This is a genomic window from Streptomyces sp. NPDC043726 (assembly GCF_056436565.1).
On sequence record NZ_JBWKCI010000014.1, the window covers coordinates 56,582 to 114,252 of the forward strand.

At 71.2% G+C, this 57,671-nt stretch carries 43 protein-coding genes (2 of these 43 running past the window's edge); 33 read left to right on the top strand and 10 right to left on the bottom strand.

The window, feature by feature from the left end:
- The 5 genes from AC068Z_RS33900 to hflX all read left to right on the top strand — a co-directional run.
- On the top strand, positions 1 to 61 hold the 3' portion of the coding sequence (locus AC068Z_RS33900) for a hypothetical protein (protein WP_478564880.1). The gene continues 443 nt to the left of window position 1, outside the view; only the last 61 of its 504 coding nucleotides appear in the window; its start codon lies beyond the left edge, outside the window; the stop codon is at positions 59 to 61.
- 43 nt (positions 62 to 104) lie between these two features.
- Positions 105 to 974 carry a diaminopimelate epimerase gene (gene dapF, locus AC068Z_RS33905; protein WP_478564512.1) on the top strand — a complete coding sequence of 290 codons (870 nt, stop codon included), beginning with the start codon at positions 105 to 107 and terminating at the stop codon, positions 972 to 974.
- A gap of 307 nt (positions 975 to 1,281) precedes the next feature.
- A complete protein-coding gene (locus AC068Z_RS33910; RefSeq protein ID WP_478564514.1) occupies positions 1,282 to 3,411 on the top strand; it encodes a RelA/SpoT family protein in 2,130 nt (709 codons plus the stop codon).
- 81 nt (positions 3,412 to 3,492) lie between these two features.
- Positions 3,493 to 4,968: a M1 family metallopeptidase gene (locus tag AC068Z_RS33915; protein WP_478564517.1), complete on the top strand. Its 1,476-nt coding sequence runs from the start codon at positions 3,493 to 3,495 to the stop codon at positions 4,966 to 4,968.
- 177 nt (positions 4,969 to 5,145) lie between these two features.
- Positions 5,146 to 6,645: a GTPase HflX gene (gene hflX, locus AC068Z_RS33920; protein ID WP_478564520.1), complete on the top strand. Its 1,500-nt coding sequence runs from the start codon at positions 5,146 to 5,148 to the stop codon at positions 6,643 to 6,645.
- 58 nt (positions 6,646 to 6,703) lie between these two features.
- Here the strand turns inward: hflX and AC068Z_RS33925 are convergent, their stop codons facing one another.
- Together AC068Z_RS33925 and AC068Z_RS33930 are read right to left on the bottom strand one after the other, a co-directional pair.
- Positions 6,704 to 7,870 (bottom strand): trypsin-like serine peptidase, encoded by a 1,167-nt coding sequence (locus AC068Z_RS33925; protein WP_478564523.1) that lies wholly within the window; start codon positions 7,868 to 7,870, stop codon positions 6,704 to 6,706.
- Positions 7,871 to 8,032: 162 nt separating this feature from the next.
- Positions 8,033 to 9,256: a trypsin-like serine peptidase gene (locus AC068Z_RS33930; protein WP_478564526.1), complete on the bottom strand. Its 1,224-nt coding sequence runs from the start codon at positions 9,254 to 9,256 to the stop codon at positions 8,033 to 8,035.
- Positions 9,257 to 9,563: 307 nt separating this feature from the next.
- Here AC068Z_RS33930 and AC068Z_RS33935 point away from each other — a divergent pair, with 307 nt between their 5' ends.
- Together AC068Z_RS33935 and AC068Z_RS33940 are read left to right on the top strand one after the other, a co-directional pair.
- Positions 9,564 to 10,229, top strand: a complete 666-nt coding sequence (locus AC068Z_RS33935) for a hypothetical protein (RefSeq protein WP_478564529.1) — start codon at positions 9,564 to 9,566, stop codon at positions 10,227 to 10,229.
- A 3-nt stretch (positions 10,230 to 10,232) separates the two neighbouring features.
- Entirely contained in the window at positions 10,233 to 13,529 is a 3,297-nt protein-coding gene (locus AC068Z_RS33940) for a CHAT domain-containing protein (protein ID WP_478564532.1), read from the top strand.
- Between the two features lie 178 nt (positions 13,530 to 13,707).
- On the opposite strand, the gene AC068Z_RS33945 is transcribed toward AC068Z_RS33940, so the two are convergent.
- From AC068Z_RS33945 to AC068Z_RS33955, 3 genes are all read right to left on the bottom strand, one after another.
- Positions 13,708 to 14,346: a DUF6338 family protein gene (locus AC068Z_RS33945; protein ID WP_478564535.1), complete on the bottom strand. Its 639-nt coding sequence runs from the start codon at positions 14,344 to 14,346 to the stop codon at positions 13,708 to 13,710.
- A 287-nt stretch (positions 14,347 to 14,633) separates the two neighbouring features.
- A complete protein-coding gene (locus tag AC068Z_RS33950; protein ID WP_478564538.1) occupies positions 14,634 to 15,206 on the bottom strand; it encodes a class I SAM-dependent methyltransferase in 573 nt (190 codons plus the stop codon).
- A 195-nt stretch (positions 15,207 to 15,401) separates the two neighbouring features.
- Positions 15,402 to 16,313 (bottom strand): SDR family oxidoreductase, encoded by a 912-nt coding sequence (locus tag AC068Z_RS33955; RefSeq protein WP_478564541.1) that lies wholly within the window; start codon positions 16,311 to 16,313, stop codon positions 15,402 to 15,404.
- Positions 16,314 to 16,410: 97 nt separating this feature from the next.
- On the opposite strand from AC068Z_RS33955, the gene AC068Z_RS33960 reads away from it, so the two are divergent.
- The 6 genes from AC068Z_RS33960 (at position 16,411) to AC068Z_RS33985 (ending at position 25,688) form a co-directional block, all read left to right on the top strand.
- Positions 16,411 to 17,160 carry a TetR/AcrR family transcriptional regulator gene (locus AC068Z_RS33960; RefSeq protein WP_478564544.1) on the top strand — a complete coding sequence of 250 codons (750 nt, stop codon included), beginning with the start codon at positions 16,411 to 16,413 and terminating at the stop codon, positions 17,158 to 17,160.
- Positions 17,161 to 17,315: 155 nt separating this feature from the next.
- The gene (locus tag AC068Z_RS33965; RefSeq protein ID WP_478564546.1) at positions 17,316 to 18,218 is read left to right on the top strand and encodes a nitrilase-related carbon-nitrogen hydrolase; all 903 of its coding nucleotides are present in this window, start codon (positions 17,316 to 17,318) and stop codon (positions 18,216 to 18,218) included.
- A 477-nt stretch (positions 18,219 to 18,695) separates the two neighbouring features.
- Positions 18,696 to 20,201, top strand: coding sequence for a diaminobutyrate--2-oxoglutarate transaminase family protein (locus AC068Z_RS33970; protein WP_478564883.1), 1,506 nt, complete (start codon positions 18,696 to 18,698; stop codon positions 20,199 to 20,201).
- A 64-nt stretch (positions 20,202 to 20,265) separates the two neighbouring features.
- Complete coding sequence (locus AC068Z_RS33975) at positions 20,266 to 22,368, top strand: IucA/IucC family protein (protein ID WP_478564549.1); 2,103 nt, start codon at positions 20,266 to 20,268, stop codon at positions 22,366 to 22,368.
- A gap of 141 nt (positions 22,369 to 22,509) precedes the next feature.
- Positions 22,510 to 23,337: a GNAT family N-acetyltransferase gene (locus tag AC068Z_RS33980; RefSeq protein ID WP_478564552.1), complete on the top strand. Its 828-nt coding sequence runs from the start codon at positions 22,510 to 22,512 to the stop codon at positions 23,335 to 23,337.
- Between the two features lie 362 nt (positions 23,338 to 23,699).
- Positions 23,700 to 25,688 carry an ATP-dependent DNA helicase gene (locus AC068Z_RS33985; RefSeq protein ID WP_478564555.1) on the top strand — a complete coding sequence of 663 codons (1,989 nt, stop codon included), beginning with the start codon at positions 23,700 to 23,702 and terminating at the stop codon, positions 25,686 to 25,688.
- 145 nt (positions 25,689 to 25,833) lie between these two features.
- On the opposite strand, the gene lexA is transcribed toward AC068Z_RS33985, so the two are convergent.
- Complete coding sequence (gene lexA, locus AC068Z_RS33990; RefSeq protein WP_478564557.1) at positions 25,834 to 26,613, bottom strand: transcriptional repressor LexA; 780 nt, start codon at positions 26,611 to 26,613, stop codon at positions 25,834 to 25,836.
- Positions 26,614 to 27,189: 576 nt separating this feature from the next.
- On the opposite strand from lexA, the gene nrdR reads away from it, so the two are divergent.
- Together nrdR and AC068Z_RS34000 are read left to right on the top strand one after the other, a co-directional pair.
- Positions 27,190 to 27,738, top strand: a complete 549-nt coding sequence (gene nrdR / locus AC068Z_RS33995) for a transcriptional regulator NrdR (protein ID WP_478564559.1) — start codon at positions 27,190 to 27,192, stop codon at positions 27,736 to 27,738.
- Between the two features lie 165 nt (positions 27,739 to 27,903).
- Positions 27,904 to 30,798 (top strand): vitamin B12-dependent ribonucleotide reductase, encoded by a 2,895-nt coding sequence (locus AC068Z_RS34000; protein ID WP_478564562.1) that lies wholly within the window; start codon positions 27,904 to 27,906, stop codon positions 30,796 to 30,798.
- Between the two features lie 73 nt (positions 30,799 to 30,871).
- Here the strand turns inward: AC068Z_RS34000 and AC068Z_RS34005 are convergent, their stop codons facing one another.
- Complete coding sequence (locus AC068Z_RS34005; RefSeq protein ID WP_478564565.1) at positions 30,872 to 31,405, bottom strand: TerD family protein; 534 nt, start codon at positions 31,403 to 31,405, stop codon at positions 30,872 to 30,874.
- A 155-nt stretch (positions 31,406 to 31,560) separates the two neighbouring features.
- On the opposite strand from AC068Z_RS34005, the gene AC068Z_RS34010 reads away from it, so the two are divergent.
- The 3 genes from AC068Z_RS34010 (at position 31,561) to AC068Z_RS34020 (ending at position 33,847) form a co-directional block, all read left to right on the top strand.
- Complete coding sequence (locus AC068Z_RS34010; RefSeq protein ID WP_478564568.1) at positions 31,561 to 32,166, top strand: YdbC family protein; 606 nt, start codon at positions 31,561 to 31,563, stop codon at positions 32,164 to 32,166.
- A 106-nt stretch (positions 32,167 to 32,272) separates the two neighbouring features.
- Entirely contained in the window at positions 32,273 to 32,932 is a 660-nt protein-coding gene (locus AC068Z_RS34015) for a histidine phosphatase family protein (RefSeq protein WP_478564571.1), read from the top strand.
- Between the two features lie 12 nt (positions 32,933 to 32,944).
- On the top strand, positions 32,945 to 33,847 hold the full coding sequence (locus tag AC068Z_RS34020) for an ADP-ribosylglycohydrolase family protein (RefSeq protein ID WP_478564574.1): 903 nt from the start codon (positions 32,945 to 32,947) through the stop codon (positions 33,845 to 33,847).
- A 320-nt stretch (positions 33,848 to 34,167) separates the two neighbouring features.
- On the opposite strand, the gene AC068Z_RS34025 is transcribed toward AC068Z_RS34020, so the two are convergent.
- Positions 34,168 to 35,715: an MFS transporter gene (locus AC068Z_RS34025; protein WP_478564577.1), complete on the bottom strand. Its 1,548-nt coding sequence runs from the start codon at positions 35,713 to 35,715 to the stop codon at positions 34,168 to 34,170.
- 184 nt (positions 35,716 to 35,899) lie between these two features.
- Here AC068Z_RS34025 and AC068Z_RS34030 point away from each other — a divergent pair, with 184 nt between their 5' ends.
- The 3 genes from AC068Z_RS34030 to AC068Z_RS34040 all read left to right on the top strand — a co-directional run bounded on the left by AC068Z_RS34030 (position 35,900) and on the right by AC068Z_RS34040 (position 38,014).
- Entirely contained in the window at positions 35,900 to 36,523 is a 624-nt protein-coding gene (locus AC068Z_RS34030) for a TetR/AcrR family transcriptional regulator (protein WP_478564579.1), read from the top strand.
- An 82-nt stretch (positions 36,524 to 36,605) separates the two neighbouring features.
- Positions 36,606 to 37,307: a ribonuclease HII gene (locus tag AC068Z_RS34035; protein WP_478564581.1), complete on the top strand. Its 702-nt coding sequence runs from the start codon at positions 36,606 to 36,608 to the stop codon at positions 37,305 to 37,307.
- A gap of 68 nt (positions 37,308 to 37,375) precedes the next feature.
- Positions 37,376 to 38,014 (top strand): hypothetical protein, encoded by a 639-nt coding sequence (locus tag AC068Z_RS34040; protein WP_478564583.1) that lies wholly within the window; start codon positions 37,376 to 37,378, stop codon positions 38,012 to 38,014.
- Positions 38,015 to 38,420: 406 nt separating this feature from the next.
- Here the strand turns inward: AC068Z_RS34040 and AC068Z_RS34045 are convergent, their stop codons facing one another.
- On the bottom strand, positions 38,421 to 39,047 hold the full coding sequence (locus AC068Z_RS34045; protein ID WP_478564585.1) for a hypothetical protein: 627 nt from the start codon (positions 39,045 to 39,047) through the stop codon (positions 38,421 to 38,423).
- 355 nt (positions 39,048 to 39,402) lie between these two features.
- Here AC068Z_RS34045 and pat point away from each other — a divergent pair, with 355 nt between their 5' ends.
- From pat to AC068Z_RS34090, 9 genes are all read left to right on the top strand, one after another.
- Positions 39,403 to 39,975: a phosphinothricin N-acetyltransferase gene (gene pat / locus AC068Z_RS34050; protein ID WP_478564587.1), complete on the top strand. Its 573-nt coding sequence runs from the start codon at positions 39,403 to 39,405 to the stop codon at positions 39,973 to 39,975.
- A 100-nt stretch (positions 39,976 to 40,075) separates the two neighbouring features.
- Positions 40,076 to 42,235: a RecQ family ATP-dependent DNA helicase gene (locus AC068Z_RS34055; protein WP_478564589.1), complete on the top strand. Its 2,160-nt coding sequence runs from the start codon at positions 40,076 to 40,078 to the stop codon at positions 42,233 to 42,235.
- Between the two features lie 103 nt (positions 42,236 to 42,338).
- A complete protein-coding gene (locus AC068Z_RS34060; protein WP_478564591.1) occupies positions 42,339 to 43,820 on the top strand; it encodes a DUF4192 domain-containing protein in 1,482 nt (493 codons plus the stop codon).
- Between the two features lie 782 nt (positions 43,821 to 44,602).
- Positions 44,603 to 46,522 carry a glycogen debranching N-terminal domain-containing protein gene (locus tag AC068Z_RS34065; RefSeq protein WP_478564886.1) on the top strand — a complete coding sequence of 640 codons (1,920 nt, stop codon included), beginning with the start codon at positions 44,603 to 44,605 and terminating at the stop codon, positions 46,520 to 46,522.
- A 273-nt stretch (positions 46,523 to 46,795) separates the two neighbouring features.
- Positions 46,796 to 47,554 (top strand): NUDIX hydrolase, encoded by a 759-nt coding sequence (locus AC068Z_RS34070; protein ID WP_478564593.1) that lies wholly within the window; start codon positions 46,796 to 46,798, stop codon positions 47,552 to 47,554.
- A gap of 124 nt (positions 47,555 to 47,678) precedes the next feature.
- Positions 47,679 to 49,532, top strand: coding sequence for an ABC transporter ATP-binding protein (locus AC068Z_RS34075; RefSeq protein WP_478564595.1), 1,854 nt, complete (start codon positions 47,679 to 47,681; stop codon positions 49,530 to 49,532).
- A gap of 163 nt (positions 49,533 to 49,695) precedes the next feature.
- Positions 49,696 to 50,583: a FadR/GntR family transcriptional regulator gene (locus AC068Z_RS34080; protein ID WP_478564598.1), complete on the top strand. Its 888-nt coding sequence runs from the start codon at positions 49,696 to 49,698 to the stop codon at positions 50,581 to 50,583.
- A 451-nt stretch (positions 50,584 to 51,034) separates the two neighbouring features.
- Positions 51,035 to 52,573 carry an RNA polymerase sigma factor gene (locus AC068Z_RS34085; protein WP_478564601.1) on the top strand — a complete coding sequence of 513 codons (1,539 nt, stop codon included), beginning with the start codon at positions 51,035 to 51,037 and terminating at the stop codon, positions 52,571 to 52,573.
- A 135-nt stretch (positions 52,574 to 52,708) separates the two neighbouring features.
- Positions 52,709 to 53,569 carry a S1 family peptidase gene (locus AC068Z_RS34090; protein ID WP_478564604.1) on the top strand — a complete coding sequence of 287 codons (861 nt, stop codon included), beginning with the start codon at positions 52,709 to 52,711 and terminating at the stop codon, positions 53,567 to 53,569.
- Positions 53,570 to 53,681: 112 nt separating this feature from the next.
- Here the strand turns inward: AC068Z_RS34090 and AC068Z_RS34095 are convergent, their stop codons facing one another.
- Entirely contained in the window at positions 53,682 to 53,912 is a 231-nt protein-coding gene (locus AC068Z_RS34095) for a DUF7455 domain-containing protein (RefSeq protein WP_362253502.1), read from the bottom strand.
- Positions 53,913 to 54,352: 440 nt separating this feature from the next.
- On the opposite strand from AC068Z_RS34095, the gene AC068Z_RS34100 reads away from it, so the two are divergent.
- From AC068Z_RS34100 to AC068Z_RS34110, 3 genes are all read left to right on the top strand, one after another.
- A complete protein-coding gene (locus AC068Z_RS34100) occupies positions 54,353 to 56,476 on the top strand; it encodes a DNA gyrase/topoisomerase IV subunit B (protein ID WP_478564607.1) in 2,124 nt (707 codons plus the stop codon).
- A 142-nt stretch (positions 56,477 to 56,618) separates the two neighbouring features.
- The gene (locus tag AC068Z_RS34105; protein WP_478564609.1) at positions 56,619 to 57,089 is read left to right on the top strand and encodes a DUF485 domain-containing protein; all 471 of its coding nucleotides are present in this window, start codon (positions 56,619 to 56,621) and stop codon (positions 57,087 to 57,089) included.
- On the top strand, positions 57,086 to 57,671 hold the 5' end (the start) of the coding sequence (locus AC068Z_RS34110) for a solute symporter family protein (protein WP_478564612.1). It continues 1,007 nt past the right edge of the window; only the first 586 of its 1,593 coding nucleotides appear in the window; it begins with the start codon at positions 57,086 to 57,088; its stop codon lies beyond the right edge, outside the window. Before AC068Z_RS34105 ends, AC068Z_RS34110 begins: the two co-directional genes overlap by 4 nt.

Sequence of the window (57,671 nt, forward strand, 5' to 3'; positions counted from 1 at the left end):
CGTGCTGGTGGTCGCCCTCGTGGTCGTGCTGGCGGTGTGGCGCGTGGCCAGACTGCGCTGACCGGGCTCCGGGCGCTGTCGGTGGTGCCCCGTACGATCGGTGTATGAGCACGCGGATCGCCTTCCTCAAGGGTCACGGCACCGAGAACGACTTCGTGATCGTCCCGGACCCCGAGAACGCCCTCGACCTGCCTCCTGCCGCCGTCGCCGCCCTGTGCGACCGGCGCGCCGGCATCGGCGGTGACGGCCTGCTGCACGTGGTGCGGTCCGCCGCGCATCCCGAGGCCAAGGACATGGCGGCCGAGGCCGAGTGGTTCATGGACTACCGCAACGGCGACGGCTCGGTCGCCGAGATGTGCGGCAACGGCGTCCGTGTCTTCGCCCGCTACCTCCAGCGCGCCGGACACGTCACCTCGGGGGACCTCGCGGTCGCCACGCGCGGGGGCGTGAAGCGCGTCCGCCTCGACGAGGACGGCGACGTGACCGTCGGCATGGGCAAGGCGCTGCTGCCCGAAGGCGACGTCACGGTCGGCGTCGGTGAGCGGAGCTGGCCCGCGCGCAATGTGAACATGGGCAACCCGCACGCCGTCGCCTTCGTGGAGGACCTCGCGCACGCGGGCGACCTGTACGCGCCCCCGCCGTTCAGCCCGGCCTCCGCCTACCCGGACGGGGTCAACGTGGAGTTCGTGGTGGACCGCGGCCCGCGCCACGTCGCCCTGCGGGTGCACGAGCGCGGCTCCGGCGAGACCCGGTCATGCGGCACGGGCGCGTGCGCCGTCGCCGTGGCCGCGGCGCGCCGGGACGGCGCCGACCCGACGGTCACCGGCACCCCCGCGACGTACACCGTCGACGTGCCCGGCGGCACCCTGGTGATCACCGAGCGGCCCGACGGCGAGATCGAGATGACCGGACCCGCGGTGATCGTCGCCGAGGGCGAGATCGACGCGGAGTGGCTGGCGACCCTCGCCGGCTGAGCCGACGGCTGGGCAACGACTTGATATCGGTGTGCCGGATGCCCGGTCGGCGGAGGCCCGTCCTCCGCGGCCACCCGGTCGAGTATCGAATCCCAGGTCGGCCGCAGGTCGCACGGTTCGAAACCGTAAACCTGCGAACCTTCGCTCGAATGGGTGATCCGTTTCACGCTCGGCGAGAGGCGGTCAGCCGCGCGTGATGGGCTCGGTAGCATCAAGCACCGGCCCGGACGGGGGATGCGTTGCCACCCCCTGAGCCGTGTCCGCCATGGGGCACCCCGTCCGCCGGTCCACGCAGCCGGAGGTGCCCATGAGTGCGGAGGCCACGAACCCCGCGACCCCAGGTCCGGTAGCCGGGCCCGCCGCGCGCTGGCGGGCCCGGATCGACCTGCGGCGTCTCGGTCGCGCCGCGCTGCTCGGCCCGGCCGCCCGCGACCGGCTGCCGGACGCCATCGGCCATGTCGCCGAGGCCCACCGCGCCCACCACCCCGACGCCGACCTCGAACCGCTGCGCCGCGCCTATGTGCTGGCAGAGTCCTCCCACCGCGGCCAGATGCGCAAGAGCGGCGAGCCGTACATCACGCACCCGCTCGCAGTGACCCTCATCCTCGCCGAACTCGGCGCCGAGACCACGACGTTGACCGCCTCCCTGCTCCACGACACCGTCGAGGACACCGAGGTGACGCTCGATCAGGTCGGCGAGCAGTTCGGCGCCGAGGTCCGCTATCTCGTCGACGGCGTCACGAAGTTGGAGAAGGTCGACTACGGCGCCGCCGCCGAGCCGGAGACCTTCCGCAAGATGCTCGTCGCCACCGGCAACGACGTCCGCGTGATGTCGATCAAACTCGCCGACCGGCTGCACAACATGCGCACCCTCGGCGTGATGCGCCCCGAGAAACAGGCCCGCATCGCCAAGGTCACCCGGGACGTCCTCATCCCGCTCGCCGAACGGCTCGGCGTACAGGCGCTCAAGACCGAGCTGGAGGACCTGGTCTTCGCGATCCTGCACCCCGAGGAGTACGAGCACACACGGGAGTTGATCGTCGACAACGCCTCCCGCGCGGACGATCCGCTCGCCGAGGTCGCCGACGAGATGCGCTCGGTCCTCCGGGACGCCGACATCCAGGCCGAAGTCCTCATCCGGCCACGGCACTTCGTCTCCGTGCACCGGGTGGCCCGCAAGCGCGGCCGGCTGCGCGGCGCCGACTTCGGGCGGCTGCTGGTGCTGGTCGGCGAGGACGCGGACTGTTACGGCGTCCTCGGCGAACTGCACACCTGTATGACGCCGGTGGTCTCGGAGTTCAAGGACTTCATCGCCGTACCGAAGTTCAACCTCTACCAGTCGCTGCACACGGCGGTGGCGCGCGAGGACGGACAGGTCGTCGAGGTCCTCATCCGCACCCACCAGATGCACAAGGTGGCGGAGGCCGGGGTGGTCGCGCTCAGCAATCCCTACGCCCCCTCGTCCGACGAGCCCGTCGACGGCGAGCGTGCCGACCCCACCCGCCCGGGCTGGCTCTCCCGGCTCCTGGACTGGCAGGAGGCGGCGCCCGACCCCGACACCTTCTGGTCCACCCTGCGCGAGGACCTCGCCCAGGACCGTGAGATCACCGTCTTCCGGCCCGACGGCGGCACGCTCGGCCTGCCCGAGGGGGCGACCTGCGTGGACGCGGCGTACGCGCAGTACGGCGAGGACGCGCACGCCTGCATCGGGGCGCGGGTGAACGGGCGTCTCGCGACCCTGAGCACGGTGCTGCGGGACGGCGACACGGTCCAGCTCCTCATGGGCCAGGACCCGGCCTCCGAGCCCTCCAGGGAGTGGCTGGAGCACGCCCACACCCCCGCGGCCCGGATCGCCATCCAGCGCTGGCTGGCCGCCCACCCCTCGCCCGAGGACGGTGGCGAGGGCCGCGCCGAGGAGGGGGCGACCACCCCTCGCCCCACCACGGAGGCGCTGTCCACGGAGGGCTCCCCGACCGCCCGCCCTGCGGCCAACGTCGTCGCCGAGCAGCCGGACGCGACGGTACGGCTCGCGGGCTGCTGCACGCCGGTGCCGCCCGACGAGATCACCGGGTTCTCGGTGCGCGGGGGCGCGGTCACCGTGCACCGCGTGCAGTGCGCGGCGGTGGCCCGGATGAAGAGCACGGGCCGACCGGAGGTCGGGGTGCGCTGGGGCGACACGACGGAAGTCCGGGTGACCCTGGTAGCCGAATCGTTCGTCCGCCCGCACCTCCTGGCGGACCTCACGGAGGCGATGGCCCAGGAGGGCGCGGAGATCGTCTCGGCGATGGTGGAACCCCCCACCCAGCAACGCGTCCGCCACACCTACACCGTCCAACTCCCCGACGCCGGCCACCTCCCCACCCTGATGCGCGCGATGCGGAACGTGGCCGGGGTGTACGACGTGAGCAGGACACAGACGCAGCCGGGGCTGTCGTAGGGACGTCCCGGGGCGACCCGTTCGGGTGGGCCGGTCGCGCGTCGCCGCCGTGTCGCGCGGCGCCGCTGGTAGCGGTGGTCCATGCCGCACACCCCCCGCCCTCACCGCCGCAAGGCCGCCGCCCTGCTCGCCTCCGCCGTGTCCGTCTGCCTCCTCGCCGCGAGCGCCCCCGCCGAGCCCCGGGGCCTCGGCGACCGCCTCTTCCCCCACCTGGGCAACCCCGGCTACGACGTCGCCTCGTACGATCTCTCCTTCACCTATCCCGGCAGCAACAGCAAGCCCCTCCAGGCGGTCACCACCATCGACGCCTGGACGACGGAAGCGCTCGACCGGGTCAACCTCGACTTCAGCCACGGCGAGGTGCACTCCGTGGAGCTGGACGGCGAACCGGCCGCCTTCACCACCGCCGGAGAGGACCTGGTCGTCACCCCCGAGGACCCGCTCCCCAGTGGCAGCTGGCTGCGGATCACCGTGCGGCACACCAGCGACCCGATGCCCGCGAAGAACCGCGACGGCGGCTGGGTGCGCACCGCGGACGGACTCGCCATGGCCAACCAGGCCGACGCCGCCCACCTGGTCTTCCCCGGCAACGACCACCCCTCGGACAAGGCGATGTTCACCATCCGGGTGACCGCCCCGAACGGCTACACCGCCGTGGCCAACGGCCTCCCGACCGACGTGGACCGCTCCCGCGCGGAGACGACCTGGACGTACCGCACCCAGCACCCCATGGCCACCGAGCTGGCCCAGGTGTCCGTCGGCCGCTCCACGGTCGTCCGCCGGACGGGACCGCACGGCCTGCCCGTCCGGGACGTCGTCCCCACCAAGGACCGCGAGCGCCTGGAGCCGTGGCTGGCCAAGACGCCGGACCAGATCTCCTGGATGGAGGGCAAGGTCGGCCGCTACCCCTTCGAGACGTACGGCGTGCTCATGGCGGACGTGGACACCGGCTTCGAGCTGGAGACACAGACCCTCTCCCTCTTCGAGCTGGACCTGTTCACCGAGCCCGCCTACCCGGCCTGGTACGTGGAATCGATCATGGTGCACGAGCTGGCGCACCAGTGGTTCGGCGACAGCGTCAGCCCCCGCACCTGGTCCGACCTGTGGCTCAACGAGGGCCACGCCACCTGGTACGAGGCCCTGTACGCGGAGGAGAAGGCCGACCGTCCCCTCCAGGCCCGGATGAAGGCCGCGTACGGCGCCTCCGACCGCTGGCGCGCCGCCGGCGGACCCCCGGCCGCGCCCAAGGTCCCCGACCCCGGCCAGAAGATCGGCATCTTCCGCCCGAACGTCTACGACGGCGCCGCGCTGATCCTCTACGCCCTCCGCCAGGAGATCGGCCGCCCGGCGTTCGAGCGCCTGCAGCGGGCCTGGGTCGCCCGCCACCAGGACGGCGTCGCCACCACCGACGACTTCGTGGCGCTCGCCTCGGAGATGTCGGGGCGCGACCTGAGCGGCTTCCTCCACCCGTGGCTGTACGGCGAGAAGACCCCGCCGATGCCCGGCCACCCGGACTGGAAGCCGGTCGCGCCGGTGCGGCCCGCCCCCGTGAAATAAGGCGATGACGAGACGTCCCGTGCCGTGCGACCATCTTCAGGTCGGCGGCGCCCGGCACGGGACGCGGGGCCTCAGCGGTTCCGCGGGGCCTCAGCGGTTCCGCGGGAATCTCCCGGGGCATTCGTACGTTGTGCACAATGACCGCCGTAACGGAATCCTCAACGACGTAAGGACCCAATGACCTCCTCTTCTTCCCCTTCCCAGGACAGCCGGCGCAAGCGTCTGGCGCACGATCACCCCGACGGTCTTCGGGCCGATGCCCTGATGGAAGAGGACGTCGCCTGGAGCCACGAGATCGACGGAGAGCGGGACGGCGAGCAGTTCGACCGCTCCGAGCGCGCGGCTCTGCGCCGCGTCGCGGGCCTCTCCACCGAGCTCGAGGACGTCACCGAGGTCGAGTACCGCCAGCTCCGTCTGGAGCGGGTCGTGCTCGTCGGTGTCTGGACCTCCGGGACCGTGCAGGACGCGGAGAACTCCCTCGCCGAGCTGGCCGCCCTCGCCGAGACGGCGGGCGCGCTCGTGCTCGACGGTGTGATCCAGCGTCGCGACAAGCCCGACGCGGCCACTTTCATCGGCTCCGGCAAGGCCCAGGAACTGCGCGACATCGTGCTGGAGAGCGGTGCCGACACCGTGATCTGCGACGGCGAGCTCAGCCCGGGCCAGTTGATCGCCCTCGAGGACGTCGTCAAGGTCAAGGTCATCGACCGCACGGCCCTGATCCTCGACATCTTCGCCCAGCACGCCAAGTCCCGTGAGGGCAAGGCGCAGGTCGCGCTCGCGCAGATGCAGTACATGCTGCCGCGGCTGCGAGGCTGGGGTCAGTCGCTGTCCCGTCAGATGGGCGGCGGCAAGGGCGGCGGCCTGGCCACCCGTGGTCCCGGTGAGACCAAGATCGAGACGGACCGGCGCCGCATCCGCGAGAAGATGGCGAAGATGCGCCGGGAGATCGCGGACATGAAGACCGGCCGCGAGATCAAGCGCCAGGAGCGCAAGCGCCACAAGGTGCCCTCGGTCGCCATCGCGGGCTACACCAACGCCGGTAAGTCCTCCCTGCTCAACCGCCTCACGGGCGCGGGCGTGCTGGTCGAGAACGCCCTGTTCGCGACCCTGGACCCGACCGTGCGCCGCGCGGAGACCCCGAGCGGCCGGCTGTACACGCTGGCGGACACCGTCGGCTTCGTCCGGCACCTGCCGCACCACCTGGTCGAGGCGTTCCGCTCCACGATGGAGGAGGTCGGCGAGTCCGACCTGATCCTGCACGTGGTCGACGGTTCACACCCGAACCCGGAGGAGCAGCTGGCCGCCGTACGCGAGGTGATCAGGGACGTCGGCGCCATCGACGTACCCGAGATCGTCGTGATCAACAAGGCCGACGCGGCCGACCCGCTGACGCTCCAGCGGCTGCTGCGGATCGAGAAGCGCTCCATCGCCGTCTCGGCCCGCACCGGCCGGGGCATCGCCGAGCTGCTCGCGCTGATCGACAACGAGCTGCCGAGGCCATCCGTCGAGATCGAGGCGCTGGTGCCGTACACCCACGGCAAGCTCGTCGCCCGTGCGCACGACGAGGGCGAGGTGATCTCCGCGGAGCACACCCCGGAGGGCACCCTGCTCAAGGCGCGGGTGCACGAGGAGCTGGCCGCGGAGCTGGCGCCGTACGTGCCGACTCCGGCGGCCTGAGTACGCGGAAGGCCCGCTCCCTCTGGATGGGGAGCGGGCCTTCTTCGTGCGGGTGCGGTCACCGACCGCCGTACGTCTTGCTCATGTTCTGGTAGAGCGCCTCGGCGCCCTCGCCGAGCTGCGGTCCGGCCAGCCAGGTGTTGTCCTCCGGGCCGATGGAGGTGTTGGAGACCAGCTTGGTCTCGCCGTCCACCACCCGGAACCAGCCACCGCCGGACGAGCCCCCGGTCATCGTGCAGCCGATGCGGTACATCGTCGGCAGGGTCGGGCTGAGCGAGAACCGGCCCGGCTGGTCGAGGCACTTGAACATCTGCAGACCGTTGTACGGCGGCGCCGCCGGGTAGCCCCAGGCGCCCATCGTGCCGGACTCGGTCGCGGACGGCGCCGAGAAGTCGACCTCCAGCGCGGCACCGACCGTCTCCTCCAGGGACTTGCCGCCCTGCTCCGGCTGCACGTGCAGCACCGAGTAGTCGTACGCGGCACCCGCGCCGCCCGTGGCGGAGCCGCCCTGGATCCACTCGTTCGAGGTGGCGGCCCAGTCCGCCCACCAGTTGCCGTAGGGGGCGATCTCGGCGGCGTTCGCGCCGGTCAGCTCCGTCTCGGACTTGCCGAGGTCGTTGTAGGCCGGGACGAAGGCGATGTTGCGGTACCAGCCGCCGTCACCGCCGGCGTGCACACAGTGCCCGGCCGTCCACACCAGGTTGGACTTGCCCGGGTGGTTGACGTCCTTGATCACCGTGCCGGAGCAGACGGCCGCGCCCTCGGGGGTGTCGAAGAAGACCTTCCCGACCGGGGCCGCGTTCTTGTGGTACGGCGTCTTCTCGGCCGCGGCCTCGACGGGCGCCGGCTCCGGATCGCTGACGCCCTGGTCGGCGGAGGCGTCCTTCACGGAGACCGTCTTGTCGGCCTCCTTCGCGGACCGCATCCGGTCCGGCTTCCACAGGCCCTCGATCACCGGGTTGACGAAGTCCTTGGCCTCACTGAGCCACTTGTCCCTGTCCCAGTCCTGCCAGCCGCCGTCCTTCCACCGGTCGACGTCGATGCCGTGGTCCTTGAGCTTGTCGGCGATGCCCTGGGGCACCTCGACCTTGCCCTGGTCGGTCGCCCGGGAGGCGCTCGGCTTGTCGCTCGCCTGCTCGTCGCCGGAACCGCCGCACGCGGTGGCGGTCAGTGCCACGGCCGCGAGCAACGCGGTGGCGGCGAGACGGGTTGGTGTGGAACGCATCGTGCGGTGACCCCCGTAGAACTGCTGTGTTGATTGATCCTGGCGTGCCTCTGGCACGCGAAACCCCACTATGCCTGGGGAGTTGAGGGTGAACGGCGGCGGGACCGTGAAGGTTTCCCGGTCCCGCCGCCGCGGATGCCTAAAGGTTCGTCGGGCGGGTGCTCACTGCCCCGCGAACTTCCCGCTGACCTCGTCGAAGATGCCCTTGGCCTCCTTGCCGAGCCGCGGCCCGGCCAGCCAGCCCGACTCGACCGGGCCGATGGAGGTGTTGGAGACCAGCGCGGGCTTGCCGTCGGAGCCGGTGGCGACCCAGCCGCCGCCGGACGAACCGCCGGTCATCGTGCAGCCGATGCGGTACATCGTGGGGTCCGTCTTGTTCAGCGACAGCCGGCCCGGCTTGTCCTGGCACTGGTACAGCTTCTGCCCGTCGAACGGCGGTGCCGCCGGGTAGCCGGTCGCGGTGATGCTGTCGACCTGCGGCACGGCGGGCGCGTTGAAGTCCACCGGCAGCGCCGAACCGACCATCTCCTCCAGCGACTTGCCGCCGCTGCCCTCCTCCGGCGTCACATGGATGACGGCGAAGTCGTAGCTGGCGCCGTCACCGCCGGTCGCACCGCCCTGCTCGATCCACTGGTCCGAGGTCTGCACCCAGTCGCCCCACCAGACACCGTAGGGAGCGACCTCCTCCGGGGCGGCGCCCTCCAGGGCGGCCGTCTCCATGGCGGAGTCGTTGTACGACGGCACGAACGCGATGTTCCGGTACCAGCCGCCCTTCTTGCCCGCGTGCACGCAGTGGCCCGCGGTCCACACCAGGTTGGACTTACCGGGGTTGGCCGGGTCCGCCACGACCGTCGCCGAGCAGACCATCGTGCCCTCGGGCGCGTCGAAGAACACCTTGCCCGCCGTCGGCGCGCTGTCGTGGTACGTGGCCGGTACGGCCTGGGCCTCCACCGGCGCCGGCGTCGGGTCGGTCACGCCCTGGTCGCCGGAGATGTCGCTCTCCTCGACACCCTGGTCGGGCTCCTCGGCCTCGCGCATCCGGTCCGGGTCCCACAGGTCCTCGATGATCGGGTTGACGAAGTCCTCCGCCTCGCGCAGCCAGTCGTCCTTGTCCCAGTCCTTCCAGGCGCCGTCCTTCCACTTGTCGATGTCGATCCCGTGCTCCTTGAGCCGGTCCTTGATGTCGTCCGGGATCGAGATCTTGTCGTCGCCCGCGGCGGCCGTCGCGGACGATCCGCCGCCACCGGCCTCGGAGCCGCCCGAGTCGCAGGCGGTCGCGGTGAGCGCGAGGACCGCGGCCAGGGCGACAGCGGCGGGCAGGGGGGAGGTGCCGCGCCGCGCGCCCCTCCCTCGGCGAGCGGTGGACGACGGCCGTATCGATCGCATGATCTGACTCCCCCTGAGGTGAACGAACTTGGCGGCATTGCCGCGCTTCCGCGTCGCGCACGGCGACGACCGGTGACGGCACCACACACTATGCGCTCGCTGTGGGGGACTTCCGCCGGTACGGCAACGGTTTCGCTACAGGCTGCCTGACCTGGACAACCTCCGTGGCGGATGGGGTGCGGTGCGGTCGGCGCCGGGTGCGGACGGGGGTGTTCCGGCAGGGTCGGAAGGGAATCGGGAAGCGAAGGGCAACTGGCGGCGCGCGGCGGACAGTTGCACGGTGGCGGAGGGGACGGGGTGGGGGCGGATGAAGGATGTGGTGGCCGGGGCCTTCCGGGAGCTGGGGCTGAACCGATGGGCCGCGAAGGGGATGTCCAAGCTGCTGCGCGGCGAGGTGACCGACACCGTGTGCCGACTGCTGCCCGGGGTGGCGGACAGCGGGCCGGCGGCGGCACGCTGGCTGACCTTCTCGGCGTTCGCGCTGCCGCCCACGCTCGGTCCGACCGCGGCGACGATGGTGCCCGGGGTCGACGAGAACCGCGCGAACGCGGCGACCCTGCCCACGCTGCTGATGCTCGGCATAGGCCAGGGCCTGATGGACCGGGCCGGGCCCGGTTCGTCCCCGCTCGACGCCCCGAACCCGCCGGCCGCGCTGCGCCAGGCCCGCGCCGAGGCGGAGACCTACGTCACCGCCCAACTGGCCGCGTACATCGAGGACTGGCGGGCCGACGCGATCCGGGCCCGGCTCGGCCAGTTCCTGCGCGAGTCCATGGGCGACACGGAGGGCGTGGAGTGGGGCGGCTGGGCCATGCTCGCCGCGATGGAGGCCATGCGGCTGCACCGTGACGTCCTGCCCGAACCGGGGCGCCGGGAACAGTCGCCCGGGGCGCGGATGGCGGGCCGGTCCTTCCAGGTGGGCCGGGCACTGGCGTACGGGGTGGCGCTGGACCTCATCGCGTACGGCGAGCGCTGACGCATGCCGTCCCTGCTCTGGGAACTCGCGCTGGTCTGGGGCGCGTTGTGGTGTCTGGTCTGCTGGACGGTGCCGGACCGCCATCTCGACACGCGGGGCCGGCGCAACGGAACGGTGGCCGGGGCGCTGCTCTGCGCGCTCGCCTCGCCGCAGGCCTCCGCACGCTGGGCGGCGTTCCTCACGGCCGGGCTCCTGGCAGGCGCCGGCTGCGCGGCCGCGTGGCACCGTCTCCGGGTGGCCCGGCGGCGGCGCCTCGATCCCGGGTACCGGCCGGAGGAGGCGGAGCGGACGGGGGAGACGGGCAAGGAACTCCTCGTCCAGTACGACCGCACAGGCGATGTGACGGCCCTGGACCACGGAGTCGAGCTGCTGCGGGCCGCGGTGCGGGCGAGCGCCGGCCACCCCGCGCACACCGTCCACGCCGCGAACCTCGTCAAGGCGCTGTACGGCCGCTACGAACGGCTACGCGACCCCGCCGACCTGGACGAGGCCGTCGAGACTGGTCGCCGGGTGGCGCACGGCGTACCGGGTGATTCGCGGCGGCCCGCGCTGTTGTCGGCGACCGATCTGGGTGAGGTCGTGGAGTCCGGTCGGCGGGTGGCGCATGGCGTGCCGGATGATTCGCGGCGGCCCGCGCTGTTGTCGGCGACCGATCTGGGTGAGGTCGTGGAGTCCGGTCGGCGGGTGGCGCACGGCGTACCGGGTGATCCGCGGCGGCCCGCGCTGTTGTCGGCGCTGTCGACCGCGCTGCGGCTGCGCCACGACCATCAGGGCGAACTCGCCGATCTGGACGAGGCCGTGGCCTTGGGCGAGGAGGCGACAGGGGCGCTGCCCGAACGCCATGCCGATCGGGCGCACTGTCTGGGCGACCTCAGCGTGGCGTACTACAGCCGGTTTCTGCGCACCGAGCGCCGCAAGGACCTCGCCGCGGCCGTCGTGTACCGGGAGGAGGCCCTGCACACGACGGGGGAGAAGGACCCCGGGCGGGTACTGCACCTGGTCAACCTGTGTCACCTGCTCGTCGAACGCTCCCGGGAGACCGGCGGCGCGCAGGACCTGGAACGGGCGGTGACGCTGGGCCGGCAGGCAGTGGAGCGGACGGCACCGGGCCACCGCCTCCACGCCTTCGCGAGAAGCAACCTCACCCTCGCACTCCGGCTCCGCCACACCCGGCTCGGAAACCACCGGGACCTGGACGAGGCCGTCCATCTCTGCGAACAGGCCTTGTCGGGCCTCCCCGAGGACCACCCCGAGCGGCCGAGGCTGCTGAGCAACCTGGTGTTGGCGCTGCGGGATCGGCATGGGGCGGCGGGGGGTGCGGGGGCGGGTGACGGTGGGGGTCCGCGTGTGGGTGCGGGGGCCGGTGTGGGTGGGGATGGGGTGGCGGAGGTGGCCGGGGCCGATCTGGAGCGGGCCTTGCGGCTGGGGCGGGAGGCCGCCGTGGGGCGGGACGCGGGGATCGGCCTGCGGGTCGTGGCGGGGCTCGCCTGGGCGGACGTAGCGGCGTCGGCGGGGGAGTACGGGCAGGCGGTGGAGGCGTTCGAGCAGGTGATCGGCCTGCTGCCCGGCCTGGCCGCCCCCGATCTGCGGCGCGCCGACCAGGAGTACCAACTGGGCCGCTGGAACGGCGTCGCCGCGGCGGCCGCCGCCTGCGCCGTCGCCGCCGGCCGCCCCGACACGGCGGTGCTGCTGCTGGAGAAGGGCCGGGGCCTGCTGCTGTGGCGCGGACTGACCGAGCGCGCGGATCTCACGGCCCTGCGCACCCGCCACCCCGAACTGGCGCGGGAACTCGCCGACGTACGCGCCGAGCTGGACGGCGTCGCGGAACTGCGCACACGGCGGCGACCCCCCGTGGGGCACGGCGTCCGTGCTGCTCCGGAGCCGCAGTCCTCTGGCCGGTTCCACACCACTTCGGCCACTTCGGCCACTTTGGGTAATTCGGCCACTTCGGCCACTTCGGCCACTTCGGCCACTTCGGCCACTTCGGCCACTTCGGCCACTTCGGTCGGATACGGCGGTGCCGGCCCGGTCGTGGACCCGGGTTCGCGTCCCGGTGCTGTCGGCGAGCCGCATCACCCCGCGCAGGCCACCGGCCAGTACGACGGTCTCGGCCCCGATCGTCTCCGAGGCCGGCACCGTGACTTGCTCGCCCGTCAGGACGCCCTGTTGGAGCGCATCCGGCAGGAGGACGGGTTCGGGGGGTTCGCGAGGGAGCCGGGGCTGGAGGAGTTGGTCGCCGAGGCCCGCCAGGGTCCTGTGGTCTGTCTGAACGTCAGCGGGTTCGGCTCCCAGGCCATCGCACTGACCTCCACCGGCGTCCGCGTTGTCCCGCTCCCCGCGCTCACCGCCGAGGAAACCGCCCGGCAGGTCCAGCGCTTCGACTCGGTCATGTCGTCCCCGTCCCTGACGCCCGAGGACCAGCGCACCGTCGCCGACGTGCTGGAGTGGCTGTGGGACGCGGCGGCGGGACCGGTGCTGGACGCCCTGGAGCTTCGCCGGCCCGGGCCTCGTTGGCCGAGGGTGTGGTGGGTGCCCACCGGCATCCTGTCGTTCCTGCCGATCCACGCCGCCGGACACCACGGCACCCGAGACGATCCCGAGCCGCGCACGGTACTGGACCGCGTGGTGTCGTCGTACACCCCCACCGTCCGGGCCCTCGCGGCAGCCCGGGCCCGGCCGGGCGCCGCGGGCCCACCGCGGCCGCTGGCGGTGGCCGTGCCGGGGGAGGCGGCGGTGCCGGGCGATCCGGCCGTGCTGCGGCACGCCCGCGCCGAAGCGGACTCGGTGGGCCGTCTCTTCGGCGGCTCGCGCGTACTCGTCGGCGCGGAGGCGACGCGGGAGCGGATACTCGCCGAACTGCCCGGCCGCCCCTGGGTGCACTTCGCCTGCCACGGCGTCACGGATCTGGAGGACCCCTCGGCGGGCCGGCTGCTGCTGCACGGTAACGAGGCGCTGTCCGTGGCCGACATCTCCCGGCTGGAGCTGACCGGCACGGAACTGGCGTACCTCTCCGCCTGCGACACGGCCCACCCCAGCCTCCGGCTGCCCGACGAGGCCGTCCACCTCGCCGCCGCCTTTCAACTGGCCGGATTTCCGCAGGTCCTGGCCGCCCTCTGGCCGAGCCACGACCGCGTCACCTTCCGCTTCGCGGAGGACGTGTACCGACGGCTGGCCTCGGCCGGCACCGGCACCGGCCGCCCCGGGGCAGCCCTGGCGGCGCATCACGCGACCCGAGCTGCGCGGCTCGCCTACCCGAACTTCCCCGGCCTGTGGGCCGGTTACGTTCACATGGGCGTCTGACTCCCGTCGGAGTCGCCGGCCTCGCCCGCGTCCTGCGCCCGCGCCGGAGGAGCCACCGCCCCCGGCCCGGCGGGGCCCACCAGGGGTTCAGCCGTGTGATCCTCCGGCGTGTACCCACCGCGGAACGCGTCCGCTTCGGCCAACAACTCCCTCTCCTGAGGGGTCAGTTCCCGCTCACTCACTCCTGTGCCTCCCTCGGTGCCTCGAGCAGTTCCACCACGTCGGCGTCCTCGGCGCGGATGTGCAGCCCGGCGGAGTGCTCGATCCGGTGCGCGAAACTGCCGTCGGGACCGAGGCGCCAGGCCGACTCCAGGAACAGCGCGGGCGGCTGCGGATACGACGTGGCGTAGGACCGGGAGCCGTACCAACCCCCGGCCCACGAGCCGTCCTTCAGCCGGACCCGCACAAAGCAAGAGCCGCGCGAGCGGAACATGTGGTCCCAGGACGTGGGTGTGCTGCGGTACCGCGCTGGCAGCCTGCGCCGCTGCCACCACGACACCGCCCCGGCCGCGAGCGCCGGCACGAGGAAGAACAGCAGCAGCCCGGTCAGCCCCGCCGCCCGCGGCCGCTCCAGCACGCCCTGCCACCCGCCCTCCAGGTCCCGAGCCAGCCGCACCAACGAGGGACCGGCGACGACGGCGTACAGGGAATTGAGGACCACGGACGCGGCGAGCGCCCGCAACACCCGCTCACCCAGGTCGCGTTCGCCGGGCAGCGATCCGCGGAACCGCTCGCGCAGGAACTGGTACACGGCCCCCGGCAGCACGACCACCACCAGGAGCGCCAGCTGGACCACCGTCGAGGGCGCCTGCCCCATCCCCCCGCCTCCACCTCACCGCACACACCCGCCCCGGATCGCAGCTCGTACCCCGATGTGGGGCTGCGGTAAACGCCCGGCGCGATCGGTGGCGGGTCGGGGCGCGGTCCGCGGAGGGTGAGCGGCGGGTGAGCGGCGGGTCAGTGGAGGGTCGGCGGCGCCCCCCGCGGAGGGTCAGCGGAATTCAGCGGCGCGGTGTGCGGCGAGTGGGTGGCGTGGTCGGTGGCGACTCAGCGGCGCGGTCGGTGGCGGGTCTGCGTCGGGTCAGCGGAGGGGCACTGGGGTGGTCAGCGGCGCGGCCTGCGCGCGTGCAGGACGAAGGCCGGGGGAGTGTTCCGCCATATCGTGCGGCTCGGTACGACCTCCTCGAAGCGGTCGGTCAGCAGCTCGCGAAAGCGGCGGGCGGCGGCGAGGGGGACGGCGTGGAGGTAGGTGAACGCCGTGAACGTGCCCGCCGGTCGGAGCGCCGAAGCCGTCGCGTCCATGAGCCGTTCCTGGGTGGCGTGCGGGAAGACGGCCCAGGGCAGTCCGCTGACCACGACGTTGGCGCCCTCGACCCGGCGCTCGTCCAGCAGCCGCCGCAGCTGTACGGCGTCGCGCGGGATCACCTCGGCGGCCGGGTAGCGGTGGGCCAGGCGAGCGGCCAGCAGCGGGTCGATCTCCACGGCAAGATGACGGCCCCGGCCGCCCAGCCTGCGCTGGATCTCCGCGGTGAACGGCCCGGTACCGGCGCCCAGCTCCACCACGACGGGTTCCCCGCGCTCGGGCACGGCCGCGCACACGGCCTCGGCCAGGCGACGCGAACTGGGCGCGACGGCACCCATGCGCGCGGGGGCGCGCAGCCATTGCCGTAGAAACAAGGCCTGATCGCTCGGCTCCGCCGAGGGCCGGCGGGGGCAGCATCGAGGGCGCGTGAGTGAGGCGGTGCCGACGGCGGTCATGTGGGGCCCCCTGGCCGGCATGCGGGCTGCCCGAGAGTGCGGCCTCCGCGCGACGTCTCGAACCCGGGCCGATCAGTGGGCCGGTCGGTCGTGGGCCGGTGAGACATGGGCCGGTCAGACATGGGCCGGTACGGCGACGCCGGTGAGGCGTTCGGACTCGGTCCACAGGCGGGCGGCGACCGCCTGGTCCAGGGCCCGGCGCGGTGGGCGGGCGACCGCCGTCGGACCGACCATCGACCAGCGGGGTCCGTAATAGCCGCCGGGCACGGCGTCCGGACTGGTGGCCGCGTACAGCAGCGGGGACGCGCCCTGCTCGACGCCCTGCGAGGGTGTGATCTTCAGGGCGACTCGGTGCAGCAAGGGCGGCTTGCCGCCCATGTGGGGGCCGCTGACCTGCAGGTTCGTACGGGTGTAGCCCGGGTGCGCGCCGACGGACAGCAACGGCCAGCCGCGCGTGGCCGCGATGTCGGCGAGCCGGCGGGTCATCATCAGGTCGGCCAGCTTGGACTGGGCGTAGGCGGGGGCCGGGCGGTAGCCGCGCTCCCACTGGAGATCGTCCAAGTTGATCCGGCCCATGTTGGCCATGCCACTGCTCATGGTGGCCACCCGCGGCGCGGGCGCGGCCAGCAGCAACGGCAGCAGCCGGACGGTCAGCGCGAAGGGGCCCAGGTAGTTGCTGCCCATCTGGAGCTCGAAGCCGTCGGCGGTCTCCCTGCGGTGCGGCGGGGTCATCACGCCGGCGTTGTTGACCAGCAGGTCCAGCGGCCGACCGTCGCTGATCAGGTCGTCGGCGAAGGCGCGGACAGAGGCGAGGTCGGCCAGGTCGATACGGCGGACCTCCACCCGGGCGGAGGGGTGCGCGGCGAGGATCTCGGCGCGGGCCCGCTCGCCCTTCTCCGGGGTGCGCACCGCGAGCACCACCTGCGCGCCGGCCGCCGCAAGACGCTTGGCGGTCTCCTTGCCGGTCCCGCTGTTCGCGCCGGTCACGACGGCCAGCTTTCCTGCCTGATCGGGCACCTGATACATGGCTCATCCTTAAGAGACTCGTGGTCTGTTACCTGCTTCCGAGGCTAACAGACCGGTAGTCTCTTAACAACAGACCACCGGTATGTACGATGTCGACGTGACCTTCAAACGCGCCCGCAACGACGAACAACGCGGCGAGCGAAGGCGGCAGATCCTGGACACCGCGGCAGCGATGCTGACCGAGATGCCGGTCGCGAAGCTGAGCCTCAACGAACTGAGCCGACGCGTCGGCCTGGCCAAGTCCAACGTCCTGCGCTACTTCGAGTCGCGCGAAGCCGTGTTGTTGCAGTTGCTGGACGCGGAGACACAGGACTGGATCGCCGAGCTGGAGCGGGCGTTCGAGGAGAGGTTCGGACGGGCTACGGGGCAGCCCTCGGGCTCGGTGCGGGAGCGCGGGGACCGGCTGGCCGGGATCCTGGCCGAGTCGATCGCCGGGCGGCCGGTGCTGTGCGACCTGGTGAGCGCACAGGCCGCGGTGCTGGAGCACAACGTCTCCACCGAGGTCGCCCTCCAGCACAAGCACGCCTCCATGCGGGGCATCGAGACACTCGGGCAGTTGGCCCTGCGGTACGTGCCGGAACTCGGCCCTCAGGACGCGTTCCGGCTGGTCGGGCTGGTCATGCTGGTGATCAGCGGGGCCTGGCCGTACAGCCGCCCGCCCAAGGCGCTGCTCGCCGCCTACGACGCCGACCCGGCGCTCGGCGCGCTGCGCGTGGACTTCCCGGACCTGGTGCGGCAGGTACTGGAGGTGTCGATCTCCGGCCTGCTCGCCCGCGAGGAGGACGTACCGCTGGGGGCGGAGCCGCTGCTCGACCGGGGCCGGGCCGAGAGTCCGGACGGCTACTGACGCCCCGAGCCGAGAGTCCGGACGCCGACCGACGCCCCGAGCCGGCCGCGTCCGGGGCACCGGTCCGGCCTGTCCGCGAGGGCTCAAACAGTTCCGTACACCTCCGATATCCCATCGGTTGATCGATACCAGACCGCATTTCTACGCTCGACGGCATGAATACACTGACCGCCGCCGTAGTCCAGGCCGCAGCCCCGCTGTTCGACACTGCGGCCGCGCTGTCCCGGGCCGAGGAACTGATCCGCGAGGCCGCCGTCGGGCACCGCACCGATGTCGTCGTCCTTCCCGAGGCGTTTCTCGGCGGTTATCCCAAGGGCCTCGACTTCGGCATCACCGTCGGCAGCCGCACCCCGGCCGGACGTGAACTCTTCCGCCGCTACCACGCCTCCGCCATCGACGTGCCCGGTCTCGAGGTGGCCGCTCTTGCCGCGCTGACCCGCGAACTCGGCTGCCACGCCGTCGTCGGCGCCGTCGAACGGCAGCGCGGCACCCTCTACTGCGTGGCCCTGTTCTTCGGCCCCGACGGCTACCTCGGGCTGCACCGCAAGCTCATGCCCACGGCCGCCGAACGCTACCTGTGGGGCCAGGGCGACGGCTCCACCCTGCCGGTGATCGACACCGGCACGGCCCGCCTGGGCGCGGCCATCTGCTGGGAGAACTACATGCCGCTCTTCCGAACGGCCATGTATGCCAAGGGCGTCGACCTGTGGTGCGCGCCCACCGTGGACGACCGCGACGCCTGGCAGGCGACGATGCGCCATGTCGCCCTGGAGGGCCGCTGCTTCGTGCTGAGCGCCGCCCAGTACCTGCGACGCGACGCCCTGCCCGTCGACGTCCACCCGGTCCAGGGCGACGAGCCCGACACGGTCCTGATCGGCGGCGGTTCGGTCATCGTCTCCCCGCTGGGCGAGGTCCTCGCCGGTCCACTGCGCGACGGCGAGGGCATCCTGACCGCCGAACTCGACCTCGACGACCTGACCCGCGCCCGTTTCGACTTCGACCCGACCGGCCACTACGCCCGCCCGGACATCTTCTCCCTGCGCGTCGACGAGTCGTGAACGCACTTCGCACTGGAGACCTCGCACCTCGCAGTTGGGACCTCGCACTTCGCACTTCGCGATGAAGATCGTCGGCCAGAGCCCGTAGCGGGCATCGCGTCGACGCCCCTGTCCTGGCAAGGATCTTGATGCAACCCGTAACCGGGTGAGCGGTGCGCGGTTGGTAGCGGTGGGGGTTCTGCTGTCCGAGCGCGCCCCCGTGCCCAATTCCCCGGAGCTTCGAGTGAAGGCTCGCGGGGGTGCGTATGTCGGGACGGGCGAGGACACACGTGACCTGCTCGCCCCTGGACGGCGGGAGGACGGGGAGCGGTGGCTGTGACCGAGTCTGCGCATGGAGGGTCGGCCGGGGCGCTGGGGGTGTGTGAGGCAGGAGAAACAGGCAGGGATGTGGCCGGAGCGCCTGCGCCGAGGGCGGGTGAAGCGGACGGGCGCGAGTCGGGTGGTCGCGAGGCGGGTGGGCGGCGGCAGCGCGAAGGGCTGGGGGAGCGTTCCTCGTGGCACGAGGGCATCCTGCGGCGGCAGTCCGCCCGCGAATCGGCGGCGCGGACTTACGCGCGTGCCCTGCCGATCGTCCCCGTGCGGGCGCGCGGGATGACGATCGAGGGTGCGGACGGGCGGCGGTACCTGGACTGTCTCTCCGGAGCCGGGACTTTGGCGCTCGGCCACAACCACCCGGTCGTCCTGGAAGCCATCCGCAAGGTCCTCGACTCCGGCGCCCCCTTGCACGTCCTCGACCTGGCGACCCCGGTCAAGGACGCCTTCACCACCGAACTGTTCCGCACGCTGCCGCCCGGACTCGCCGAGCACGCACGCGTGCAGTTCTGCGGGCCCGCCGGCACGGATGCCGTCGAGGCCGCCTTCAAGCTCGTCCGCACCGCCACCGGCCGTGACGGGATGCTCGCCTTCACCGGCGCCTACCACGGGATGACCGCCGGCGCCCTCGAAGCCTCCGGCAACGCCCTCGACGTACGCGTCGCCCGCCTGCCCTACCCCCAGGACTACCGCTGCCCGTTCGGCGTCGGAGGCGCACGCGGCGCCGAACTCGCCGCCCACTGGACGGAATCCGTCCTCGACGACCCCAGGTCGGGGGTACCGCACCCCGCCGGCATGATCCTCGAACCCGTGCAGGGCGAGGGCGGAGTGATCCCCGCGCCAGACCCCTGGCTGCGCAACATGCGCCGACTCACCGCCGACCGGTCCATCCCGCTGATCGTCGACGAGGTCCAGACCGGCGTCGGACGCACCGGCGCCTTCTGGGCCGTGGAGCACAGCGGGGTCACTCCCGACGTGATGGTGCTCTCCAAGGCCATCGGCGGCAGCCTCCCCCTGGCCGTCGTCGTCTACCACGAGGACCTCGACGTCTGGGAACCCGGCGCCCACGCGGGCACCTTCCGAGGCAACCAGCTCGCCATGGCCGCCGGCACGGCGACCCTCGCCTACGTCCGCGAGAACGCCCTCGCCGAACGCGCCCACCACCTGGGCACCCGCATGCTCTCCGAACTCGGCGCACTCATGGACGAGTTCGCCTGCGTCGGCGATGTCCGGGGCAGGGGCCTGATGATCGGCGTGGAGGTGGTGGAACCCGGCGAGGAGCGAGGGCGGCCGCCCCAGGCCTCGGACGCGCCCCAGGCCATGGGCGCGCTGCAGACTGCGAACGCGCTTCAGACCGCGGACGTGCCCCAGATCCCGGACGCGCTCCAGGACCCGCTGCCGGATCCACACCCGGAACCGAGTCAGGAGCTGCCGCGATCGGGTGCCGCTCGTCATCCCCGGCCGCCGGCCCCCGAACTCGCCGCCGCCGTCCAGCGGGAATGCCTGCGCCGAGGGCTGATCGTCGAACTCGGAGGACGCCACAACAGCGTCGTACGGCTCCTCCCACCGCTGACGATCAGCGACGAGCAGGCGGCCGCGGTACTGGACCGCCTGACCGACGCGGTGAACGCGGCCACGCAGGCTCACACCGAACTCCGGCCTCACCACTGACAACTTCCTCTCCACCAGAACCACCTCCCCAGGAACAGAGCAGACGTTGGGAACCGACCAGACGTTGAACACCACCCCCGCCTCCGACGAGCACCCCCCGAGGGGAGCCACCCCGGCGGACGCACGCCTCTCCCACCCCGAGCCGCCGCTCGCGCTGACGCACGTCTCCGTCCCCCAGCAGGGGGGCGACCCGGCGTGGGCACGTCCGGCGCCCGAGGACAACTCGCCGTCAGGAGAGACCCCGGCACCCTCACCGCCGCACACTCCTGCACAGGGCGGTGCTCCCGACGTGGAACGGCTGCGCCGCCCCACCACCGACCTCCTCGATCACCCCGACCCGTACACCGCGGCCCAGGCCGCCGCCGCGGAGAACCTTCTCCGCTGCTGGGTCCGGGAAGCTGGCCTCCCGGCCCCCACCGACGGCACCCTGCGAATCCCCCTCCCCGCTAGCGGCACGGCTCTGATCGCTCCGGTCCGCTACTGGTCCCCAACTGGCTGGCACCGCTTCGGCCTCCCGCACCTGGCAGGCGCCCTCGAACAGTCCCCGCCCATCGACGCGGTCACGGTTGCCGCACTGCTGTCCCGGGAGACTCCGGCCGGCCCCGGAACCGCGGCACCACGTTTCTCACCCCACGCCTCCCCCCACGGCACTGATCTCGTCTCCCGAGTAGCCGACTCAGTCCGGCATACCGCCCTCTTCATCCGCGATCGCAGGGAGCGGCCCGCCGACGGCCCCGACCTCTTCCTCAGCGCCGAGCAGGCACTCGTCCTCGGACACCCGCTGCACCCCGCCCCGAAGAGCCGGGAGGGCCTTTCCGAATCCGAAGTCCGGCCGTACTCACCTGAATTGCGCGGGTCCTTTCCCCTCCATTGGATCGCCGTAGCTCCCTCAGTACTCGTCACCGACTCGGCCTGGACCGAACGCGGGCGCCCGGTCTCCGCGCCCCAGCTCACGACCAGGCTCGCCGGACCCGGACTGCCCCTGCCCGACACGTACGCGGCCCTGCCCCTGCACCCGTGGCAACTCCGCGAGGTCCGCCACCGTCCGGAGATCGCCGCCCTGTTCGACGCCGGACTGCTCCGGGACCTCGGCCCTCATGGCACCCCGTGGCATCCCACCTCCTCCGTGCGTACTGTCCATCAGTCCGGCGCCCCCGCCATGCTCAAACTCTCGCTGGGCCTTCGCATCACCAACTCCCGTCGTGAGAACCTCCGCAAGGAACTGCACCGCGGTGTCGAGGTCCACCGCCTCCTTCGCTCCGGCCTGTCCGGGCAGTGGCAGGCCGCGCACCCAGGCTTCGACATCGTCCGTGACCCTGCCTGGCTCGCCGTCGACGGACCGCAGGGTGATCCGGTGCCCGGGCTGGACGTGATGATCAGGCACAACCCGTTCCACCCCGCCGCCGACGTCTCTTGTGTCGCCGGGTTCGTGTCCCCCCGCCCGCTGGGCGCGCCGACCGACCTCGTCGGGCCCGTCCCCATCCGGCCGCAGGTCGCACTGAGCAACGCCAACGAACACCACCGCCCGACCGCCTCGACCCCGACCTGGCGTTCCCGGCTGGCCGAAGTCATCACACGCCTCGCCGCCCGGACCGGCCGACCCCGCGGCGCGGTGTCCGCCGAGTGGTTCCTGCGCTACCTCGAACACGTGGTCCGCCCGGTGCTCTGGTTCGACGCTGAGGCCGGCATCGCACTGGAGGCGCATCAGCAGAACACCCTGCTCCTGTTGGACACGGACGGTTGGCCCGCCGGCGGTAGGTACCGCGACAACCAGGGCTACTACTTCCGCGAATCCCGCCGCGCCGAACTCGACGCCCGACTGCCCGGCATCGGCGAGCAGAGCGACACCTTCGTCTCCGACGAAGTGACCGACGAACGCTTCGCCTACTACCTCGCCATCAACAACGTGCTCGGCCTCATCGGCGCCTTCGGCTCCCAGGGCCTCGCCGAGGAACAGTTGCTGCTCGCCGCCTTCCGCCGATTCCTAGGCGACGTGGCCTCAGGCCCAGCCCGATTGCGAACCTCACTCCCGGCTCGTCTGCTCGACTCACCCACCCTGCGCTGCAAGGCGAACCTCCTCACCCGGCTTCACGGCCTGGACGAACTCGTGGGCCCGGTCGACACCCAGTCCGTCTACGTCACCATCGCCAACCCCCTTCATGTCTGAGCTGTGCCGTAGGACGGCCGGAACCGCCAGAACCGCCAGAACTGCCTGAACCCGATACCCCTGAACCTGACCTTCCTGATCAACTCAGCTGCGCATTTCCGAGGACCATGACCCACCCCGTCTTCTGAGAGGAGCGTCGCCGTGGCTCTCAACGACGCGAGCACCGACGCCGGTATCGACCCCGCCGCAGCTGTCCCCACCGGGACAGGCACCGGCACGGCCCCCGGTGCCTGTCCCGGTGGGGACAGCGAGGACACGCTGGACCTACGCCTGCCGGACGAACTCCTCGCGCTGCTCGCGGCTACCGAGGACGTCGGCTCCGCCTCCAACTCCGACGAGGTCGGGGGTGCGGGAGCGGCCCCGCTCACCCAGCCCGCCGCCGTCGTGCCACCCGGCACCGACCTCCTCGACCAGGTCGTCGACTGGGGTCCGATCACCACGGTTGCGGGCGTCTTCCACTTGGTCCCTGTGCACCTCGGACGAGACCTGCCCCTCCTCAGCCGATGGATGAACGACCCCGCCGTCGCCGCCTTCTGGGAGCTGGCCGGGCCCCAGAGCGTGACGGAGGAACACGTGCGGTCCCAGGTCGTCGGGGACGGGCGCAGTGTGGCGTGCATGGGCGTGCTGGACGGAACGCCGATGAGCTACTGGGAGATCTACCGGGCGGACCTCGATCAACTGGCCCGTCACTACCCGGCGCGACCTCACGACACCGGGCTCCACCTCCTGATCGGTGATATCGCCGAGCGGGGACGGGGCCTCGGCTCCACTCTTCTCAGAGCCGTCGCCGACCGTGCCCTCGACATGCGCCCCGCCTGTGCGCGAGTCGTCGCGGAACCCGACATTCGCAACACTCCTTCCGTGGCTGCTTTCCTGAGCGCCGGGTTCCGGTTCTCCGCCGAGGTCGACCTGCCCGCCAAGCGAGCCGCCCTCATGGTCAGGGACCGGGCCTTGCGCGATCTGCTGTGACGGCACGCTGCGGTGTCGTCACTCTTGGTACACCGCTCGGGTCGCCGAGGTTCCCAGTCCGAGCGGACCGATTTCAGATCCGCTGGGCCACCGCCGTAGCACCGTCGCCGAAACGCCCCGCCCGCCCCGCACGATCGCAGAACCCGCCGACCGTGACGCCCCGCGCAGCCCGGCTCACCCGTGCGAACGCCGCCGCCCCGCCCGCCCCCGACCGCCCCGCATGACCCGCAGCACCCGCGAACAACACCGACTCGATCCACCCCACACGCCCGCCCCACCCGAGGACCCCCGGTCTTGATCCCACCCCCTGCCACCGCCGTGATCACCCGTTTGTCAGTGCCGGGCCGTAGGGTGGTCGCGCTATGACGAAGCCCTCACTCCCCGAACTCCTGCACGCTGCCGTCGCTGCTGTCGGCGGTACGGAGCGCCCCGGCCAGGTGACCATGGCCGAGTCCGTCGCGGAGGCGATCGACGACAGTTCCCATCTGCTGGTCCAGGCCGGCACCGGCACCGGAAAGTCGCTGGGCTATCTGGTTCCCGCGCTCGCGCACGGGGAGCGCGTCGTCGTCGCGACGGCCACCCTGGCCCTGCAGCGCCAGCTGGTGGAGCGTGACCTTCCGCGCACGGTCGACGCGCTGCACCCGCTGCTGCGCCGCCGTCCGGAGTTCGCGATGCTCAAGGGCAGGTCGAACTACCTGTGTCTGCACCGCCTCCACGAAGGCGTTCCCCAGGATGAGGAGGAAGGCCTCTTCGACCAGTTCGAGGCGGCGGCACCGACCAGCAAACTGGGCCAGGACCTGCTGCGGCTGCGCGACTGGTCCGATGAGACCGAGACGGGTGACCGTGACGAACTCACGCCCGGCGTCTCCGACCGGGCCTGGGCCCAGGTGTCCGTATCGTCCCGCGAGTGCCTGGGCGCCACGAAGTGCGCCTACGGCGCCGAATGCTTCGCCGAGATGGCTCGCGAGCGTGCCAAGCTCGCCGAGGTCGTCGTCACGAACCACGCTCTGCTCGCGATCGACGCCATCGAGGGCGCCCCGGTGCTCCCGCAGCACGAGGTGCTGATCGTCGACGAGGCACATGAGCTGGTCTCCCGCGTCACCGGCGTCGCCACCGGCGAGCTCACCCCGGGCCAGGTCAATCGGGCCGTGCGCCGAGCCGCCAAGCTCGTCAACGAGAAGGCCGCCGACCAGCTCCAGACCGCGGCCGAGGGCTTCGAGCGGCTGATGGAGCTGGCCCTGCCGGGCCGTCTGGAGGAGATCCCCGAGGATCTCGGCTACGCGCTCATGGCTCTGCGGGACGCATGCCGCACGGTGATCTCCGCGATCGGCGCGACCCGGGACAAGTCCGTCCAGGACGAGGACGCGGTCCGCAAGCAGGCCCTTGCCTCCGTGGAGTCCGTGCACGACGTGGCGGAGCGGATCACGAACGGCTCGGAGTGGGACGTCGTCTGGTACGAGCGTCATGACCGCTTCGGCGCTTCCCTGCGCGTCGCCCCCATGTCGGTTTCGGGGCTGCTGCGCGAGAAGCTCTTCGCGGACCGCTCGGTGGTCCTGACCTCGGCGACCCTCAAGCTTGGCGGCGACTTCAACGGCGTCGGTGCGTCCCTGGGGCTGGCCCCGGAGGGCACTGAGGGCGAGGACCTGCCGCAGTGGAAGGGCGTGGACGTCGGCTCGCCGTTCGACTACCCCAAGCAGGGCATCCTCTACGTCGCCAAGCACTTGTCGCGCCCCGCGCGGGACGGCGACCGCGGGGACATGCTGGACGAGTTGACGGAGCTGATCCAGGCGGCCGGGGGCCGCACGCTCGGGCTGTTCTCCTCCATGCGGGCCGCCCAGCTCGCGGCGGAGGAGCTGCGGTCCCGCATCCCCGAGTTCCCGATCCTCCTGCAGGGCGAGGAGACGCTCGGCGAGCTGATCAAGAACTTCGCGGCCGACCCGAAGACCTGCCTGTTCGGCACGCTGTCGCTCTGGCAGGGCGTCGACGTACCGGGCCCCAGCTGTCAGCTCGTCGTGATGGACAAGATCCCGTTCCCGCGCCCCGACGACCCCCTGATGAGCGCCCGCCAGAAGGCGGTGGAGGACGCCGGCGGCAACGGCTTCATGGCGGTGGCCGCGACCCATGCGGCGCTGCTCATGGCCCAGGGCGCCGGTCGCCTCGTACGCGCTTCGGGGGACCGGGGCGTGGTCGCCGTACTGGATCAGCGACTGGCCACGGCGCGGTACGGCAACTATCTGAAGGCCTCGCTGCCGGACTTCTGGTACACCACGGACCGCAACCAGGTCCGCAAGTCGCTGGCCGCGATCGACGCGGCGGCGCAGCGGGCGGAGGCGCAGGCGGGAGCCGAGTGAGGGGTGGTTAGCCTGTCCCGGCAGCCGGGACAGGCTAACCACCCCTCGGTAACCGGCCGACACGGGGGCCGGACAGAACAGGGCCCCGGAACCGGCGCAGAGGTCCCGGGGCCCGGTCAGATCGGCGAGATCTGCCGCGCGGTGCTCACACGCGCCGCAGCACCGCCACCACCTTGCCGAGGATGGTCGCGTCGTCGCCCGGGATGGGCTCGTACGCGGAGTTGTGCGGGAGGAGCCAGACGTGGCCGTCCTCGCGCTTGAAGCGCTTGACGGTGGCCTCGCCGTCGAGCATCGCGGCGACGATGTCGCCGTTCTCGGCGACCGGCTGGCGTCGGACGGTGACCCAGTCGCCGTCGCAGATCGCGGCCTCGATCATCGAGTCGCCGACGACCTTGAGGACGAAGAGCTCACCGTCGCCGACCAGCTGCCGGGGGAGGGGGAAGACGTCCTCGACGGACTCCTCCGCGAGGATCGGGCCACCGGCGGCGATCCGGCCGACGAGCGGGACGTACGACGCGGCGGGCTTGCCGGCGGTGTCCGTGGGCTGCACGGAGGCGGCCTGGTCGGAGCCGCGAACCTCGTACGCGCGCGGGCGGTGCGGGTCGCGACGCAGGAAGCCCTTGCGCTCCAGTGCCATGAGCTGGTGTGCGACCGAGGAGGTGCTGGAAAGGCCGACGGCCTGGCCGATCTCCCGCATCGACGGCGGGTAGCCGCGCCGCTGCACCGAGTCCCTGATGACCTCGATCACCCGGCGCTGCCGGTCGGTGAGTCCGGAACTGTCGGCCCGGATGCCTGGAGGTCGGCCCGGCAGGGAGCGCTTGTGTCCCTCTGGATTCGCGGCTTCGTTCATCGCATGCACCGGCTCGAGTCGGCTCTGGGAGCGGTCCTGGGCAGTGATGGTGGCACTGTCTGCGGTGGTGGTCACGTCGGCCCCTCTCGATGGTCTCCCTGCTGGACAACGGTAGTTGCTTTCGAAAGGTTGCGCCAAACACACGTTCGAGTGAAAAAACGCGGTTCACCTGACGTGATCATGTGTCTGGGTGTATGGCTAACGCGGCGCCTGACGGACAAAAGAGCCCATTGCTGTACTCTTCACCGCCGGGGTGGCGACCTCGTGGGTGGTTGCCCCAGTCTGCCATCCGCTGCCCGGCCGACCGGGACCTGGTCCCCATCTGTGCGGGAGTCCCACGACGCCTCCCTGTGGCGCTCACGGTATCTCCGCATGTGCCGTAACGGTACGGCTGTGCACCCCCGTGTTGCTCCGGGGTGCCTGCCGTGTGGTGCTGCGTGACGAGGCCGGTTCGTACGAGCGCGACACGCGCGCGTGGCGTGTATGTATGAGCCAATCCCCACATCTAGTGGTTGGATTGCAGCAGCAGCCCAGAAGTTGTGGTCCCCCGGGTCTTCGGGTCCTCGGTCATCGCCTATGCTTGGGGCTGCTTCGAGGGGCCCATGAGGCCCAGCGAGGCTATTGAGTCTGCTGTGAGGAGGGTTGGAGTTCATGCACTGCCCCTTCTGCAGGCACCCCGACAGCCGTGTCGTCGACAGCCGTACGACCGACGACGGCACGTCGATCCGCAGGCGCCGCCAGTGCCCTGACTGCTCCCGTCGTTTCACGACCGTGGAGACGTGCTCGCTCATGGTGGTGAAGCGGTCCGGAGTCACCGAGCCGTTCAGCCGTACCAAGGTCATCAATGGCGTGCGCAAGGCATGCCAGGGGCGGCCTGTCACCGAGGACGCGCTCGCCCAGCTCGGCCAACGGGTCGAGGAGGCGGTGCGGGCCACCGGGAGCGCCGAGCTGACCACCCACGACGTGGGGCTGGCCATACTCGGCCCGTTGCAGGAGCTCGACCTCGTCGCCTACCTGCGATTCGCCTCCGTCTACCGGGCGTTCGACTCGCTGGAGGACTTCGAGGCCGCGATCGCGGAACTCAGAGAGACACGACGTCCCGGCGCCGACGACGATGACGCGCGCGCGGGGAGCCAGGAAGACGACAGCGGGCCCGGAGGGGCGACTCACGTCCCCGTGCCCGCCAGCGCCGCCGACTGACCGACGGACCGGATCCGGGGATCCAGGCTCCGGGTCCGGCCGCGCGGCGGCGGCCCAAGACCTGTTGCGGGCGGCAGCGAGAGATGCCCGCAACACCAGACAGAACACCGTGTCACGGGAACATCGTGGCACTTCAGGGCGTTTTAGCCCGTACAGGGAGGCGGCATGACAGAGACGGCGAGCGGTCCGGCACGAGGTTCCCGAACCAAGGGCACCAAGGCGACCAAGGGCCTGCGTATCGAGCGCATCTACACCACCCCCGGCGTGCACCCGTACGACGAGGTCCAGTGGGAGCGCCGTGACGTCGTCATGACCAACTGGCGCGACGGCTCTGTGAATTTCGAGCAGCGCGGCGTCGAGTTCCCCGACTTCTGGTCGGTGAACGCGGTCAACATCGTCACCAGCAAGTACTTCCGCGGTGCCGTCGGCACCCCGCAGCGCGAGGTGAGCCTCAAGCAGCTCATCGACCGCATCGTGAAGACGTACCGGAAGGCCGGTGAGGACTACAAGTACTTCTCCTCGCCCGCCGACGCCGAGATCTTCGAGCACGAGCTGGCGTACGCCCTCCTGCACCAGATCTTCAGCTTTAACAGCCCCGTCTGGTTCAACGTCGGCACGCCCCAGCCGCAGCAGGTCTCCGCCTGCTTCATCCTGTCCGTCGACGACTCCATGGAGTCGATCCTCGACTGGTACAAGGAAGAGGGCATGATCTTCAAGGGCGGCTCCGGCGCCGGCCTGAACCTCTCCCGCATCCGCTCCTCCAAGGAGCTGCTGTCCTCCGGCGGCAACGCCTCCGGCCCGGTCTCCTTCATGCGCGGCGCGGACGCCTCCGCCGGCACCATCAAGTCGGGCGGCGCCACCCGCCGCGCCGCGAAGATGGTCATCCTCGACGTCGACCACCCCGACATCGAGGACTTCATCGAGACCAAGGTGAAGGAAGAGGAGAAGATCCGCGCCCTGCGTGACGCGGGCTTCGACATGGACCTGGGCGGCGACGACATCACGTCCGTCCAGTACCAGAACGCCAACAACTCCGTCCGCGTGAACGACGAGTTCATGAAGGCGGTCGAGACCGGCGGCAAGTTCGGCCTCCGCGCGCGGATGACCGGCGAGGTCATCGAAGAGGTCGACGCCAAGAGCCTGTTCCGCAAGATGGCCGAGGCCGCATGGGCCTGCGCCGACCCGGGCATCCAGTACGACGACACCATCAACCACTGGCACACCTGCCCGGAGTCCGGCCGGATCAACGGCTCGAACCCCTGCAGCGAGTACATGCACCTGGACAACACGTCCTGCAACCTCGCCTCGCTGAACCTGATGAAGTTCCTGAAGGACGACGGCAAGGGCAACCAGTCCTTCGACGTCGAGCGCTTCGCGCAGGTCGTCGAGCTCGTCATCACCGCGATGGACATCTCCATCTGCTTCGCGGACTTCCCGACCCAGAAGATCGGTGAGAACACGCGGGCGTTCCGCCAGCTCGGCATCGGCTACGCCAACCTCGGCGCCCTGCTGATGGCGACCGGCCACGCCTACGACTCCGACGGCGGCCGCGCCCTCGCCGGTGCCATCACCTCCCTGATGACCGGCACGTCGTACAAGCGTTCCGCCGAGCTCGCCGCGGTCGTCGGCCCGTACGACGGTTACGCCCGCAACGCGACGCCGCACCTGCGCGTCATGAAGCAGCACGCCGACGAGAACACCAAGGCCGTCCGCATGGACGACCTGGACACGCCGATCTGGGCCGCCGCCACGGAGGCTTGGCAGGACGTCCTGCGTCTCGGTGAGAAGAACGGTTTCCGTAACTCCCAGGCGTCCGTCATCGCCCCGACCGGCACCATCGGTCTGGCGATGTCCTGCGACACCACCGGTCTCGAGCCCGACCTGGCGCTGGTCAAGTTCAAGAAGCTGGTCGGCGGCGGATCGATGCAGATCGTCAACGGCACCGTCCCGCAGGCCCTGCGCCGCCTGGGCTACCAGGAGGAGCAGATCGAGGCGATCGTCGCCCACATCGCCGAGCACGGCAATGTGGTCAACGCGCCGGGCCTCAAGCACGAGCACTACGAGGTTTTCGACTGCGCCATGGGCGAGCGCTCCATCTCCGCGATGGGCCACGTCCGCATGATGGCCGCCATCCAGCCCTGGATCTCCGGCGCCCTGTCCAAGACGGTCAACATGCCGGAGTCGGCGACCGTCGAGGAGGTCGAGGAGATCTACTTCGAGGCCTGGAAGATGGGCGTCAAGGCGCTCGCCATCTACCGCGACAACTGCAAGGTCGGCCAGCCGCTCTCCGCGAAGACCAAGGAGAAGGAGAAGGCCGAGGTCACGGAGAAGGCCGAGGCGACCATCCGCGAGACGGTCGAGAAGGTCATCGAGTACCGCCCGGTCCGCAAGCGCCTCCCCAAGGGCCGCCCCGGCATCACGACGTCCTTCACCGTCGGCGGCGCCGAGGGCTACATGACCGCCAACTCCTACCCGGACGACGGTCTCGGCGAGGTCTTCCTGAAGATGTCGAAGCAGGGCTCGACGCTCGCAGGCATGATGGACGCCTTCTCCATCGCGGTCTCCGTCGGCCTCCAGTACGGCGTGCCGCTGGAGACGTACGTCTCGAAGTTCACGAACATGCGCTTCGAGCCGGCCGGTATGACGGACGACCCGGACGTGCGGATGGCGCAGTCGATCGTCGACTACATCTTCCGCCGCCTGGCGCTGGACTTCCTGCCCTTCGAGACGCGCTCCGCGCTCGGCATCCACTCCGCCGAGGAGCGTCAGCGTCACCTGGAGACCGGTTCGTACGAGCCGGCCGACGACGAGGTCGACGTGGAGGGCCTCGCCCAGTCGGCGCCGCGCGCCCAGGAGCTGAAGGCCGTCGCCACGCCGAAGGCCGAGGTCGAGGCGGCCAAGCCCGCTCCGCAGCAGGCGCACACCAGCGCCGAGCTGGTGGAGATGCAGATGGGCATCCAGGCGGACGCCCCGCTGTGCTTCTCCTGCGGCACGAAGATGCAGCGAGCCGGTTCCTGCTACATCTGCGAGGGCTGCGGCTCGACCAGCGGCTGCAGCTGACGGCCAGTAGCTGAATGAGAAGGAGGGGCACCGACCGTGTGGGTCGGTGCCCCTCCTTCGTCGTGCGCCGTGGTCAGGGCTGGTGGATCTTGCCCATGGTCCGGGTAAAGGTGGCGGGGTCGTCCTCGAAGCCGTGGATGCCGGGATGGAAGTCCCAGGTGCCGTCCTCCTGGCGGGCGAACTCCGCGACCGTGGCCGCCGTAGCGCCCAGGATGCCGCCGAAGTCGTCCGTGGCCAGGTCGGTGTAACCCTCGCGGATGCGCAGGCCCGGGTGGGTCACACTGACGAAGGTGCGCCGTGCGGACCGCTGCTGGATGACGACGCCGACCACCACGCGCGCGTACCGGCTGTCGAGCCGGTTCAGTTCCACTGTCATGACCTCGTCCCAGCCGAAGCCCTTGCCGTCGTGGCTGTCCCGGTTGAGATAGATGGTGCCGTCGGGAGACCGGCTGTCGAAGTGCACGACGAAGGCCGGATCACCATAAGGGTCGCTCGCCAGGTAGGTCGCGGCGACGAGGTCCAGGTCCGTGGGGGGCTCCCCCGCCGGACTCGGATCCCACTTGAGCGCGATCTCGACCTTACGGATCCCCTTGTTGAGGCCGTTCACCAGACTCCCCTTCCCCGTTCGCCATCCGCGTGCGGCCTGAACTGCCCGACAGACAAGGCCGATTGTCCATCCTGCCACGCGCGCGCGTACGCCCGTGGAAGAGCTCTCGGAGCGAGGGCGGACGGTGCCACGCTCCGTGGCCTTACGATGGCGCGGTGCTGGTCAAGTGGATTCGCTGCACCGTGGTGGACCGCCGCGGTTTTGAGCGGGGGCAGCGAAAGTGGGCGGGGCTTCTGGGGGAGCCGGGGTTTCGGGGACAGGGCGGCGGCTGGAGCCGTGGTCGACCGGGGGTGGCGCACATCGTCGCCTTCTGGGAGAGCCGCGCGTTCTACGACTCCTTCATGGCGCGTTCCCACGACCGGCTCGCGGCGTCCCAGTCGGGCACCTTCAAGGACGCCCAAGTCAAACTCTTCGACTACCGCTTCGACGTGAAGACCGGCTTCGAGCCGCGCTTCACCGACGTCGACCTGCTGAGGGTCGCGCACTGCCGGGTGCACGGGGAGCGCGCCGAGCACTTCACGCTCATGCAGGAGAAGGTCTGGAACCCCGCCATGGCCGGCTCGCCCGGTATGGTGCGCGGGCTGTTCGGCGAGGCTCCGGGCCATGAGTTCCTCGTCCTGTCCATGTGGCTGTCGGCCGCCGAACACGGAAAGTACCGGGCCGAACGCATCGAGCGGCTCGCGCTGAGGGCCCAGACAGAGGCGGACGTCGCCTCACTCACCGGCGACATCGTGGAGCTGGAACCCAGCTGGACGGTCTGATCATCACGCGCGTCTCCGGACGGATCACTCGCGGAAATGTGTGACCTACGCCGTATGGAGCCCGTACGAGTGCTCCATGGGCCGTCACCCGATCTAGGGTTTCGGCATGGCACGACCACGGCGCATCATCCTTGTCCGGCACGGCGAGTCAACGGGCAATGTTGATGACACCGTGTATGAGCGCGAACCCGACCACGCGCTGGCACTCACCGAGCGGGGCTGGCGGCAGGCCGAGGAGACGGGCAAGCGACTGCGCGAGGTGTTCGGCCGCGAGCGGATCAGCGTCTACGTCTCTCCCTATCGGCGTACGCACGAGACGCTCCGCGCCTTCCACCTGGACCCCGAACTCATACGCGTGCGCGAGGAGCCCCGGCTGCGGGAGCAGGACTGGGGGAACTGGCAGGACCGTGATGACGTCCGCCTGCAGAAGGCCTACCGGGACGCCTACGGACACTTCTTCTACCGCTTCGCCCAGGGCGAGTCCGGCGCCGATGTGTACGACCGGGTCGGCAACTTCCTGGAGAGCCTTTACCGCAGCTTCGAGGCCCCGGACCATCCCCCGAACGTGCTGCTGGTGACCCACGGCCTGGCGATGCGCCTGTTCTGCATGCGGTGGTTCCACTGGACGGTCGCGGAATTCGAGTCGCTGTCGAACCCCGGGAACGCGGAGATGCGGATGCTCGTTCTCGGGGACGACGGCAAGTACGCACTTGACCGGCCTTTCGAACGCTGGCGAGATCCGGAACCGTACGGAATCACCGGATAGAGTGGCAGAGCGATGACCGCTGATTCCTCACCCGACGGGCGCCTGGACCGCGCCCTCGCCAGTCTGCGCGGACTGTCGGTCGGAGACGCGCTGGGCTCCCAGTTCTTCGTGCCGGCGAACTATCCGCTGCTGAAGCGCCGTGAGCTGCCGACCGGCCCCTGGCAATGGACCGACGACACGGAAATGGCCTGCTCCGTGGTCGCGATCCTTGCCGCGCACTCCCGTATCGACCAGGACGCGCTGGCCCGCTCCTTCGCCGAGCACCACGACTTCGACCGGGGGTACGGCCCCGCCGTGAACCGGCTGCTGCGGCTCGTCCGGGAGGGCGGCGACTGGCGCGAGCTGGCCGCCGCGCTCTTCAAGGGACAGGGCTCGTGGGGCAACGGCGCGGCGATGCGGATCGCGCCCCTGGGCGCCTGGTACGCGGACGACCCCGAGCAGGCCACTCATCAGGCCGAGATCTCGGCCTACCCGACGCATCAGCATCGCGAGGCCGTGGTCGGCTCCATGGCGGTCGCGGCCGCCGCGGCGCTGGCCGGTGCGCCTGGCGGGCCGCCGAGCGCGGAGGCGCTGCTCGACGGCGTGATCGCGCTCGTTCCCAAGAGCGCGGTGGGCGCGGGGCTGCGCCGGGCCCGCGACATGCTGGACTACGGCGACGCCGCCACCGTCGCGGCCGTGCTGGGCTGCGGACGGCGCACGACCGCGCATGACACCGTGCCGTTCGCCCTGTGGTCGGCGGCGCGCTCCCTCGGCGACTACGAGCAGGCGTTCTGGACGACCGCGCAGGTCGGCGGCGATGTGGACACCACCTGCGCCATCGTGGGCGGGGTCCTCGCCGCGGGCAAGGCCGGCAACCCTCCGGCCGAATGGGTGGAGCGGACCGAGGCGCTGCCGGGGTGGGTTCCGGGAGCCTGACCTCCTCCAGAGCCCTGTTCGGCCGGCGCCGTCGAGGACCTGTTCAGAACTCTCCGTACATCTTGGGAACTCTCCGTAACCATCCGGCCGTTCTCCTGGCAGACGCGGTGCGATCCGTGGGCTCGCGCGGCCAGAGGTTGTGAATCGGTACGGGGGTGGTGAAGTTGTACGCGGTGCTGGTGCTGGTGCTGGGCGTAGTGCTCGGTTTGGGTCTGGTGCTCGGGCTGCTGGGGTGTGTGCGGATGGCCGGACCGTCGCCCTCGCCGTCGGTCCCCCGGGCGAGGTCCGGCCATCCGCGGTCCCTTGCGACCGTGAGCGGATCAGCCCGCGATAGGGCCCGCCGTGCCGGACAGTGCCTCCAGGTCGCTCTTGCGGACCTTGATCACCAACCAGGCGGTGGCCAGGGCGAGTACGCCCATCGAGGCGGCTGCCACGAAGCCCATCGAGATGCCCTGCGTGAGCACCTCGTGTCCCCAAGGGGCGGGCAGTTGCTGCGTCTCGGCGAACTGCGCCTTCTGCTCCGGGGAGGCGTCGGCCATGAACTGCGGCAACTGCTTCTCGGCCTCGTCCCTGCTGGCCGTGCCGAACACCGTCGTCAGGATGGACAGACCGAGCGAGCCGCCCACCTGCTGGGTGGCGTTGAGCAGCCCGGACGCCGCGCCCGCCTCGTGCTGGGCGACCCCCGAGACGGCGGTGATCGTCAGCGTCACGAAGTTCAGCCCCATGCCGAAGCCGAACAACAGCATCGGCCCCAGGACTCCACCGACATACGTGCTGTCGGCGCTGATGAGCGCCTGCCAGGCCAGTCCGGTCACGACGAGTGCCGAGCCGCCGAGCATGAACGGCTTGGGCCCCAGGACCGGCAGGAACCGCTGCGACAGACCCGCGCCGAGGGCGATCACCACGGTGACCGGCAGGAAGGCGAGGCCCGCCTCGATCGGGCTGTACTCCAGCACGTTCTGCACGAAGAGCACGATGTAGAAGAACATGCCGAACATCGCGGCGGCGAGGCTCAGCATGATGACGTAGGTGCCGGAGCGGTTGCGGTCGGCGAACATCCGGAGCGGGGTGATCGGCTCCTTGGCCCGCCTCTCGATGAAGGCGAAGGCGAGCAGAAGCACCACCGCGGCGATGAAGGAACCGATGGTCAGGCTGTCCCGCCAGCCCTCGTCCGCCGCCCGGATGAACCCGTAGACGAGGGATGCCATGCCCAGGGTCGAGGTCATCGCGCCCGCGATGTCGAAGCGGCCGGTGTGCCGTTCGGACTCGTTGATGTAGAGCGGCGTGAGGACGGCGATCAGGACACCGATCGGGACGTTGACGAAGAGTACCCATCGCCAGTCGAGCCACTCGGTGAGCATGCCGCCGGCGAGCAGCCCGATCGCGCCGCCGCCCGCGGAGACGGCGGCGAAGACTCCGAAGGCCCGGTTGCGTTCTGGGCCTTCGGGAAACGTCGTCGTGATGAGTGCCAAGGAGGTCGGCGAGGCGATCGCACCACCCACGCCCTGCAGGACACGTGCGGCGAGCAACTGCCAGGGCTCCTGGGCGAGTCCACCGAGCAGCGAGGCGAAGGTGAAGAGCAGGATGCCGGTCATGAAGACCCGGCGGCGGCCGAGGATGTCACCGGCTCGGCCGCCGAGGAGCAGCAGGCCGCCGAAGGTGAGCGTGTAGGAACTGACGACCCAGGTGAGGTCGGTTGTGCTGAACTTGAGCGCGTCTTGAATGTGCGGGAGTGCGATGTTCACAATCGTCGCGTCGAGTACCACCATGAGTTGGCAGGCCGCGATGACGGTGAGCGCTATGCCGGGACGGCCCTGCCTGCGGGCCGCACCTGGTTTCTTGTCCTGAATTACCTGAGAGGTTGTCACTATGGGTCCCCCATAAGCGCCTTAGTGAACGCTCGCGTTCACTGTCGCGTCAACGGTAGTGAGTCACCAGTAGTGAACGCAAGCGTTCACTCACCCTGTCGCCGCGTGGCGTTCCCCCTGTCGCCGCCGCGTGGTCTCCCCAAATCCCCCCGAATCCCCGCTTCTTTGTCCGCTGGAGACGCTGATGGTTACCTCGCGCTGGACGGCCGCCCCCGCTCAGGCGGCCTCACTGCGCCGGCGCGGCGCCGTGCTCGAACGCGCCATCCTCGATGCCACGCTGGAACAGCTCAGCACGGTCGGCTGGAACGGCCTCACCATGGAGGGCGTCGCCGCCGGGGCCCAGACCGGCAAGGCCGCCGTCTATCGACGCTGGCCGTCCAAGGAGGACCTCGTGGCCGACGCGCTGCAGGCGGGACTGCCGCGCATCGAAGCGGTGCCGGATCTGGGCAGCGTGCGCGAGGACCTGCTCGCACTGTGCCGTCTCGCACGGGACTCCATGTACTCACGTCCCGGTTTCGCGCTGCGCGCCGTCATTCACGAATGCGATCAGCGTCAGGCCGAGCGGTTCCACAGCGTGATCTTCGAGGGTGTCGTGGAGCCGACGCTCAAGCTACTACGTGAGGTGATCACCCGCGGAATAGAGCGGGGAGAGGTGCGTTCCGACGCGGCCAACGGATGCGTCTTCGATGCCATCCCCGCCATGATGATGTACCGCTCCAAGATGCGCGGGAGCGAATGGGGGAATGAGGAACTGGCGGAGATGATCGATCAGCTCATGATGCCGTTGCTCAGGCCGAACGCGGACTGATCGTGCGAGACGGGGGGTGGGGAGCCGCTCGGGGAAACCGGGGTATCGCCGGGTGATCCGGGCGGCGTACGCTAAGGGCGCCATGCCGTACGAACCACCTACTCACACCGTCGAGCGCTCACTCCGCGCCACGACCGGAGCGAAGGTCATTGCCGGTGTCGACGAGGTGGGGCGCGGCGCCTGGGCCGGGCCCGTCACCGTCTGCGCCGCGATCACCGGTCTGCGCCGGCCCCCCGACGGGCTCACCGACTCCAAGCTGCTCACCATCAAGCGGCGCACCGAGCTCGCCGTGGTGCTCCAGAAGTGGGTGACGTCGTACGCCCTCGGCCACGCCTCGCCGGAGGAGATCGACGAACTGGGGATGACGGCCGCGCTGCGGCTGGCGGCGGTGCGTGCCCTGGACGCGCTGCCGGTCCGCCCCGAAGCGGTCATCCTCGACGGCAAGCACGACTACCTCGGTAACCCCTGGAAGGTCCGAACGGTGATCAAGGGTGACCAGTCGTGTGTGGCGGTGGCGGCGGCCTCGGTGATCGCGAAGGTTCAGCGCGACAAAATGATGGCCGAACTGGGTATCGACCATGCAGACTTCGGTTTTGCGGACAATGCCGGGTATCCGTCGCCCGTGCACAAGGCCGCGTTGGAGGTGCGGGGGCCCACCCCGTACCACCGCTTGTCGTGGGCGTATCTTGATGCGCTGCCCCAGTGGCGGCACCTCAAGAAGGTCCGCAGCTGGGCGGAACGGAGTGCTCCGGAGATCGAGGGTCAGCTCGGCTTCGATTTCTGACCGTTCTGTTCGCACTCATGTGCCACCCGTTCACGTGAGCCGCACCAACGTTTGATAAATATCAGCCCATGCCTCTCATTCCCGAGGAGCCTCAGATTCACGAGAGTGCCCAGGGTCCCCGCGCCACGCCGGCCAGTGGCCGCACCGCGCCGACCCCCCGCCCCGTACCCGGTCCGCGTCCCGCGGCACCGTCGCGTCCTGGTCGTCCCGGCCCCCCGCGGCCCACGGCGCCGGCGCAACGCACGCCCCGTGACGTGGCCGCGACCAAGCCCGGACCGACCGGTCCGGCTGCCCCCGTCTCCGCACCGGCTGCGGCGACTCCGCAGATCCAGCTGATCCCGGCCTCGGCCGAGGGTGCGCTCGATGCTGCGGAGGAAGCCGTCGACCTGCTGCTGGAGTCGGGCCGTGCCCCTGGTGACGTGCTGGTGATCACCACCGGCGAACATCACCCGTGGGCCGCCCATGAGCTGTCCTTCGGCGAAACCTCCTATTGGGCCCAGCACGACGCGGGCGACGACGTCTTCTACGCGGACGCCGCCGTCGCGAGCCGTGCGGCCTCGCGCGCCGTGGTCGTGGTCGCCGTCAACGGCGGATCCGACGCCGCTGCCGCCTCCGCCCTGCCTCTGGCCCTCGGCCGGGCCGGCGCCCTGCTGATCGTCTGCGGCGACCCGCAGCAGATCAACGCGGTGCTCGGCGCGGGCGTCTGAACCGCCCTCCGGCTGGTCCGGGGGCGGTCGGCGACCGGGGTGCCGCCGCGGCGGTACCAGCACGGTGGGGACTTCGGCGTGCGCGGACGAGCGCGCGCCCGGTTCGGTAGCGGTTTCGCGGTGGGTCTCGGCCGTCCGCTGCGGGACCGGGCTGTGCCGTCCGGCGCGGGTGTCGGCCGTGCGCCTGTAGGCATGGGCCGTGCCGCCCGTAGTGGGTGTGGGCCTGCCGCCTGTCGGGTGTTGGCCGTCCCGCCCGTCGTGGGTGTTGGCCACTCGTTCGGCGTTCGGCGCCCTCACTGGGGTGCGTCGGCCGTAGGGGGACCGGCAGCCCCAGCGGGTCGGGTGTCTTGCGGGGCATGCCGCTGAGGCAGGGAAACGTTCCGCCTCGTGGGATCGCCCCGATGCCTCAGCGGGCCGCCGCGCGGCGCAGGAGCTCCGAGGTTGCGCCGCCGGTGCGGGGCGGAGGGGGCGGTGACTCGGAGGTCGCGAACGGCTCCGGCGCGGAGTCCACGCTGGGGCGACGGCCGCCGCGCCCTTCGCCGAGCACCTGCCAGCCGTCCCGCGTCAGCGTGATGTAGGCACCGCAGCGCAGGCCGTGCAGTGTGCAGGCGTCACGCAGACCCCACATCCACGCCCCGTCCTCCTCCGTCCAACGCGCGTCGCCCTCGCGGCAGTAGAGCAGGACGGCGGTCCGAACCGGCGTGCGGCGGCGGAGGTCGTGCGGGATGACCCGGCGCAACTGGTCGAGCAGGACGTTGCGGAACATCCAGCCGTCGGCCGGGGCCGTGCGCCGGGTGAACGAGGCGCTCGCCCTCAGGCGCTCGTCCGGGTCGAGTACGGCCACGATGGCCGTCGCGGGTTCGGGGCGGTGCCGGGAGTGCAGTCCGCTGACGACCTCGCGGGGGTTGCGCAGCAGCGGGATCCCGGCGGCGGCCCACTCCGCGGGTTCCAGCACGCGGCCCAGCGTGGCGGCGGACAGGTCGGTGGAGGCTGACGTGGATGCCGCGGGGGACGGAGCGAATCCGAAGGTCACGGTCCTCCCTTCGGCTACGCGCCCACACTGCGGGCGGGGTGGAATCGGGGGAGCGCACACCGCAGCGGAGCCCTGCCGGACCACGGGCGAGCCGTGCGGGGAGCGGACCTCAATTCTTCCCTTCGAACTGGGTTGCGGCAACGAGCAATTGGAACGGCAGACCGATATAGGAGGGTGTGTGTCTTATATCCCTACCCCGTGCGTCACCTGGTGACGCGTGGGGTGCGTAGGTCTTCCGCGGGAATCGCCGGAGTGGCAGGTGAATGGCCTTTTCTGCGTGCCGCACAGAGTGACGGCCGACGTAGGACCGGCGGACGATGACCTTGGTCGCCGCCGAAGAAAGGTCGCCCTGCCCATGAGCCCGGAAGCCCACCCCGTCGAGATCCGTCCTGCCTCCGTCGCGGACATGCCGTCGGTCTGCGAGATCGTGAACCACTACATCGAGACGAGCACCGTCAACTTCCGTACGGAACCGCAGACTCCGGACGAGTGGTCAAGGGACCTGCTGGCGACGCGGGAGCGCTACCCCTGGATCGTCGCGGAGGTGGACGGCATGGTCGCCGGCATCGGCTACGCAGGCCCGTGGAAGACCCGCAGTGCCTATGACTGGACCGCCGAGTCGACGGTGTACGTCTCCCACAGCCACCAGCGCCTGGGGATCGGCTCCACGCTCGGCACTCACTTGCTGAGGGCCCTGGAGGCGCAGGGCTTCAACAGCGTGGTGGCCGTCATCGGACTGCCCAACGATCCGAGCGTACGGCTGCACGAGGCCCTCGGTTACACCGCGCGCGGAACCCTGAAGGCGGCCGGTTTCAAGCACGGGACCTGGCATGACGTGGGCTTCTGGCAGCGCGATTTCGCAGTCCGGGTGCCGCCTCGCCCGGTCCGGCCGGTCAGTGAGATCGACGGCGGTTTCCCGGCTCAGTGAGCGTCGCCCGCAGCCCGCTGATCACGCACCCACGCGCGCGGGGGCGTCCTAAGGGGGGCTGGAGTGGCTGATTGTCAGTGGCATCGGGTTGCATGGAGGCATGGACGAACTGGAACTCCGTGCCGAAGCCGACACCATCCTGGGCCAGCTGGTCGGCGACCCAGGAGGATCGGCCCGCCTGGGGGAGGACCAGTGGCAGGCGGTGGCCGCTCTGGTACGGGAGCGTAGGCGCGCGCTGGTCGTGCAGCGCACCGGATGGGGCAAGTCGGCTGTGTACTTCGTCGCCACCGCCCTGCTGCGGCGGCGGGGCTCAGGCCCCACGGTGATCGTCTCGCCCCTGCTCGCGCTGATGCGCAACCAGGTCGAGGCGGCGAAGCGGGCCGGCATCCAGGCACGCACCATCAACTCGGCCAACCCGGAGGAATGGGACGCCATCCACGAGGAGGTCGAGCGAGGCGAGACCGATGTGCTCTTGGTGAGCCCGGAGCGCCTCAACTCCGTCGACTTCCGCGACCAGATGCTGCCCAAGCTCGCGGCCACGACCGGCCTGCTGGTGGTCGACGAGGCCCACTGCATCTCCGACTGGGGCCATGACTTCCGCCCGGACTACCGCAGACTGCGGGCGATGCTGGCCGAGCTGGCACCCGGAGTACCCGTACTCGCGACCACCGCGACGGCCAACGCGCGGGTGACCGCCGATGTGGCCGAGCAACTCGGGACCGGCGCCGGTGAGGCCCTGGTACTGCGCGGCCCGCTGGACCGGGAGAGCCTGCGGCTCGGCGTCGTACAACTGCCGGACGCCGCGCACCGTCTGGCCTGGCTGGCCGAGCACCTCGACGAGCTGCCGGGCTCGGGCATCATCTACGCCCTCACCGTCGCCGCGGCCGAGGAGGCCACCGCGTTCCTGCGGCAGCGCGGTTTCCCGGTGGCCTCCTACACGGGGCGGACGGAAAACGCCGACCGCCTCCAGGCCGAGGAGGACCTGCTCGCCAATCGGGTGAAGGCGCTGGTGGCGACCTCGGCTCTGGGGATGGGCTTTGACAAGCCGGACCTGGGTTTCGTGGTGCACCTTGGTTCGCCGTCCTCGCCGATCGCCTACTACCAGCAGGTGGGCCGGGCCGGCCGAGGCGTGGCCCACGCCGACGTGCTGCTGCTGCCGGGCAAGGAGGACGAGGCGATCTGGCGCTACTTCGCCGACACCGCCTTCCCGCCCGAGGCCCAGGTCCGACAGACCCTCTCGGCCCTCGCCGGGGCCGGACGACCGCTGTCCGTGCCCGCCCTGGAGGCGGCCGTGGATCTACGGCGCAGTCGGTTGGAGACCATGCTGAAGGTGCTGGACGTCGACGGCGCGGTCAAGCGGGTCAAGGGCGGCTGGATCGCCACGGGAGCGGAGTGGGTGTACGACGCCGATCGCTACACCTGGGTGGCGCGGCAGCGGACGGCCGAGCAACAGGCCATGCGCGAGTACGCGAGCACCTCCGGCTGCCGGATGGAGTTCCTGCGCCGACAGTTGGACGACGAGGGTGCGACAGCATGCGGCCGCTGCGACAACTGCGCGGGGCCCTGGGCCGATTCATCCGTTTCGGCGGAAGCGTTGACGGGCGCGGCGCAGGAGCTGGACCGGCCCGGGGTGGAGGTCGAGCCGCGGCGGATGTGGCCGACCGGGATGCCCGCCCTGGGCATCGAACTCAAGGGCCGCATCCCCGCAGGGGAGCAGTGCTCCACCGGGCGCGCCCTGGGGCGGCTCTCGGACATCGGCTGGGGCAACCGCCTGCGCCCTCTGCTGGCCGACAACGCGGCGGACGGCCCGGTCCCCGAGGACGTCCTGCGGGCGTCGGTGGCCGTGCTGGCCGACTGGGCGCGCTCTCCGGGCGGTTGGGCTGCGGGCGCCAAGGACGCGTCGGCCCGGCCGGTGGGGGTGGTGGCGGTGCCGTCGCTGACGCGGCCGCAGTTGGTGGGCACGCTGGCCCAGGGAATCGCGGACATCGGGCGGCTGCCCTTCCTCGGCGCGCTGACGTACACCGGGCCCGGCGGGGCGCATGCGGTGCGGCGGAGCAACTCAGCACAACGGCTGAGGGAGCTGTCCGGGGCGTTCAGCGTGTCCGGGGACCTTGCGGCCGCCCTGGCGAGCTCTCCCGGGCCGGTGCTGCTCGTGGACGACTACACCGACTCCGGCTGGACACTGGCGATCGCGGCCCGTCTGCTGCGGCGGGCGGGAAGCGGGGAGGTGCTTCCGCTGGTGCTGGCTGCGGCGGGCTGAGTCTTCCCGGGCCCGCGGGGGCGGAGTGGCGAATTGCCATGTTCCTGCTCGGAGTTATCCACAGGGGCAAGCGGAGGTTCGCATTCCGCGAGATCGTCGTGGCATGACGAAGCACGGCGAAACCGCTGGAACCCCTGAAAACGGCGACATCACGGGACGCGAGACGCACCCCGCCAACCAACTCGACTGCACCGCCTACGAAGACCACGGAGGCGAACGGCAACTCACCCTGCGCACCCCGGCCGAACTGGCCGACGCGCTGCCGTACCTGCTGGGCTACCGACCCGAGGACAGCATCGTGCTGGTCGCCCTGCACGACCGGAACGGCCGTGGCCGCTTCGGCGGGCGAGCCCGGCTCGGCATCCCCACCAGCCCGGACGACTGGCCCTCCGCGGCACGGCAGTTGGCACACGGCCTGGTCGCGGGCAGCGAACGCCGGGGCGCCCGCCCCGAACAGATCGTGGCCTACGTCTGCCAGGAGCCCGCACCGGGCGAGTCCGGCCGAGAGGTCATGGAACGGCTGCGCCCGCTGGCCCAGAAGCTGCGCACCGAGTGCGGCCACCTCGACGTACCGGTAATCGAGGCCCTCTGCGTCTCCGAGGGCCGCTTCTGGTCCTACTGCTGCGCCGACGAGGGCTGCTGCCCGGCCCACGGAACACCGATGGGCCTGCCCGGCACCTCGGTTCTGGCCGCGGCCGCCACCTACGCGGGCCTCCAGGTGCGCGGCACCTTGCGTGAGTTGCGGGCCAGGATGTTCCCCTGGGAGAGCTCGGCCGCGCTGGAACAGGAGGTCGCCCTCGACACCGCCAGCATGGCCCTGGTCCCACGGATCCTCGACGACGCGAGCCGCGCGGAGGTGGCCGCGGAGACCCTGGAGCTGGCGGGGCAGGTCCGCGAACGCCTCGCCGGAGCAGCACCCGTCTCCGGCACGCTCACGGCGGACCTGCGCGACGACGGTCTGCTCAGTCATGACGAGGCGGCCCGGCTCATCCTCGGTCTCCAGGACCGTACGACCCGCGACCGCGCCGCCGAGTGGATGGAGGGCGACGAGGCCGGTCCCGCCCTGCGCCTGTGGCGAGCCCTGGCCCGCCGCTGCGTCGGCCCCTACGGCGAACACGCCGCGGCACCGCTCACCCTCGCGGGATGGGTGGCCTGGTCCACGGGCGACGAACTGGAGGCCCGCGAGGCACTCGCCATGGCCCTCGGAGCCGACCCCGACTATCTTTTCGCCCGCCTTCTCCACCAGGCCTGCAACGAGGGCCTGGACCCCGAGTCGGTCCGCCGCTGCCTGCGCGCGGAACGCACGGACCGCGGGACGCCCACGGCAACCCTCTCGCAGCCCCGCAGCCACCCGGCACATACCGCCTCCAAGGCCGACGCCCCCTCGCCGCAGCCCTCTCGGCCGGCCGGTGGGGGAGGAGGCGGAGGAGGCCGACGGCCCGGGGCGAGGGTGCCGCGTCCGCGTACTCCGCTGGGCGGAACACATCCCGGCGCACCGCGAAAGCCCCGGACCACGCGCGCGACGGGCAAACGACGGGGCGCCCGCCAGGACGGGACGAACCCCGGGCCTGAGGGGGAGGCGTGAATCTCACCGGTGCGCGTCGAAGCCGTGCTCGTCCGGCCGAGGCCTCCGACCCCCGGCGGGATGTGATCATCCGCCACGCGTGCCCCCGCGGCCCCCATTCGGCCGGGTCATCCGCCCTCGAGCGTGACCCTGGGCAACGTCACCCCGTTCACCTGAGTGGCGGATCGCCTGGACAGTCGGTGCCGTCGACCTGCCCAGGTATCCCCGGATCCACCACCCGGCGCCGAGCACGCCCCAGGCGCACCGAGCGCAGAGGAAGCCGCCCCATGCACCAGCCGACTCAGCCCTCCGCCGCCGACGACAACCGCCCGCACGGACCGTGGCCCAAGTCGCCGTCGAGACCCGGATACCAGGGGCCACCCGAGGCCGGCGGGCTGGAGAACCCGTCCCCCGGCGCTGACCACCGCCCGTCGACGCGCCCGGGCGAGCCCACATCCCTGCCGCCGACGCGCCCTGCCGAGCCCACACCCCTGCCGCCGACGCGCAGGGCGCAGCCCACACCACCGCCGCCGAGCCGCACGGCGCAGCCCACACCCCTGCCGCCGACCCGCACGTCGCAGCCCACACCACCGCCCCCGCCCCCGGGAGCAGCGCCTCCCTCACCCCGTGCCACCCCACCCGCACCGCCAGGAACTGCACTTTCACAGCCCCGCAGCACCCCACTTCCACCCACAGGAGCCGCGCCTCCCCCACCCCGCGGCACCCCCTTCCCCCCACCCCCAGGAGGCGCACCTCCGCCACCCCGCCGCCCCTCCGGCCTGCCGCCCACCCACACCGCCCTGATCTGTGTAGCCCTCCCGGGCCTCGCCATCTCCACCGAACACGGGCAGCTGACCGGACAAGGACTGGAGGGCTTCTACCGAGCAGGCCGGCGGGTACTCGCCCGCTGCCACGTGCGCGTCGCAGGACGTGAACCCCTCCCCGTACACGCCCGGATGACCGCCGCGGATCGAGCCCGCTTCGTCGGAACGCTCCGCGCCTCCCCGGACGCGGGCCCGGACCCCGACCTCGTCGTCGAGCGCATCCGCCACGCGGACGGCACCGAGCGGATCACCCTGCACAGCGCGGCCCCACGCCCCCTGCGCCTGCCGGTCGAGGTCGCCCTGGGTACCGATCTGGCCGACCTCGGCGCCATCGCGTCCGGCAGAACCGGCCCCGAACTGCCCGCCAGCGTCCACGACTCCGGCCTCCGCTGGACAGGCGCCACCGGCAACTCGGCCGTCACCGCCGACCCGCCACCCACCGACGCCCTCGCCTCCGCGGGCCTGCTGCGCTGGGAGTTGGAGCTGCCGCCCGGAGGCAGCGCCAGCCTGGAGCTGCGAGCTCGGCCGGACGGGGCCGGACCGGTCCGAGCCGTGGGTCGGTCTTCGGCGACGACTCCGCTGGCCCCCGCCACTGCCGCGGGCGACCACCCCGGCGTCCAGGCGCTGCTGCGCACCAGCGTCGAGGACCTCCGGGCACTGCTGCTGCGCGACCCGACACACCCCGCCGACACCCATCTCGCCGCAGGGGCGCCCTGGCGCTGCGGACTGGCGCCGGCCGAAGCCCTCGCCGCCGCCCGGATGACCCTGCCCCTCGGCACCCGCCTCGCCGCGGGCACGCTGCGCACCCTGGCCCGCACCCAGCTGACCGACTCGGAAAGCCGGTCCGGCATGATCCCCGCGCCGCGCCGGGACGCGGGCACCCATCTGCCACCGAGCTGCACGGCCACAGAGGCCACGCTGCTGTTCCCGGCGCTGCTCGCCGAGGCCCTCCGGTGGGGACTTTCCGAGAAGGAGACGGCGGAACTCCTCCCGGCCGCCGAGCACTGCCTGACCTGGCTGCGCACGACTGTGGGAGACGGCCCCTACCTCTCAGACCCGCACCCAGGCGGACCGCAGCGCTGTGAGACGCAGGCACACGCCCACCGCGCGGCACTGCTCGGCGCCGATCTGCTCGACGCGTTCGGCAGACCGGGCGGGCCGGGACTTCGGGAGTGGGCGAGAAGCCTGAGGAGCGCGTTCCAGCGGGACTTCTGGATCGACGACCCGGGCGGCGGCCGACCCGCGGCGGCCCGCTTCCCGGACGGGCGGCTCGTGCCGCACCTGGGCGCGGCCACCGCCCACCTCCTCGACACCGGCCTGCTGGGCGAGGGCGAGGCGGCGCCCGGAATCCTCGACAAGGTGCAGACCGAGCAGCTCGCCCGACTGCTCGGCGGCCCCGCGATGGACTCCGGCTGGGGACTGCGCGGCCTGGGAGCCAAGGAAGCGGGATTCAATCCCTTCGGCCACCGCAGCGGTGCCGTCCGCACCCACGAGACGGCCGTCGCCGTGGCCGGCCTGATCACCGCCGGTTACGAGAAGGAGGCGAACGGGCTGCTGCGCGGCGCCCTGACGGCCGCCGAGGCCTTCGGACACCGACTGCCGGAGATGTACGGCGGCGAGCAGCGCACCGACGGGAGCGCGCCGATCCCGCACCCCGCGGCCTGTCGCCCCGCCGCCACCGCCGCAGCGGCGGGGGTACTGCTGCTGACGGCCCTCGCCGGGATCCGCCCCGACGCCCCCGCGGGCACCGTCACCCTCCGCCCCGCCACCAGCGCCCCCCTCGGGGAACTCGTCCTCACCGGCCTGCGGGTCGCGGGCGCCCCCTTCTCCGTACGCGTGGGCCGACTCGGCCTCGCCATGGTCGAGGAGGCCGCGGACGGGCTCCAACTGGGAGTGTGACTCGAAGGCCGGCCACGCAATGGGGGAGCCCCCGGCAGCAGCCCGACCCTTCACAGCCCCTCACGCCCCCGGGGCCCTTCACGGCCCCCGGGACCCTTCCCCCGGACCCTTCACGCCCTCCGACCCTTCACGCCCCCACCCGCACCACCCTCAACGACCCCACAGCACCCCTCCACCACCCAAGGAAACCGACCACCGACCCGAACTCGATCAACGGTCGATGCGACCGCAGAAGGGAGTGTTTATCGTCAGGCAGACGACTATGATCGCCGCATGCCCTACGACCCGTCAGCCTTTCCGCCCTTCGCCGTCACCGTGGACCTGGTCGTGCTGACCGTGCGCCGCCATGCACTGTGCGCGCTGGCGGTACGCAGGGGTGAACCGCCGTTCCAGGGACGCTGGGCCCTCCCCGGCGGATTCGTACGGGCCGACGAGGACCTGGCCCAGGCGGCGGCGCGGGAACTGGCCGAGGAGACCGGCATGCGCGCCCACGACCCCTCCGCACCGGTCCAGGACAACGGCGCGCACCTGGAACAGCTCGCCACCTACGGCGACCCCAAGCGGGACCCGCGGATGCGCGTCGTCAGCGTCGCCCACCTCGCCCTCGCCCCCGACCTGCCCGCACCGCGCGCGGGCGGCGACGCGAGCAACGCACGCTGGGCGCCCGTCGAGGAGCTGCTCCAGCAGGGCGGCTACGGCCGTGACGGCGAACCCCTCGCCCCGCTGGCCTTCGACCACGCCCAGATCCTGTCCGACGGTGTGGAACGCGCCCGCTCCAAGATCGAGTACTCCTCACTGGCCACGGCGTTCTGCCCCACCGAGTTCACGGTCGGCGAACTGCGCCGCGTCTACGAGGCCGTGTGGGGCGTGGCCCTCGACCCGCGCAACTTCCACCGCAAGGTGACCGGCACCCCGGGGTTCCTCGTCCCCACCGGCGGAACCACCACCCGCCAGGGTGGCCGGCCGGCCCAGCTCTTCCGGGCCGGCGGTGCCACCCTGCTCAACCCCCCGATGCTGCGCCCGGAAGTCTGAGGCGAGGGTCGCGGGCCGGGCCCGCGAGCGAACGGCGAACACGGGTCCGAGCCGTCGACTGCCGCCCGGTGAGCGGGCCTTGCGGTGCCCGAAAAAGCGGACATAGCGCGCTATCTTGCTTCGGGTGATCCAGGCCTTCGGACTGACCAGCGATTCCCGCAAGGAGCTTCCGCCCGCCGTCGACGACGTCTCCTTCGAGGCGCGCGCCGGCCACGTCACCGCACTGCTCGGAGCGGCCGGAGCAGGCAAGACGACCGCACTCAGACTCATGCTCGAACTCCAACAGGGCCGTGGACTCACCTACTTCAGAGGCCGCCCCCTGCACCGGATCGCCCATCCCTCGCGCGAGGTCGGCGTTCTCCTGGGCGATGTGCCGGGGCATCCCGCCCGCACGGTCCGCGGACATCTGCGCATGCTCTGCGCCGCCGCGGGGGTCCCGGTACGCCGTGCCGACGAAGTCCTCGAAGTGGTCGGCCTGGTCAGCCTGCGCGACGAACGCCTCGGCACCCTCTCCCGCGGCATGGACCGCCGTCTCGGCCTGGCCTGCGCCCTGCTCGCCGACCCGCACACACTGGTGCTCGACGACCCGGCCGACGGACTCTCCGCCCGCGAGAGCCGCTGGCTCTACGGCGTGCTGCGCGCCCACGCCACCCAGGGCGGCACGGTCCTGCTGACCACCGCCGACCCCAAGGAGGCCGCGCGCACCGCTGATCGCGTCATCACCCTGGACCAGGGCCGACTCGTCGCCGACCAGGACGCCGCCGAGTTCTCCCGCACCCGCCTGCGCCCCCGCGTCGCCGTCCGCACCCCCCACGCCACCCGCCTCGCCGCCCTCCTCGCCAAGGACGCCCGTACGGCACAGCGCTCCGTGGAGGTCGTCCGCGAGAGCGGCAACCGCCTCTCGGTGTACGGCAGTACCTGTGCCGCCATCGGCGAGATCGCCTTCCGCCACGGAATCCCCGTCCACCAACTCGCGGACGAGATCGGAGACATGGGGCCCGGCGCGACCGCGAAGGACCTGGAAGGCGCGGAGGAGCGCCCGTCGGCGGAGGACACGCACGAACCGGCCTCTGAGCGCGACCCGGCACCTGAGAGTGCCCCGACCTCTGAGCGCGACCCGGGCACCCCCGCCACTTCCGCCGCCGATCCCCGGCCCCCCGCCCCCTCCCCCCTCCCCGCCCTCCCACCCCCCATCTCCGTCCGCCCCGCCCCCAGCCCCCTCCGCCCCCTGCGCTACGAACTGCGCCGTGCCGCGGGGATCGGTACCGGGTTTGTCACCGCCGCCGTCGTGCTCGTCGTGTCCGCGCTCACCGCTCTGCTGCTCGCCCGCATCGGGCACACCCCGCAGGCGCGGCTGCTGGCCGCCTGGCCGCGGGAGCTGCCGTTGCCGCCCGCCGCGCTCGGGGCGGGGCTGCTCGGCGCGCTGGCCTTCGGGGACGAGTTCCGCCACCCCGCGCTGGCGGCGGACCGCGGCACCGTGCCCCGCAGACTGGGACTGCTCGCCGCCAAGCTCCTGGTCTCCGGGGTCACCGCGCTGTCGTTGGCCGTCGCCACGGTGGGCTGCGATGCGGAGGTGCTGTATCTCGTATACGGACGGGAGCTGGCGGAGGTTCCCGGGGACTGGCTCTCGCTGAGCGCGAGTTGGGTGGGGCTGGTGGTCGGGTGCGCGTGGGCCGGGGTGCTGGCCGCCGGGGTGTTCCGTTCCACCAGCGCCGGGCTCGCCGCCGTCGTCGCAGTGCCCCTGCTCGTCGTACCCCTGGTGCACAAGGCGCTGGAAGGGCCCTCCGTGCGGTCGGCTGCCGGGTTTCCGCTGCGGCTCAGGGAAGTGCTGCTGATGCAGTGGCCCTTCGGGGGCGAGCGGTATGTGGCGGCCGCCGCGCGTGTGGTCGTCCAACCCGTGGGCGGTGCCCTGACGTTGTCGCTGACGGCGCTGCTGTGCGCGTATCTGCTCACGACCCTGCGCAGCAGGGTCCGATGACCGCCTTCCGTCCGCTTCCGGTGCTCCCTGTGCGCACAACTCCCCGGGGAAAGCCCATTTCTTTCCGATAAGGCGTCAATTGCGACGGGGTGAGCGATCACCCTTTCGTGTGCTTTTCACCAAAGACCTCAAGGGAGTTGGAGAGGGCGCCGACAAAGGATCCGTGAGTACCCTTGCGCACACCATGATGACCGCCGCCCGTGCCACCGACTCCGGTCTCGTCGGCCCGGGCGAACTCGACCGCTACCCCTACGCCGAGGCCTCTGTCGCCGACCGCGTCGGAGCCCCCTCCTGGGAGGGCGCGGAGCCAGAGCTGGGCCGCGTGGGCCGGCGCGCCGCGGGCAGCCGCGGACGCGGACTGCACGGCCAACTCGTCCAGCAGCTCGGCCAGATGATCGTCTCCGGCGACCTGGGGGCCGACCGTCCGCTGGTGCCCGAGGAGATCGGCCAGCGGTTCGAGGTCTCCCGTACCGTCGTCCGTGAGTCGCTCCGGGTCCTGGAGGCCAAGGGCCTGGTCAGTGCCCGGCCGAACGTCGGCACGCGCGTGCGGCCCGTCAGCGACTGGAACCTCCTCGACCCGGACATCATCGAGTGGCGGGCCTTCGGGCCGCAGCGCGACGACCAGCGACGCGAGCTGAGCGAGCTGCGCTGGACGATCGAACCGCTCGCCGCGCGCCTCGCCGCGGGACACGGCCGTGAGGACGTCCAGCAGCGGCTGGCCGACATGGTCGAGATCATGGGCCACGCCATGGGGCAGGGTGACGCGCTGACCTTCTCCCGCGCGGACGCCGAGTTCCACTCCCTGCTCATCCAGGTCGCCGGCAACCGCATGCTGGAGCATCTCTCCGGGATCGTCTCTTCCGCGCTCCAGGTGTCCGGTGGTCCGGTCACCGGTTGTGACCGGCCGAACGAGTCGTCGCTGGCCCACCACGGCCGGATCGTCGACGCCCTCGCGGCCGCCGACGGTACGGCGGCGGAGACGGCGATGCGGCAACTTCTCACCGTCCACCCAGAGGTGGAGCGCGTGGTGCCCGCCCCGCGCGAGCACTGACCGCGCACCCACGGGCGGCGCGGCCGGGGATGCCTCCCCCCCTCCTGTGGCATCGCCCGGCCGGCGAACCGCCTCCCGTCGGACCCCGCAGGATCACCCGGATCCTGCGGGGTCCGACGGTGCGGCGAGACGGCGGCGCGGGCGGCGTACCCTCGGGAAGGGCCCGGTGACTGATGGATCGGGCCCCGGCGGACCACCTCTGCCCGTATCTGACCGTTTTTGCACGCTTACGGGGTGTGACTCGGGCCACGCAGATTGGGCGTAACGCTCGTGGGAACAGCGCGATGACCTAAGAGGTGACAGCCGCGGAGGGAATACGGACGCCATACAAGGCGCTGTGCACCTTCCCGGCCCCCGCCCGCACCGTCGGCCCATCCCCAGGCCGGTGGTCGGCTCCTGTCCGCTGTGGACGGGGCCGGAAGCCGTTTTCCAACGTTCCGAGAGGTTGTTCGTGTCGGCCAGCACATCCCGTACGCTCCCGCCGGAGATCGCCGAGTCCGTCTCTGTCATGGCGCTCATCGAGCGGGGAAAGGCTGAGGGGCAGATCGCCGGCGATGACGTGCGTCGGGCCTTCGAAGCTGACCAGATTCCGGCCACTCAGTGGAAGAACGTACTGCGCAGCCTCAACCAGATCCTCGAGGAAGAGGGTGTGACGCTGATGGTCAGTGCCGCGGAGCCCAAGCGCACCCGAAAGAGCGTCGCAGCGAAGAGTCCGGCCAAGCGCACCGCCACCAAGACGGTCGCGGCGAAGACGGTGACCACCAAGAAGGCCACCGCCACCGCCACGCCCGAGGCATCCGCCGCCGACCCGGCCGTCGAGGACGAGGCGCCGAAGAAGGCCGCTGCCAAGAAGACCACGACCGCCAAGAAGGCGGCCGCGAAGAAGACGACCGCCACCAAGAAGACGGCGGCCAAGAAGACGACCGCCGCGAAGAAGGACGACGCCGAGGTTCCCGAGGACGAGGTTCTCGAGGACGCTAAGCCCGGCGAGGGTGAGCCCGAGGGCGCCGAGAGCGCCGGCTTCGTGCTCTCCGACGAGGACGAGGACGACGCCCCCGCGCAGCAGGTCGCCGCCGCAGGCGCCACCGCCGACCCGGTCAAGGACTACCTCAAGCAGATCGGCAAGGTCCCGCTGCTCAACGCCGAGCAGGAGGTCGAGCTCGCCAAGCGCATCGAGGCCGGTCTGTTCGCCGAGGACAAGCTGGCCAACGCCGACAAGCTGGCCCCGAAGCTCAAGCGCGAGCTGGAGATCATCGCCGAGGACGGCCGCCGCGCCAAGAACCACCTGCTGGAGGCCAACCTCCGTCTGGTGGTCTCCCTGGCCAAGCGCTACACCGGCCGCGGCATGCTCTTCCTGGACCTCATCCAGGAGGGCAACCTCGGTCTGATCCGCGCGGTCGAGAAGTTCGACTACACCAAGGGCTACAAGTTCTCCACGTACGCCACCTGGTGGATCCGTCAGGCGATCACCCGCGCGATGGCCGACCAGGCCCGCACCATCCGCATCCCGGTGCACATGGTCGAGGTCATCAACAAGCTCGCGCGCGTGCAGCGCCAGATGCTCCAGGACCTGGGCCGCGAGCCCACCCCGGAGGAGCTGGCCAAGGAACTCGACATGACCCCGGAGAAGGTCATCGAGGTCCAGAAGTACGGCCGCGAGCCCATCTCCCTGCACACCCCGCTGGGCGAGGACGGCGACAGCGAGTTCGGTGACCTCATCGAGGACTCCGAGGCCGTCGTCCCGGCGGACGCGGTCAGCTTCACGCTCCTCCAGGAGCAGCTGCACTCCGTCCTCGACACCCTGTCCGAGCGCGAGGCGGGCGTCGTCTCGATGCGCTTCGGTCTCACCGACGGTCAGCCGAAGACCCTCGACGAGATCGGCAAGGTGTACGGCGTCACGCGCGAGCGCATCCGCCAGATCGAGTCCAAGACGATGTCGAAGCTGCGCCACCCGTCCCGTTCGCAGGTGCTGCGCGACTACCTCGACTAGGACGCCGTCGTACGACGCCGAAGGCCCGGTTCCCCGTGTGGGAGCCGGGCCTTCGTGTGCCCCGCGCGGGGTGCGGGGCGCCGCCGGGTGGATCACTCTGGGTGTCTCATGACCACCCCTGAGTGAGGAGCGCTCATGCGTCGTCCCCTGGTCCGGGCGCTGGCCCGGCCGCTGGTCCTGGCCGCCGCCGCGGCCGTCATACCCCTGGCGTCCGCCGCCCCCGTGGCCGCGGACAGCGTTGTCGTCGGCGGGTTCCCCGTCGATGTGTCCGACAGTCCCTGGACGGTGGCGCTCTCCAGCCGTGACCGGTTCGGGGGTACGCGCTCGGGGCAGTTCTGCGGCGGTGTCGCCGTCGGCCCCACGACCGTGCTCACCGCGGCCCACTGCATGGGCGAGGACGTGCTGGGGGAGCCCCCGGACCAGGTGGACGACCTCAAGGTCGTCGCGGGCCGCACGGACCTGCGCTCCACCGAGGGCCAGGAGATCGCCGTACGGGAGACCTGGGTGAATCCCGAGTACGACGCGGTCACCAATGCGGGGGACTTCGCCGTGCTCACCCTCGCCGAGCCGCTGCCGGGCGGCTCGGCGATCGGGATGGCGGCGGCCGGGGATCCGGCGTACGCGGCGGGGACGCCCGCCATGGTCTACGGGTGGGGTGACACGACCGGGGGCGGTGACTACCCGGCCGGACTGCGGGCGGCCCGCGTGCACGTGCTCTCCGACAGTCTGTGCGAGCGGGCCTACCCGGGCCTGGGAGACGGCTCCTACGCGGCCGACAGCATGCTGTGCGCGGGTGAGGCACTCGGCGGGCGGGACGCCTGCCAGGGGGACAGTGGAGGGCCGCTGGTGGCCCAGGGGCGGCTGGTGGGACTGGTGTCCTGGGGGAGTGGCTGCGGCCGCCCCGGCAGCCCCGGGGTCTACACGCGGGTGTCCGACGTCCTGACGACCCTGCGCTGGGACACCGGCGTCACGAGAGGGCCGCGCACGGGCGTCTGAGCCGGGCCCGGCGGTCCGGAGCACGCGTAAGGGCGGTTGCCCCTGAAGATCAGGGGCAACCGCCCTTACGCCGGCCTATGCCTGGAGCTGGCTCGTCGTGGACGCGAGTGTGTCAGCGCTCATCTTCGGAAGCGGTGGCGGGAACGGCCGTCAGCCGCTCTGTCTCGTCCTGTATCTCAGCGGCGATCTTCTTGAGTCCCGGCTCGAACTTGCGGCCGTGGTGGGCGCAGAAGAGCAGTTCTCCGCCGCTCACCAGGACGACGCGCAGGTATGCCTGGGCGCCGCAACGGTCGCAGCGATCGGCGGCCGTCAACGGGCTCGCGGGGGTCAGAACAGTAGTCACGTCGCCTCTTCTCTAGCTCGACGAGCTGTCGTACCAGGGTCAACATCCAACCAGCCCGAAAACGTTCCCGCTCGGGGCGTTTCCTCGAAAAATCTTTCCAGGCGGCTGGCTGCTGCCGGTTGGCGGCGAATGTGCCGTATTGCGTGTCTCTGTGTCGTACGGGTTCGCGCAGTCGGTCGGTGTCGGTCCTTCCGGCTGGATTGCCGGTTTGTTCATGAGGACGTGCCCGGAGCCTAAATGGTTCATGCCTCGAAGGGAACGTGATATGTACTTCACTCCATCGAGGGATCGAACATGTATACGACTCTGGGCTACCCTGCCCGAGAGACGAGGGTGGCGTTACAACGGCTCTACCAGGCCTCGGTACCCTCTGAGCGGCGACCGAAGCCGCGCCCTTACCCCAAAGGGCATAACCTGAAATTCAGCGAGGAGCGAACCGCGTGACCGCCGAGACGTCCGTGCCGTCCACAGCGCTGCTGGCAGGAGCAGACCGGGACGGTTCCAACTACACCGCGCGGCACCTCCTCGTTCTCGAGGGCCTCGAGGCCGTGCGCAAACGCCCGGGCATGTACATCGGGTCGACCGACAGCCGCGGTCTGATGCACTGCCTCTGGGAGATCATCGACAACTCCGTCGACGAGGCCCTCGGAGGCTACTGCGACCACATCGACGTCGTCCTCCACGACGACGGCTCGGTGGAGGTCCGGGACAACGGCCGGGGCATCCCCGTCGACGTCGAGCCCAAGACCGGGTTGTCCGGCGTCGAGGTCGTCATGACCAAGCTGCACGCCGGCGGCAAGTTCGGCGGCGGCTCCTACGCCGCCTCCGGCGGCCTGCACGGCGTGGGCGCCTCCGTGGTGAACGCGCTCTCCGCGCGGCTCGACGTCGAGGTGGACCGCGGCAGCCAGACCCACTCGATCAGCTTCCGGCGCGGTGTGCCCGGCGCCTTCGCCTCCATGGGGCCCGACGCCAAGTTCGAGGCCAAGAGCGGCCTGCGCAAGACCAGGAAGAAGTCAAAGAACCCGTCCGGCACGCGCGTGCGCTACTGGGCCGACCGCCAGATCTTCCTCAAGGACGCCAAGCTCTCCCTGGAGCACCTGCACCAGCGCGCCCGCCAGACCGCGTTCCTCGTGCCCGGCCTCACCATCGTGGTGCGCGACGAGTACGGCCTGGGAGAGGGTGGCAGCAAGGGCGAGGAGTCCTTCCGCTTCGACGGCGGCATCAGCGAGTTCTGCGAGTACCTGGCCACCGACAAGGCGGTCTGCGACGTCCTGCGCCTCTCCGGCCAAGGCTCCTTCAGGGAGACGGTCCCGGTCCTGGACGAGCACGGCCAGATGACGCCGACCCAGGTCACCCGGGAACTCGACGTCGATGTCGCGATGCGCTGGGGCACGGGCTACGACACGACCCTGAAGTCGTTCGTGAACATCATCGCCACGCCCAAGGGCGGCACGCACGTGGCCGGCTTCGAGACCGCGGTGACCAGCACGCTCAACGAGGTGCTGCGCGCCAAGAAACTGCTGCGCGTCGCCGAGGACGACATCGTCAAGGACGACGCCCTGGAGGGCCTGACCGCCGTCGTCACCGTGCGCCTGGCCGAACCCCAGTTCGAAGGCCAGACCAAGGAGGTCCTCGGCACCTCGGCGGCCCGCCGCATCGTGAACACGGTGATCGCCAAGGAGCTCAAGGCGTTCCTGACGTCCACCAAGCGGGACGCCGCCGCCCAGGCCCGGGTGGTCATGGAGAAGGCGGTCGCCGCCGCGCGCACGCGCATCGCGGCCCGTCAGCACAAGGACGCGCAGCGCCGCAAGACGGCCCTGGAGTCCTCCTCGCTGCCCGCCAAGCTCGCCGACTGCCGCAGCGACGACGTCGAGCGCAGCGAGCTGTTCATCGTCGAGGGAGACTCCGCGCTCGGCACCGCCAAGCTCGCCCGGAACTCCGAGTTCCAGGCGCTGCTGCCGATCCGCGGCAAGATCCTCAACGTCCAGAAGTCGTCCGTGACCGACATGCTGAAGAACGCCGAGTGCGGCGCGATCATCCAGGTCATAGGAGCGGGCTCGGGCCGGACCTTCGACATCGACGCGGCCCGCTACGGCAAGATCGTCATGATGACCGACGCCGACGTGGACGGCTCCCACATCCGCTGTCTGCTGCTGACGCTGTTCCAGCGCTACATGCGGCCGATGGTCGAGGCGGGCCGGGTCTTCGCGGCCGTGCCGCCGCTGCACCGGATCGAGATCGTCCAGCCCAAGAAGGGCCAGGACAAGTACGTCTACACGTACTCCGACCGCGAACTGCGTGACAAGCTCATGGAGTTCCAGAGCAAGGGCATCCGCTACAAGGACTCCATCCAGCGCTACAAGGGCCTCGGCGAGATGGACGCCGACCAGCTGGCCGAGACCACGATGGACCCGCGCCACCGCACCCTGCGCCGGATCAACCTCTCCGACCTGGAGGCGGCCGAGCAGGTCTTCGACCTGCTGATGGGCAACGACGTGGCGCCGCGCAAGGAGTTCATCTCCTCCTCGGCGGCGACGCTGGACCGCTCGCGCATCGACGCGTAGGCGCACGCGTCACGCGGGGTGGGCACGGCACGGGCCGGGCCCACCCCGTTCTTTGCCGCCCACTCCGGGACGAATCACCTGATGGGGTGAAGGGCGAGGGGAACAAGAGTCGGGGATCTTCCCGTTCTGTCCATCCTTGGGCATGCACTCAAGCAACGGTCGCTCCCACGCGCGCGTGCGCTACGACGACCCCTGGTACGACGCGCTGGCCTCCGGCTGGGGCGAGGCGGACGCCCACGCCGACGCCGTCCCCGCGGCCCGCGAGGAGGGCGTCAGGGACGCGGCGGACGTCTACCTGGAGGTGCAGCGCAGCGCCGCCTTCCAGGAAGTGCGCAGCCGGTACCGCAGGTTCGTGGTGCCGGCGGTCATCGGCTTTCTGGCCTGGTACATCGGCTACGTCGTGACCGCCACCACCGCTCCGGCGCTGATGGCCCGGCCGGTGGTCGGCGCGGTGAACGTGGCGATGCTCGCCGGACTCGGACAGTTCCTCACCACGTTCCTGCTCACCTGGGCCTACGCCCGCCATGCGCGCCTGCGCCGCGACCGGGCCGCACTCGACCTGCGCTGGGACACCCAGGAGCTGACCCGGGGCACGAGGGGCGGCACTCCGTGACGGGCGATCACCAGACCCTGGCGCTGCTGCTGTTCAGCGCGTTCGTCGCCGTCACCCTGGCGATCACGACCTGGGTGAGCCGCCACCGGCACGGTTCGGCCGAGGAGTTCTATGCCGGCGGCCGGCTCTTCTCGCCGATGGAGAATGGTTTTGCCATCTCCGGCGACTACATGTCGGCGGCTTCCTTCCTCGGCATCTCCGGACTCATCGCGCTCTACGGCTACGACGGACTGCTGTACTCGGTGGGCTTCCTCGTGGCCTGGCTCGTGGTGCTCTTCCTGGTCGCCGAACTGGTCCGCAACTGCGGCCGGTTCACCCTCGCCGACGTCGTTGCCGCGCGGATGAGCGAACGGCCCGTGCGGATCGCGGCGGGAACTTCCTCGGTCACCGTGTCCGTTCTGTATCTGGTGGCGCAGATGGTGGGTGCGGGCAGCCTGGTCGCGCTGCTGCTCGGCGGCCAGGGCGAGGCGGCGCAGACCTGGACCGTCATCGCCGTCGGCGCGCTCATGGTGATCTATGTGTCGTTGGGAGGGATGCGGGCCACCACCTGGATCCAGATCGTCAAGGCGGTCCTGCTGCTCG

What these genes read in the sequence shown, in the direction of transcription:
- dapF (WP_478564512.1), top strand. Translation starts at nt 105, where the DNA reads ATGAGCACGCGGATCGCCTTCCTCAAGGGTCACGGCACCGAGAACGAC.
- AC068Z_RS33910 (WP_478564514.1), top strand. Translation starts at nt 1,282, where the DNA reads ATGAGTGCGGAGGCCACGAACCCCGCGACCCCAGGTCCGGTAGCCGGG.
- AC068Z_RS33915 (WP_478564517.1), top strand. Translation starts at nt 3,493, where the DNA reads ATGCCGCACACCCCCCGCCCTCACCGCCGCAAGGCCGCCGCCCTGCTC.
- hflX (WP_478564520.1), top strand. Translation starts at nt 5,146, where the DNA reads ATGACCTCCTCTTCTTCCCCTTCCCAGGACAGCCGGCGCAAGCGTCTG.
- AC068Z_RS33925 (WP_478564523.1), bottom strand. Translation starts at nt 7,870, where the DNA reads ATGCGTTCCACACCAACCCGTCTCGCCGCCACCGCGTTGCTCGCGGCC.
- AC068Z_RS33930 (WP_478564526.1), bottom strand. Translation starts at nt 9,256, where the DNA reads ATGCGATCGATACGGCCGTCGTCCACCGCTCGCCGAGGGAGGGGCGCG.
- AC068Z_RS33935 (WP_478564529.1), top strand. Translation starts at nt 9,564, where the DNA reads ATGAAGGATGTGGTGGCCGGGGCCTTCCGGGAGCTGGGGCTGAACCGA.
- AC068Z_RS33940 (WP_478564532.1), top strand. Translation starts at nt 10,233, where the DNA reads ATGCCGTCCCTGCTCTGGGAACTCGCGCTGGTCTGGGGCGCGTTGTGG.
- AC068Z_RS33945 (WP_478564535.1), bottom strand. Translation starts at nt 14,346, where the DNA reads ATGGGGCAGGCGCCCTCGACGGTGGTCCAGCTGGCGCTCCTGGTGGTG.
- AC068Z_RS33955 (WP_478564541.1), bottom strand. Translation starts at nt 16,313, where the DNA reads ATGTATCAGGTGCCCGATCAGGCAGGAAAGCTGGCCGTCGTGACCGGC.
- AC068Z_RS33965 (WP_478564546.1), top strand. Translation starts at nt 17,316, where the DNA reads ATGAATACACTGACCGCCGCCGTAGTCCAGGCCGCAGCCCCGCTGTTC.
- AC068Z_RS33985 (WP_478564555.1), top strand. Translation starts at nt 23,700, where the DNA reads ATGACGAAGCCCTCACTCCCCGAACTCCTGCACGCTGCCGTCGCTGCT.
- nrdR (WP_478564559.1), top strand. Translation starts at nt 27,190, where the DNA reads ATGCACTGCCCCTTCTGCAGGCACCCCGACAGCCGTGTCGTCGACAGC.
- AC068Z_RS34000 (WP_478564562.1), top strand. Translation starts at nt 27,904, where the DNA reads ATGACAGAGACGGCGAGCGGTCCGGCACGAGGTTCCCGAACCAAGGGC.
- AC068Z_RS34015 (WP_478564571.1), top strand. Translation starts at nt 32,273, where the DNA reads ATGGCACGACCACGGCGCATCATCCTTGTCCGGCACGGCGAGTCAACG.
- AC068Z_RS34020 (WP_478564574.1), top strand. Translation starts at nt 32,945, where the DNA reads ATGACCGCTGATTCCTCACCCGACGGGCGCCTGGACCGCGCCCTCGCC.
- AC068Z_RS34030 (WP_478564579.1), top strand. Translation starts at nt 35,900, where the DNA reads ATGGTTACCTCGCGCTGGACGGCCGCCCCCGCTCAGGCGGCCTCACTG.
- AC068Z_RS34035 (WP_478564581.1), top strand. Translation starts at nt 36,606, where the DNA reads ATGCCGTACGAACCACCTACTCACACCGTCGAGCGCTCACTCCGCGCC.
- AC068Z_RS34040 (WP_478564583.1), top strand. Translation starts at nt 37,376, where the DNA reads ATGCCTCTCATTCCCGAGGAGCCTCAGATTCACGAGAGTGCCCAGGGT.
- pat (WP_478564587.1), top strand. Translation starts at nt 39,403, where the DNA reads ATGAGCCCGGAAGCCCACCCCGTCGAGATCCGTCCTGCCTCCGTCGCG.
- AC068Z_RS34055 (WP_478564589.1), top strand. Translation starts at nt 40,076, where the DNA reads ATGGACGAACTGGAACTCCGTGCCGAAGCCGACACCATCCTGGGCCAG.
- AC068Z_RS34060 (WP_478564591.1), top strand. Translation starts at nt 42,339, where the DNA reads ATGACGAAGCACGGCGAAACCGCTGGAACCCCTGAAAACGGCGACATC.
- AC068Z_RS34070 (WP_478564593.1), top strand. Translation starts at nt 46,796, where the DNA reads ATGCCCTACGACCCGTCAGCCTTTCCGCCCTTCGCCGTCACCGTGGAC.
- AC068Z_RS34090 (WP_478564604.1), top strand. Translation starts at nt 52,709, where the DNA reads ATGCGTCGTCCCCTGGTCCGGGCGCTGGCCCGGCCGCTGGTCCTGGCC.
- AC068Z_RS34105 (WP_478564609.1), top strand. Translation starts at nt 56,619, where the DNA reads ATGCACTCAAGCAACGGTCGCTCCCACGCGCGCGTGCGCTACGACGAC.